Below are 56,799 nucleotides of genomic sequence, written 5' to 3'. Positions count from 1 at the left end.
CGCCGGCCCAGGCGCGGGTGACCGCCTCGCGTCGTACCCACTGGCTGACGGCGATCTTGCTCGCGCCGTAGGCGAAGGTGGGCGCCATCCGCCCGAACCGGTCGAGGGTCCGCAGCGCCCTCGGGACGTCGCGGTCCAGCAGGGCGCGGACGGCGCGCCGCGGCACCATCGGCACGGTCGTGGTGGAGTTGCTGGAGAACACGACCACCTTGGCCCGTCCGCTGCCGGCCGCGGCGAGCGCCGGGCGCCAGGCGTCGAGGAGCTCGACCACGCCGAGGTAGTTGACCTCCGCGATCAGCCGCGACCGGTCCCGGCCCGGCGCGGGCCCGAGGCCGGCGGCGAGGACCGCTCCGTCGAGGACGCCGCCCGCGCGGTCGAGCACCTCCCGGGCGGCGGTCGTGCGCCCACCGGGCGTGGACAGGTCCGCGGTGACGTCGGCCGCCTTGATGTCGACGCCGATGACGGTGTGGCCGTCGTCGGCGAGGCGGGCGGCGACGGCCGCGCCCATGCCGGAGGCCGCGCCGGTGACTGCGTAGGTACCCACGGCGCGAACTCTAGAACAGGTTCTAGTGCGCGGGCGCGCGGTCCGCCCGTTCCCGCGTGACCGCCGCCCACGGGCTCCACAGGAACCAGGACGGCAGGGCGACGGCGAGCCGGGGGAGCCCGACGACCTCGATCCGGCCGGCGGCGACGGCCTCGTGCCAGGTGCAGTAGCCCTGGAAGACGTCGGCGAGGGCCGGGGTCGGACCGGCGACCGTCAGGTCGATCTCGAACCCGGGGTGCTGCAGGCAGACCGAGACCTCGGTGCGCTCCATCACCAGCCAGATGGTCGTCACATCGGGGGCGGTGTGCCGGAACTCCACGACGGTCCGGCCCGGGGGCAGCCGGTCGAGGTCGACCCGGCGGTGCATCCACCACATCAGCGTGGTCGGTGCCACGTCGTGCGGCCGCAGCTCGTCGAAGAGCCACTCGATCGCCCAGCGGCCGAGGCTGTCGATGACGCGCTCGAGGTCACGGCCCGCCGCCGTGAGGTGGTACTCGCTGCCGCGGCCGCTCGGCGCCGGCCAGGTCTCGAGCACGCCCCGGCGCTCCAGGTGGCGCAGCCGCTGCACCAGCAGCGAGCGCGAGATGCCGGGCAGGGCCCGGGCGATGTCGTTGAAGCGGGTGTTCCCGAGCACGAGCTCCCGGACGATCAGCGGCGTCCACCGGTCGGCGACCACCTCGGCGGCCATCGAGACGGGACAGTAGGTGCCGTAGTCGGGCATCTCCCCATGGTGCTCCCGCGGCGGGGCGTCCGGTAGTCCAGAACCTGGACCGGCGAGGTCACTTTCCTGGACTGGAGGGCCGGATCCGCCGGTCGGACAGTGGATCCATGACGACCACCGCCCCCACGCACCCCCGCCCCGTCGCCCGCCCCCTCGCCCGCGCCGCGAAGATCGGCCCGCGCATCGCCGCCCACGCGGCCCGCCACGACGCCGAGGGCAGCTTCGTCGCCGAGGCGTACGACGAGCTGCGCGCCGCCGGCCTCCTCCGCGCCGCCGTCCCCGTCGAGCTGGGCGGCGACGGCGCCGGCGTCGCCGAGCTCAGCGAGCTCCAGCGCGAGCTCGCCCACCACTGCGGGTCGACGGCGCTCGCCAGTGCGATGCACCAGCACGTCGTGGCGTTCACGGCGTGGCGCTACCGCCGTGGCCTCCCGGGCGCCGAGGCCACCCTGCGCAGGGTCGCCGAGGACCAGGTGCTGCTGGTCTCCACCGGCGGCGGCGACTACACGCACCCGCAGGGCGAGGCCGTCGCGGTCGACGGCGGCTACCGGGTCACCGGACGCAAGCGCTTCGCCAGCCAGTCGCGACACGGCGCCGTGCTGTCGACGATGTTCTGCCTCGAGGACCCCGAGCGAGGGCGGCGCGTGCTCAACATGGCGGTGCCGCTCGCCGCCGACGGCATCACCGCCGCCGACAACTGGGACACCCTCGGCATGCGGGGCACCGCGAGCGACGACATCGACCTGGTGGACGTGTTCGTGCCCCACGAGAGGGTCCTCGCCGACCGGCCCTGGGGCGTGGTGGACCCGCCGCTGCAGGTCATCTCGAGCATCGCGTTCCCGATCGTCAGCGGCGCCTACCTCGGCGTCGCGGAGGCGGCGTACGACGCCGCGGTCGCCGCCGCCGCGCGCCGGGCCGGCGACGTGCTGGTCCAGCGCCAGGTCGGCGCGATGCGCTCGCGGCTCCAGGCGGCCCGCTGGGCGCTCGACGGAGCCCTCCGTGCGGTCGGCGACGATCCCGAGCCCGCCCGGGAGACCGTCCTGGCGGTGATGGCCGCCAAGGCCGAGGTCGCCCGGGCCGGCGTCGTGGTGTGCGACCTCGCGATGGAGGTGGCCGGCGGCGCGGCGTACTTCCGGGGCTCGGTGATCGAGCGGTGCTACCGCGACGTCCGCGCGGCGAAGTTCCACCCGTTCACCCCGGAGCAGACGCTCCTGCAGCTCGGTGCCGACGCCCTCGGGCAGCCGACCGCGATCACCTGAGCCCGCTCAGCGCCGGCCGCCGAGCACGCCCGCGTCGTACGCCTTGAGGACCGACGCCTTGTCGTCCTCGCTGAGGGTGCCGTCGGCGACGGCCTCGTCGAGCCGCTCGACGAGATCGGTACGACGCTGCGCGGCGCGGGCCGCGCGGACCTCCGCCAGCGCGGCGGTGACGTCGTCCTGGTCGACGCCGAGCTCCTCCGCGAGCGCCTGGGCGAAGGCGTCCTCCCGCTCGGTGCGCTCGGCGTCGGTGGGCCGGGATGTCGGCCGGGAGGACGCCTTCAGCTGCTCGCGGACGGCGGCCACGGCCTTCTCGACCTCGTCCTCGCTCACGCCGAGAGCCTCGGCCAGCGCGGCGGTGTCGACGCCAGGCCCGTGGCCGTGGCCACCGGGACCGCCCGGGCCGCCCGGGCGCTTGCCGCTCGCCGTGCTCGGCGTGGAGGTGTCGTCGTCGGCCGACGCGGACAGGGTGGCCGCGGTCGCGCCGCCGGCGACGGCGCCGGCGGCCAGCAGCGCGGCGGCGCGCATGCGGTACTTGCTCATCGGGTGCTCCTCTCGTCCCGCCCGCCTTCGCGGGCGTGCCCCGACTCTCGGCGCCGGGGCTGGGCTCCGGCTGCGGCGAGGCTGGCAGGAGCCTGTGAGTCGGCCGCCGCGCGGTCGTGCGGTACGCTGATCGGACCACTGGATGCCGTCCTCCCGACGGGAACCCGGTGACGTACACCCGATCGGCGCTCTCCCGCAGCAGCGCGAGCCGCCGGCGCAACCTGGCGAGACCTGCGGATCCACCTGTCGGTGGCCGCCTGGGAAGGACACCTGTGGCTCGAGGAGGCCAGCGGGGAGCGACGCAGCAGCGTCGTGGCTCGCAGTCGGCGCGGACGCGCCGTAACGAGGAGGGCATCATCCCGCAGCTCGCGCGCGCGGTGCGCGAGGTCGAGGCGGCGGTCGCGCGCCGCTCGGCCATGCCGGAGGTGCGGGCGAAGTTCCAGGTCGTGGCGCTGCTGGCGCGCGAGGAGCGGGCCCGGGTGAAGGCGGACCCGGATCTCTCGGACAGCCGGCGGGGCGAGGAGCTCAAGCGGCTCGACGGGATCGCGACCATCCTCGCCCAGACCGCCGCGCGGGACAGCACGCTGTTCACCCTCCTCGACGAGAACGCCGAGGTGTCGGAGTCGGCGAAGGCGATGCGCCGCGAGCTGCTGCGCAAGGCCGGCGTCGACGAGCCGGAGCCCGAGCCGGTGCCGGTCGCCGTCGACCCCGAGCTGGCGGCGCTCGCCGAGAAGCGGGTCACCCCGCTGTCGGTGCAGGCCTACCAGCTCTCGCATCCCTTCCTCGCGCCCGACTTCGCGCACGCCCGGGTCAAGGTCCCGCCGCGCCGGCTGGCCGGCTGGGAGCTGCTCGAGCCGCTGTTCCGCTCCTTCGAGCGGGCGGCGCCCGACGCGCCCGCCTGCATGCCGCTGCCCGACGCCGACCAGCTGACCGCGCTCACCGGTCGGCACGCGCCGGTCGGCCGCGAGCTGATGGCCCACCAGGCGCAGCTGATCGCCTCCGCCGCCGAGGGGCACCGCACCTACCTGCTCGCCGACGAGCCGGGCCTCGGCAAGACCGCCCAGGCGCTGCTCGCCGCCGAGGCCGCCGGCGCCTTCCCGCTGCTCGCCGTCGTCCCCAACGTCGTGAAGACCAACTGGGCCCGCGAGGTCGAGATCTGGACGCCGAACCGCCGCGCGACCGTGCTGCACGGCGACGGCGACGACGCCGACGGCTTCGCCGACGTGTTCGTCGTCAACTACGAGATCCTCGACCGGCACGTCGGCTGGCTCGGCACCCACGGCTTCCGCGGGATGATCGTCGACGAGGCCCACTACATCAAGAACAAGAGCTCGCAGCGCTCCCAGAACGTGCTGGAGATCGCCTCCCGGATCCGCTCGCGGATCGCGCGGCCGCTGATGATGGCGCTGACCGGCACCCCGCTGATCAACGACATCGAGGACTTCCGCGCGATCTGGCAGTTCCTCGGCTGGATCGACGAGGTCGTGCCGCAGGGCGCGCTGATGGAGGCGCTCGAGGAGACCGGGCTGACCCCGGCCGACCCGGCGTTCTACCCCGCCGCCCGCCGTGCCGTCATCGAGCAGGGCATCGCGCGCCGCCGCAAGATCGACGTCGCCGCCGACATCCCGGCCCGCCGGGTCGCCGACATCCCGGTCGAGCTCGAGGGCGAGTCCGGCCGGTCCATCCGCAAGGCCGAGCAGGAGCTGGCCCGCCGGATGGTGGAGCGGTACGACGCCGCGATCGCCACCCGCCGTACCGGCGCCGTGGTCGAGGGCATCGACCACCGCCTGGTCCGCCAGGTCGCCGGCTGGGAGCGCGAGGACAACTCCACCAAGACGGGCGAGAACGTCTTCACGATGATGCGCCGGATCGGCCAGGCCAAGGCCGGCCTCGCCGCCGACTACACCGCCCAGTTGGCGCGCAACGTCGGCAAGGTCGTGTTCTTCGCCAAGCACATCGACGTCATGGACACCGCCGAGCGGACCTTCGCCGAGCGGGGCATCAGGTACAGCTCGGTGCGCGGCGACCAGAGCTCCACGACCCGGCAGAAGGAGATCGACGCCTTCGTCAACGACCCCGACGTCCAGGTCGCGGTCTGCTCGCTCACCGCCGCCGGCGTCGGCCTCAACCTGCAGGTCGCGTCCAACCTGGTGCTCGCCGAGCTGTCCTGGACCGACGCCGAGCAGACCCAGGCCATCGACCGCGTGCACCGGATCGGCCAGGCCGAGCCGGTCACGGCGTGGCGGGTGATCGCCACCCAGACCCTCGACACCCGGATCGCCGAGCTGATCGACAAGAAGGCCGGGCTCGCCGCCCGGGCGCTCGACGGCGCCGGCGAGGAGGTCGAGGGCGGTGCCATCGACCTGCAGACCGAGGCCCTGGTCGCCCTGCTGACCGCCGCGCTGGAGGCGCGGGGGACGCCGCCTGATTCGGCCCGCCGCCCGATGTCACAGCCGGGCCCGCTGTCCCGTCTACCTGTCATGGACACGAACAACGTGAAGATCGCAGTGGCGGGCGGCACCGGCCTGGTCGGCTCCCTGGCCGTCGAGGAGGTACGCCGCGCCGGCGCGACCCCGGTCGTCATCGCCCGCTCCCAGGGGATCGACCTCACGACCGGAGCCGGCCTCGCCGCCGCGCTGGAGGGCGTCGACGCGGTGGTCGACGCGAGCAACGTCGAGACCCTGAGCGGGAAGAGGTCGGTCGCCTTCTTCGAGGCCGCGACCGGCCATCTCCTCGAGGCGGGCGCGCAGGCGGGCGTGCGCCACCACGTCGCGCTCTCCATCGTCGGCAGCGACCGCGTCGACCTGCCCTACTACCTCGGCAAGCGGCGCCAGGAGGAGCTGGTCGCGGCCGGCCCGGTGCCGTGGTCGGTGCTGCGCGCCACCCAGTTCCACGAGTTCGCGCTGCAGCTGGTGCAGCGCAGTCCCCGCCCCCTCGCCCTGGCGCTGCGGATGCGCAGCCAGCCGATCGCGGCGCGCGAGGTCGCCGCCGCGCTGGTGGCCGCCGCGCTCGCCGACCCCGGCGGGCTGCTGCCCGACCTGGGCGGACCGCGGCCCGAGGCGATGGACGCCCTGGTGCGCCGGGTGGTCCGGGCCCGCGGCATGCGGCGGCTCGTCGTACCGGTGCCGATGACGGGGAGGGCGGGTCGCCAGGCCCGGGCCGGCGGGCTGCTCCCGGGCGCCGGGGCGAGGCTCGGCACGGAGACCTTCGAGGAGTGGCTGGCCCGTGGCTGACCGGCAGGCCGCGCTGGCGGTCGAGTACGACGCGCTCCGCCCGCGGATGGTGCGCGTCGCCTACGCGATCCTCGGCAGCCGCGCCGAGGCCGAGGACGTCGTCGCCGACTGCTGGACCCGGCTCGTGGCGGCCGACGCCCGCGAGCCGGTCCGCGACCTCACCGGCTGGCTGACCGTCGCCGTCGCCCGGGCGGCCACCGACGTGCTGCGCTCGGCGCGGGTGCGTCGCGAGGAGTACGTCGGCCCGTGGCTGCCCGAGCCCTTCGTCTCCGCGTCCGAGGCCGATCCCGCCGACCGGGTGACCCTCGACGAGACGGTGAGCTACGCCCTGGCCGTCGTCCTGGAGTCGCTGTCGCCGGCGGAGCGGACCGCCTGGGTGCTGCACGACGTGTTCGGGATGGGCTTCCCGGAGGTCGCCGCCGTGGTCGGCCGCACGCCCGCCGCCGTCCGCCAGCTGGCCGCCCGCGCCCGGACCCACCTCGCGGCGCAGACCCCGCGCTTCGAGGTCGACCGCACCGCCCACGAGGAGGTGCTCGGCCGGTTCCTGGCCGCCGCGGCCGGGGGCGACCTGTCCGCCCTCCTCGCGACCCTCGACCCGGACGTGGTGCTGACCTCCGACGGTGGCGGCGTCGTCAGCTCCGCGCGGCGTCCCGTCCTCGGCGCCGACCGGGTGGCGCGCTTCCTCGCAGGCCTCGTCGGCAAGTACGTCGGCCGGGTCGAGGTGGAGCTGGTCGACGCCAACGGCGCACCCGCGATCGGGCTGCGCGAGGACGGCACGCTCATCTCGCTGATCCTGCTGACCGTCGTGGGGGAGCGGGCCACCCGGGTCGACATCCTGCGGGCGCCCGCCAAGCTCGCCGCGGCGGAGGTCAGCCGGCGCTGACGGCGGGCAGCTCGCGGTACTCCGGCAGCGCGATGTCGTTGGCGAACAGGTCGGTCAGCCGCATCGTCGTCGCCAGCAGCATCCGGTTGCGGAAGGTCGCGTCGCGCAGCCGGATGCGCAGCCGGCTCGACGGCGCCAGGAACCCCCCGGCGTTGCCGCGGCGGGCGATCCGGGCGTAGCGGTGCATGACGCGGTCGTAGCCGGCGAGCGCCGTACGGTGGTCGTCGCCGGCCGCGGCCAGCTCGCCGGCCAGCACGTAGGCGCCGACGACCGCGAGGCCGGTGCCGAAGCCGCCGAGGGTGTTGGCGTAGGCGGCATCGCCCACGAGGACGACGCGTCCGCGGGTGTACCGGCTCATCCGTCCCCGGTGGAGGCCGTCGAGGTAGAACTCGTCGGCCGCCTCCAGTCGCTCCAGCATCTGCGGGACCTTCCAGCCAGCCCCCTCGAACGCCCGGGCCACCAGACGCTTCTGCGCGTCGGTGTCGCGGCGGTCGTAGTCGAGCCGGGGCGAGGCGAAGACGAACATGTCGGGCGCCTTGGGGCCGCCGATCGCCGCGAGCCGGCCGGGCTCGTTGTACCAGTAGCCGATCGCGCGCCCGTCCGCCGTCGCCGGCGCGGGGTGGTTGGCGCCGACCACGGCGTAGTAGTGGCCGAGGAACTCGACGTGCTCCTCCTCGGGCCCGAAGGCGAGCCGGCGTACGCCGGAGTGCACGCCGTCCGCGCCCACCACGAGGTCGAAGCTCTCGCTGCGGCCGCTCCGGAAGGTGACCTCCACGGCGTCCGGGGTCTCGGTCATCGCCTCGATCCGGTCGCCGAAGACGTACTCCGCGGCGCTGGTGGTGCGCTCGTGCAGCAGTGCGCCGAGGTCGCCGCGCAGCACCTCCACGTCGCCGCCGACGAACTCGTGGGGGATGACCGCCCGCAGCCGGTCGGCGGCGTCGACGACGTGCAGGTCTGTGGGGGCGGTGCGCACCGCGTCGACGGCGTCCCACAGGCCCATCCGCTCGAGCACCCTGCGGTGGTCGCGCCCTTGAAGTCGACCGCCTGCCCGCCGGGGCGGACCGACGGCGCCTGCTCCACGACCACGACCTCGTGGCCGAGGCGGGTGAGCCAGAAGGCGGCGGCGGGACCGGCGATGCTGGCGCCGGAGATCAGGACCCTCATGGTGTCCTCCTCGTGTCGGGGATGTCGGGGTTCTCCGACGAATTGTGTCTGGTGGACACAGTTTAGTATCTGGTAGACACAGTTAGTCAAGGGGCGAGGAGGGATCGATGTCGTACGACGGGGTCGCGCAGGTGCTGTGGGCGCAGGGGCGCACGCCGCGCAGGGGCCCGCGGCCGCGGGTGAGCCTGGACGGGATCGTCGCGGCCGCCGTCCGGGTCGCGGACGCCGAGGGCCTCGAGGCCGCGTCGATGCAGCGCGTGGCCGCCGAGGTCGGCGTGACCAAGATGGCGCTCTACCGCCACGTCCCGGGCAAGGCGGAGCTGGTCGCCCTGATGGTCGACCGCACCCTCGGCGAGCCGCCGGCGACCGGCGACGGACCGTGGCGCGCGCGCCTCGCCGCGTGGGCGCAGGCGATGCGCGACGGCTTCGCCGCGCACCGCTGGCTGCTCGCCGCCGCCGTCGGCCCGCGCGTCTTCGGCCCGAACGAGCTGGGCTGGCTCGAGGCCGGCCTCGCCGCCCTCGACGGGCTGCCGCTCGGTCCCGCCGAGCGGCTGGACAGCCTGGTGCTGGTCGGCTCGCACGTGCGCGCACTGGTCCAGCAGGCCACCGAGCCGGCGACCGAGCGCGCGCTCGCGCTCGCCCTCGCCGACGTGCTCGCGAGCCGCGCTGACGCCTACCCGCTGGCCGCCGCCGCGTTCGCGGGCGCGGCCGGCCGGGACGATGCGTTCGCGTTCGGGCTGGAGCGGGTGCTCGACGGGATCGAGGCGCTGGTGGCGTCGCGGTGAGGGCTGTCTTGCGGGGTTGGTCGGCGGCCGCGCGGTAGCCGACCGTCCCCCGCCGTCAAGGACGTCGCTTCGCTCCGCCGCTGCGCGGTCGCCCGTTCGTCCGCGCCTCCGCTACGCGGCCGCCCGCCGCTACACCGCGGCCGGCTGCCGGGGGCGCGCAGGCAGCCGCCGGTCGGCGTATCGGAGGCCGGCGATGAGCGCGGCGAACAGCGCGGTGATGCCGAGGCAGGCCACCGCCACCGAGCCCCAGCCCTCGGTGCGGTGGTCGAGGAACGGGTAGGGCACCCACCCGGTCAGCGCCGCCACGGTGAGGGTGACGGCGAGCCAGGCGATCGGCCAGGCGAGGGCGACCACGACCGCGGGTACGTCGACCCGCGGGCGCGGCCCGAACGCGAGCCACCCGGCGACGGCCAGCAGGGGCACGGCCAGGTGGAGCAGCTTGTCGGCGAGCCGGTCGGCGCCGTGCAGGTCGAGCAGCGGCCGGAGCAGTGTGAAGTGGACCAGCCCGGTGACGGCGATCCCCGTCGTCGCGGCCAGGCGTAGGGCGCGGAACCCGGTGCCGTCGCGCAGCGGGTCGCGGGCGAGGAGCGTGGTGGCGACGGCGACCAGGATGTTGCTCTGGATCGTGAAGTACGCGACCAGCCGGGCCAGCCGCAGCCCGAGACCGGGCGGCTGGACGTCGTCGAGCACGCGGCCGCCCTGGACGACGAGGACGAGCTGGAGGAGGAGCGCTGCGATCGTCACGGCCGCGGTCAGCGCATGCCAGCCGCGGGCGCCGCGCATCAGGTGTCCTCGGGGTGAGCAGTCGCTGGATCGCGTCGCCGTACGTCGCGATCACGACCTCCGGGTCGGCCGCGGTGACGATCGGGTCGCGCTGGAGGAACAGCAGGTTGAGCAGGCCGCCGAGCTGTCCGACGGCGAGCGCGACCCGCAGCTCGCGGTGCTCGCCGGTGAGGCGGGGCGCCAGCGGGGCGACGTACGTCTCGGCGGTGTGGCGGACCATCTCCTCGCGGACCTGGTCGTGGTGGGCGGCCTGGGCGAGCGCGACGTAGCGCTTGCGGATGACCGGCCGGCCGGGGTCGAGGAAGTAGGCGACCAGGCGGCGGCCGACGGTCTCCAGCGGGCCGTCGAGGACCGAGCCGATGCCGAGGGAGGTGTCGACGGTGCGCAGGAAGAGCGCCTCCTTCGAGCCGAAGTGACGGATCACCAGGGCCGGGTCGACGCCGGCCTCCGCGGCGATCGCGCGCACCGAGGCGCCGTCGAAGCCGCGCTCGGCGAACAGGGTGCGCGCGGCGTCCTCGATCGCGGTCCGGGTGGCGAGGCCGGCCGCCCGGAGCCGGGGCGCGGGGGAGGTGTTCGTCACACGGCAACCGTAGGGCATGACCAGGGCTGGTCAACGGTGTTGACACAGGACCGGTCAACGCCGTTGACTCGGGGCTCGTGACTGCGACCTCTCCTGCGCCGGCGACCGGCACCCCCGGCACCCCCGGCGCGACGGGCACGGGTACGCCGGGCTCGCCCCTGCTGACCGTGGCCGTGCTCTGCCTCGGCGGGCTCGTCGCCTCCCTCACCCAGACGATGGTGATCCCGATCCAGGGCGAGCTCGGGCGGCTGCTCCACACCAGCGAGGCCAACGCCTCCTGGGTGGTGACCGCGACGCTGGTGGCGGGCGCGGTGGCGATGCCGATCTCCGGCCGCCTCGGCGACCTGTACGGCAAGCAGCGGGTACTGGTCGTCAGCGCCGCCCTCCTCGTGCTCGGGTCCCTGGTCTGCGCGCTCAGCGGCACCCTCGTCCCGATGCTCGCCGGCCGCCTGCTCCAGGGCTTCGCGATGGGCTTCATCCCGGTCGGCATCGCCCTGCTGCGCGAGGTCACGCCGCCGCGGCTGACCGCCACCGCCATGGCCGCGATGAGCGCGACGCTCGGCGTCGGCGGCGCGATCGGGCTGCCGCTGTCGGCCTGGATCGTCGAGGACTTCAGCTGGCACACGCTGTTCTGGGTGTCCACCGGCCTCGCGGTCGTCGTGGCTCTCGCCGTCGTCCTGCTCGTGCCGCACGTCCGCGACGCCACCCCCGGGCGGTTCGACACGGTGGGGGCGGTCGGGCTGGCGCTCGGCCTGGTCGCCGTCCTCGTGGCCGTGTCGAAGGGCAACGAGTGGGGCTGGAGCCACGGCCGCACCCTCGGCCTGCTGGTCGCCGGCGTGCTCGTGCTCGTCGCGTGGGGCAGCTACGAGCTGCGCGTCGCCGACCCGCTGTGCGGCCTGCGGGTCTCGGCCCGCCGCCCGGTGCTGCTCACCAATGTCGCCGCGATCGCGATCGGCTTCGGCATGATGGCCCAGGCGATCGTCGTACCGCGCCTGCTGCAGTCGCCGTCCGCGACCGGGTACGGGCTCGGCCAGAGCCTGCTCGAGACCGGCCTGTGGATGGCGCCCGGCGGCCTGGTGATGATGCTGTTCTCGCCCGTCTCGGGCCGGCTGATCCGCGTGGTCGGCGCCCGCGTCACGCTCATGGTGGGCGGCACCGTCCTCGGTCTCGGCTACCTCTTCGCGCTCTTCCTCACCGACGCCCCGTGGCAGCTGATGGTCGCCAGCTGCATCACCTCCGCCGGCGTCGGCATCGGGTACGCCGCCATGCCGACCCTGATCCTGGAGTCGGTCCCGCTCGCCGAGGCCGGCTCGGCCGTCGGCGTCAACGGGCTGATGCGCTCGATCGGCACGAGCGCCTCCGCCGCCGTGATGGCGGCGATCCTGACCGCCTCGACCATCGACCTCGGCGGGTACGCCCTGCCCACGGAGCGGGCGTTCGCGATCTGCTTCGGGGTCGGCGCCGCGGCCGCGTTCGTCGGCGTCCTGCTGGCCGCCTTCGTGCCGCGGCCGCGGACGCACCACTAGCATCCCGGTGTGGTCCACCGCGTCTTCTCCTACGGCACCCTGCGCCAGCCCGAGGTGCAGGTCGCGCTGTTCGGCCGGGCCGTGCCGACCGTCGCCGACGCCCTGCCCGGCTACCGGGTCGACTGGCTGACCATCACCGACCCGGCGGTGATCGCGACCAGCGGCTCGGACCGCCACCCGATCCTGCGCCCCGGCCGCGCCGAGGACGCCGTGGACGGCGCCTACCTCGAGCTCAGCGACGCCGAGCTGGCGTGGGCCGACGCCTACGAGGTCGACGACTACGCCCGCACGGCCGTGACGCTGGCCTCCGGGGCCGAGGCGTGGGTCTACCTCGCCGCCGACATCGCGCCGTGACTGGCTCCGCCGCCGGCTGTGCGTCCGTGCGGCGATGGTTACCGGGGCGGCGGTGCGCGGGCCGGTCCGGGTAACCCGGGACTCCTAGCGTCGACGCCGCCAGCGAGCCGCTGGCGTCGTACCCGAGGAGAGGCACCGATGACCTACGTCAAGCCGCCGGAGCTCGCCGTCGCCCTGATCGACGCGGGCGAGTCGAAGATCTTCATGTCCACCCGCGACACCCTGGTCCGGGCGTTCATGGCCGCCGCGCTGTTGACCCTGGCGGCGGCCTTCGCCGTCAAGATGACCGTCGACACCGGCCAGCCCATCGTGGGCGCGATCCTGTTCCCGATCGGGTTCGTGCTGCTCTACCTGCTGGGCTACGACCTGCTCACCGGCGTGTTCGTCCTGGCGCCGCTGGCGTGGCTGGCCAAGCGGCCGGGGGTGACCGTCGGCGGGGTCCTGCGGAACTGGGGCCTGGTCTTCCTCGGGAACTTCGCCGGCGCCCTCACGGTCGCCTTCCTGGTCTCGGTCTTCGTGACCTACGGCTTCGACAGCTCGATCGACGACCCCGCCAACCCCTTCGCCGCCTACGGCCAGAAGCTGGCCGCCATCGGCCACGAACGCACCCTCGGCTACGAGGCCCACGGGGCCGGCGGCTGGCTGGCCGTCTTCGTCCGCGGCATGCTCTGCAACTGGATGGTCTCCACCGGCGTCGTCGGCGCCATCCTCGCGCGCGACGTCCTCGGCAAGATCGTGGTGATGTGGCTGCCGATCCTGCTGTTCTTCGCGATGGCGTTCGAGCACTCGGTGGTCAACATGTTCCTGTTCCCGGTCGGGATCATGCTCGGCGCCGACTTCACCTGGGGCGACTATTTCGTGTGGAACGAGATCCCGACCGCTCTCGGCAACCTCGTCGGCGGCCTGCTCTTCACCGGCCTGGCGATCTACCTGACCCACTACCGGACCGCGCCCCAGCGCAACGCGACCACCGAGCCGGGTGCCGTGGACCCGGACAGCACCCAGGACAGCACCCAGGACACCACCCAGGACACCACCCGGGACACCGCCCGGGACCGGGTGTCGGTGGGTGCCTGACCGCGCCCCCTCCCACGGACGACCGTCTTCTAGGCGCGACAACACATCACGGGTAAATCCGGAACCTCTCCTGCGTCCGGTCGTTGGATCGGCGTACGAGGTGTTGCGGTGACTGGGGGGTTCCGCGCGTGCCTCGCCGCGGCCCCGGATCCCACCGATCCGGGGCCGCGCGGCGCCCATCCGGCCCGGGATCGCCCCGTAGGCAAGGATGGGTGCGTGTCCGGCCCGCTCATCCCGACCGATCCCGCCGCCGATGCCGTACGCCGCAGTGCGCTGCGGCGGATGCGCACCGTGGCGGTCTCGCTGCTCCTGCTCGCCGCCGCCGTCTACGTGCTGACCCTCGGCGGGGAGGGCTTCTGGGGGTTCGTCAACGCCGGCGCGGAGGCGTCGATGGTCGGCGCCATCGCGGACTGGTTCGCGGTGACCGCGCTGTTCAAGCACCCGCTGGGGCTGCCGATCCCGCACACGGCGCTGGTGCCCAAGCGCAAGGACGACCTCGGCAAGGGGCTCGAGCAGTTCGTGGGGGAGAACTTCCTCCAGGAGGACATCATCCGCGAGCGCGTGCTCGGGGTCGGCATCGCGCAGCGGGTCGGCGACTGGCTCGCCGTGCCCGCCAACGCCGAGCGGGTCGTCAGCGAGGGCTCGGAGATCGCCGCGCTGGCGCTCGGGAAGGTCCGCGACGACCACATCGAGGCGCTGGTGACCGAGGCGCTGGTGCCGCGGTTCCGCGAGGAGCCGATCGCACCGCTCCTCGGCGGACTGCTCGCGGAGGCGATCCGCGACGACCTGCACCACGGGCTGGTCGACCTCATGCTCGAGGAGATGCACGGCTGGCTGCTCGCCAACCCCGACACCGTCCACGACGTCCTGGGGGAGCGGGCGCCGTGGTGGGCGCCGGACTCGGTCAACACCTACGTCATCAACCGGCTCCACCTGGAGATGGTCCGCTGGCTCGCCGAGATCCGCACCAACCCCGACCACCGCGCGCGCCGGGCGCTCGACTCGATGCTCGTCCAGCTCTCCGACGACCTGCTCGGCAACCCCGACACCCAGGCCCGCGCCGAGCGCCTGAAGGAGCGGGTGCTCGACCACCCCGCCGTGATCGCCAGCGCGATCTCGCTGTGGCAGGCGCTGCGCAAGGCGCTGCTGGGCTCGCTCGCCGACCCCGACGGCGCCGTACGCCGCCGGCTGCTGGTCGAGATCGAGGGCGCCTCCGCCCGCCTGCGCTCCGATGCCGCGCTGCGGGAGCGGTTGGACGGGCTCGCCGCCGACGCCGCGGTCTTCGCCGTCGACCGGTACGGCGCGGAGCTGACCGCCGTCATCACCCACACCATCGAGCGCTGGGACGGCAAGGAGGCCGCCCGTCGCATCGAGCTCCACGTCGGCCGCGACCTGCAGTTCATCCGGATCAACGGCACCATCGTCGGCGGCCTCGTCGGCGTCCTGATCCACACCGTCTCGGTCGCGATCCACTGACCCGTCGCGTTCGAACGCGACGGGTCGGTCCTAGGCTGGCCTGGTGCCCGAGCCGATGGACGTCCCGATCCGTGACGAGTCGATCCGGCTGGGGCAGTTCCTGAAGCTGGCCAACCTGGTCGAGTCGGGCGCCGAGGCCAAGCCGGTCATCGCGGACGGGCTGGTCCGGGTCAACGGCGAGGTGGAGACCCGCCGGGGACGTCAGCTGGTGCTCGGCGACGTCGTGGAGCTGGGCGGGCAGGCCGCCCGGGTCGCCGTCGACGACGGGACCCCGGACGACCTGCCGTGGTAGTCCGGGTCAGCTGACGGACAGCAGGTCCACCACGAAGATCAGCGTCTCGCCCGGCTTGATGACGCCGCCGGCGCCGCGGTCGCCGTACCCGAGGTGCGGCGGGATGACGAGCTGGCGCCGCCCGCCGACCTTCATGCCCTGCACGCCGGTGTCCCAGCCCTGGATGACCTGGCCGATGCCGAGGCGGAAGTCCAGCGGGGCTCCGCGGTTGTACGACGCGTCGAACTCCTCGCCGCTGGACAGGGCGACGCCCACGTAGTGGACCGACACGGTGCTGCCGGCGGTCGCCTCGGCGCCGTCGCCGACGGTGAGGTCGGTGATGACGAGGTCGGTGGGCGGAGTGGGGTCGACGAAGTCGATCTCGGGCTTCTGGCTCATCCCGCCACCCTAGTCGCGCCGTGCCGTTCGTGCGGGCCCACACCGAGCTCCTCGTCCAGAGGTGCTCCATCGATGCCTCACCAGTTCCCGTCGCGGGTTAGGCTGCGCGCAGCGTCCCAGCCGACGGGGATGGGGCAATGGGGACGGTCTCGGGGGTTCGAGCGGTGCGGGTCAACGCGACGGGGGCCGAGTCGTGGTCGTCGCCGGGACGGGCGACGCGGCTCGTCCATGCCGCAGGCACCCATCCGGGGCGGGTCCGGACGGTCAACGAGGACTCCTCGCTCGTCGCGCCGCCGGTGTTCCTCGTCGCCGACGGGATGGGCGGGTACGCCCGGGGCGACGTGGCCAGCCGGCTGGTCGTGGAGTCGTTCGAGTCCCTGTCCGCGCTCCGCGAGGTGCAGCCGGCCGACGTCGAGGCCGCCATCGTCACCGCGCAGAACCGGGTCGCCTCGCTGGCCGCCGAGTTCAGCTCGGCGCCCGGGTCCACGCTGGTCACGGCGGCGTACGTCCTGGAGGACGGCCGCGGCTACTGGCTGCTCGCGAACATCGGCGACTCCCGCGCCTACTGCTACGCCGACGGCGTGCTCGAGCAGATCTCCAAGGACCACTCGGTGGTGCAGGAGCTGATCGACGCGGGCCACCTCACCCGCGACGAGGCGATCGGGCACCCGGAGCGGCACGTCGTCACCCGGGCGATCGGGGCGCTGACCCCCTCCGAGGCGGACTTCGCGCTGGTCCCGGCCGAGCCCGGGTCGCGGCTGCTGCTGTGCTCCGACGGCCTCACCTCGGAGCTCTCCGACACCGCGATCCTCCACATCCTCTCCGAGGGGATGACCCCCGACCGGACCGTGCTCACCCTCGTCGACGCCGCGGTCGCGGCCGGCGGCCACGACAACGTGACCGTCGTCGTCGTCGACGTCGTGGGCGACGGTGCCGCCGGCCCGGCCGGCGAGGACACCGAGCCCGCACCGCGGAGGGCCGGATGACGACCTACCTCCCCGGCGACCTCGCGACCCTGGTCACGGACGACGGCCTCGTCGTCGCCGCGCCCGACCGGCTCGCCGAGGTCGTCGCGCTCCGCGAGCGGGGCCTCGACGCGCCGACCGTGGTCGAGGTGCTCTCGCGCGGCGACCTGCGCGCGCTGCCGGAGTTCGCCGCCGTGCGGGTCGACGGGGCCGAGGCCCGGATCCTGGTCCGCGGCGCGCTCGTCGTCCGCGTCGACGGGTTCTCGGTCGACGGCCGCGACGCGACCATGTGGACGGAGGCGTCGGCGGCCCTGGCGCCGGGCGCGGTGGTCGAGGTCGTCCCCTGCGGTACGCCGCCCGACGGCCCGGCCCTGCCGCTCACCGCCGGCGTCGTCCGCAGCGGCGCGGTCACCTGGCGCCCCGCGGTGCTCCCGGCGGCCGCGCCCGCGCCGACGGCCGCACCCGTCCCGCCCTCCCCGCCCGTCCCCGCCGCGCCCCCGACACCCGAGTACACCGTCGTCCGCGGCACCCAGCGCACCCCGCCCGCCGCGCCATCCGTCCCCGCCGCGCCCCCGCCCGACTGGCAGCCCGCGCCGGCCGGCGACCCGTCCGCCGAGCACGACGGCCGCACCATCACGCCCGCCCAGCTGCAGGCCCTGCGCGCGGCCACCGCCCAGCCGACCACGGCGCCGCCCGCCCCACCGGTCCGCCCGGTCGTGGCGCTGGCGCTCTCGACCGGCCGCGTGGTCCCCGTACGACGACGGGTGCTGATCGGCCGCAGCCCGCGCATCCAGCAGGTCGGCGGGAGCCAGAACCTGCCCGCGCTGGTCACCGTGGACGACCCCTATGTCTCCAGCACCCACCTGGAGGTCGCCGCCGACGGCTCCCGGGTCACGGTGACCGACATGTCCACCAACGGCACGCTGCTCGCCCACCAGGGCCGGGTGCCGGTGCCGCTGGACCGCGGCGTCGCGACGGAGGTCGCGATCGGCGACGTCCTCACCCTGTCCAAGGGGCTCACCGCCACGGTCGTGCCGGCGCCTCCCGAGGCGGGCTGATGCACGCTCCCGAGATCCCCGGCTTCACCTTCGTCGACCTCGTCGGCGAGGGCGGCTTCGCCGACGTGTTCCGCTACCAGCAGGAGCTGCCGACCCGGCAGGTCGCGATCAAGGTGCTGCGCAGCGGCAGCGACGCGGCGTCCATCGAGCTGTTCCGCGCCGAGGCGAACGTGATGGCGCAGCTGTCCAACCACCCCTCGATCGTGCCGATCTACCAGGCGGGCGTGAGCTCCGACGGCCGGGCCTTCCTGGTGATGGAGTTCTGCCCGCCGCCGCACGTCGCGCAGCGCTACCGCACCCAGCCGCTGGCGGTCGGCGAGGTCCTCGACATCGGGGTGAAGATCGCCAGCGCGGTCGAGACCGCCCACCGCGCGGGGATCCTGCACCGCGACATCAAGCCCCACAACATCCTCACCAGCACCTTCGGCGTCCCCCTCCTCACCGACTTCGGCATCGCCTCGGTGGTGGGTGAGACCGGCGCGGGCGCCCAGGGCCTGTCGATCCCGTGGTCCCCGCCGGAGTCGCTGACCGCCGACAGCCACGACGTCCGCAGCGACGTCTACTCGCTCGCCGCCACCCTCTACTCGCTGCTCATCGGCCACCCGCCGTACGAGCGCCGCGACGCGCCCAACGACAACGCCAGCCTGATGACCCGGATCGAGCGCGGGCAGCTGACGCCGCTGCGCCGGCCCGACGTCCCGGCGTCCCTGATCGACGTGCTGCGGCGGGCGATGGCGGTCGAGATCGACAAGCGCCCGGTCTCCGCGATGGTGCTCGGCCGGCAGCTCCAGGACGTGCAGATCGAGCTGCGGCAGTCGCCGACCCGGCTCGAGGTCATGGACGCGTCCCCGGCGGCCGTGGGGGAGGGACACCCCAACGACGCCCGCACCCTGGTCCGGCCGGTCTCGGTGATCATCCCGGCGGCGGTCCACGAGCGCCTCGGACCGCTGCAGCCGGCGGCCGACGAGCACGCGTCGCGGCCGGGCGCGGCCCGGGCCGCCACCGGCAGCTCCTCCGCGCGGCGCCCGCCGCCGCGCCGCGACGGCGACCGCAGGCTCGCCCTGCCGGCGCGGATCGGCATCGGCGCCGTCGCGGTGGCGCTGGTCGCCGCGGTCGGGTACGCCCTGGTGGCGGGCAGCGGCGGCGACGACGGCCCGCAGGACGGGCCGCTGCGCGGCGAGGACCCGCCCGACGCCGTGATCGACGTGCCCCCGGCGCCGGTCGTCAGCAAGTCGGGCAAGGGGACCCGCTGGACCTTCACCTGGACCCAGGACGAGCCCCGTGAGCGCGACGAGTTCAAGGTCCTGCTGACGGGTGACGGCGCGGACCAGGACGCTCCCGAGTACACCGCCGCGACGAGCAAGACGCTGACCGTGCCGCGCGACGCGACGGTGTGCATCCAGGTGTCCCTGTCCCGGGTGGGCAGCCCGCCGTCGCCGCCGTCCGACCAGGTCTGCGTGGTGGGCCGATGACCGCGCTGCGCCGCTGGCGCCGGACCGCGTCCGCCACGGCGCTCGCCGTCCTGCTGGGCACCCTCGTGGTGCTCGCCTACCAGCACGACGGGAAGCCGTTCACCGAGGTCGAGCTCAACGACGGCGGGGTCTGGGTCACCAACCGCGACCAGGGCCTGGTGGCCCGGCTCAACCCGCAGATCAAGGAGCTCGACCTCGGCGTCGAGGCCGCGAGCGCGAACTTCGACATCTTCCAGCGGGCCACCAGCCTGTACGTCGACGACACGTCCTCGGAGCGCTCGGTCAAGCCCGTCGACGTGGCCAAGGCCGCCCTCCAGGACCCGACCGGCCTGCCCACCGGCGCGGTCGTGGCCAACGGCGGCTCGACCTTCGCGGTCGTCGACAAGGTGAGCGGCAAGGCCTGGGTCCGCTCGGCCGCGCGGCTGCGCGGGTTCTCCGCGAAGACCGCGCAGCCGGACCTCGAGGGCGCCCTCACCGCGGCCGTCGGCACCGACGGGCGCGCCTACGTGCTCGGCCGCGACGGCGAGATCACGCCGGTCACCCTCGACGAGGCCGGCAACGCCGTGGCCGGCGACCGGATCGACCTCGGCGGGAAGCTCGGCACCGACCCCGACATGGTCGCGCTGACGGTCGTCGGCGACACCCCGGTCCTGTTCGACCGGAACTCGCTCGAGCTGCGCCGCCCCGGCGCGAAGCCGGTCGTGGTGGAGGCGGCGGACCCGTCCGAGGTCGAGCTGCAGCAGCCGTCCGGCGCCAGCGACGACCTCTACCTCGCGACCGCCGAGGGCCTGGAGAGGACCCCGGTCGACGGCGGCGGGCTGTCACGGATCAGCCGAGGCCAGGTCGCCGGCGCTCCGGCGGCCCCGGTGCAGCTGACCGCCACCGGCTGCGTGTACGCCGCGTGGGCCGACCCGCAGTCGCCCCACAACTACCTGCGCGACTGCGCCGACGACTCCTTCGACGACACCTCGCCCGTCCCGGGCATGCAGGCCGGCGCCCACCTCCAGTTCCGCGTCAACCGCGACGTGGTGGTCCTCAACGACGCCATCACGGGCGACAGCTGGCTGGTGCAGGACCCCGGCAAGGCGAAGATCGACAACTGGCCGGCGGTGGACCCGCAGAACCAGAACAAGTCGAAGCTCAAGGAGACCACCGACGAGATCCCGGACCAGGAGAACCGGCCTCCGGAGCCGCAGGACGACGATCTCGGCGCCCGCCCCGGCCGCTCGACCGTGCTGCCCGTGGTCGCGCTCAACGACCACGACCCGACGGCGACATCATCAGCATCTCCAAGACCCAGCACGTCAGCGGACCCCAGCTCGAGGTCAAGATCGTCGGCGGCGGCACCCAGCTCCAGGTCGCCGTCCCGGCGGACGCCACCGGCGTGTCGACCTTCCGCTACTACGTCACCGACGGCCGGGTGAACGAGGAGGTCTGGGCCGAGGTCCGGCTGCGCATCCGCGACGACGGCCAGAACACCAAGCCGCAGATGATGGAGGACCGCGAGCCGCGGCTCACCGTCGCGCGAGGGGCGACGTCCAGCTACTACCTGCTGGCCGACTTCTTCGACATGGACGGCGACGACCTCACCCTGACCGACGCCACCGCCCGCGGCGGAGAGGTGGAGTTCCGCCCCGACGGCACGATCACCTTCTCCGACACCGGGGCCGGGGCGAAGGTGACCGAGATCGAGTACACCATCGAGGACGGCTTCGACAGCTTCGTCGGCAAGCTGCCCGTGCAGATCCTGGGCGACACCGCCCCGCCCGAGCTCGTGCCCGACCTGGCGTCCGGCGTCGCCGGCACCCGCGTCGTCGTCCAGCCGCTGACCAACGACCGCAACCCCGAGGGCAGCGACCTGACGCTGAAGAGCGTCAAGGTGGTCGGCGACGACGCCGGCACCGAGATCTCCAAGGACCTCGACTCCGGGACGTTCACGTTCTACTCGGCGCGGGCGCGCAGCTACTACCTGGAGTACACCGCCTACAACTCCTCCGCGACGCGGTCGTCCCTCATCCGGCTCGACATCGAGTCGCCGCCGAAGGACAACCGGCCGCCGGTGGCCGTGCGGGACAAGGCCGTCATCACGCCCGGCGGGACCGCGCAGGTCGACCTGCTGCTCAACGACCTCGATCCCGACGGCGACGTCCTCGTCGTCAAGCGGATCGGCCGCCCCTCGATCCCGGGCGTGAAGGTGTCCGTCGTCGACAAGCGGCTCGCGGTGGTCAGCTCGGCCACCGACATCGTGGGCCAGCAGGCGACGGTCGAGTACGTCGTGTCCGACGGCCGCAGCTCGGCCGTCGGCCAGCTCGTCATCACCCAGCGGCGCTCCACCCAGGAGAACCGCCATCCGGTCGCCAACAAGGACCAGGTGACGGTGCGCGCGGGCTCGGTCACCACGATCCCGGTGCTCGGCAACGACTCGGACCCCGACGGCGGCAAGCCCCGGCTGTTCCAGTCCGACCTGATCAACGAGCAGAACCTCGACGTGTGGGTCGCGGGCGACGCGCTGCGGCTGCGGGCGCCCGAGGAGCCGGGCACCTACTCGGTGATCTACGGCGTCCGGGACACCGACGGACTCAAGGCCACCGCCGAGGTGAGCATCTACGTCGTGGCCGACTCGGCGAAGAACAACCATCCGCCGCTCCCGCAGCCCATCATCGACCGGGTGATCGCCGGGCGCCCGAAGGTCATCTCCGTCGACCTCGCCGGCGCCGACCCCGACGGCGACTCGGTGGCGTTCCGCAGCATCCTCACGGCGCCGTCCCTCGGCCGGGTCCTCGACACCGGTGTGGACTGGATCCGGTACGAGGCCTTCGAGGGCAAGACCGGCACCGACTTCTTCCAGATCCTGGTGCAGGACAAGTACGGCGCCACCGGCGTCGCCGAGGTGCGCGTGGGCGTCGTCCCGGAGGAGACGGAGAACCAGCCGCCGGTCGCGCTGGACGACAACGTCCTGGTCCAGCCGAACCGGACCATCTCCTACAACGTGCTGACCAACGACGTCGACCCCGACGACGACCCGCTGCGCATCGCCCAGCTCAACAGCACCAAGGAGGCCAAGCACGAGAACGGCTTCATCGAGCTCGAGGTCGGCGACGCGCCCGACACCGGAGCCGCGGCGACGAACATCGGCTACACCATCGAGGACGCCGCCGGCGCGCGCGACAACGCCGTGCTCAAGGTCTCGGCGAGCCGAGACGCCCCGTTCTACGCGCCGATCGCCCGCGACGACGTCGCCGACCTGGGCGACATCATCGGCCGCGACCCCGGAGCCATGGTCGAGGTCCCGGTGCTCGACAACGACCTCGACTTCGACGGGGCGAAGGCCGACCTGCGCGTGAGCGGCTGCGACGCGGGCAGCCAGGGCGAGTGCCAGGTCATCGGCGAGAAGACGGTCAAGATCCGGCTCAAGGCCGAGGACCAGGTCGTGCTCTACCGGCTCGACGACGCGGACGAGGAGTCGACGGGGACCTTCGGCGTCATCTTCGTCACCGGCACCGACAACGTGCCGCCGCAGCTCACCACCGACGAGGAGCGGATCCCGGTGAAGGCGGTCGCGGGCGAGGAGGTGGTCTTCGACCTGCAGGACCTCGTCGTCACCCGTGCCGGCCGCGAGGCCCGGATCGTCCCGGACTCGATGCCGACCGCCGTCAACGGCGCCGTCAACCCGGTCGACGGCGAGCCCACCTCGCTCGCGTTCACCCCGGCCCGCGGTCACGTCGGCCCCGCCTCGGTCACCGTCGCGGTGACCGACGGCCGGACGGCGGCCGAGGACGCCGCCCTCACCTCGCTGCTGACGATCCCGATCGACGTCCGCCCGTCCGGGAACGTCGCGCCCGTGATGCGCGACGCCGCCGTCGACGTCACCGTCGACGGCGACGCCGCCGAGGTCGACCTGGCCGGGCTCACCCGCGACGCCAACGAGGACGACCTCGCGACCATGACCTGGTCGGTGAAGGCCGCCGACCCGGGCCTGAGCGCCAGCGTCGCCTCGGACGGCAGCATCCTGTCGGTCAAGGCCGGCGGGGGCGCGAAGGACGGCGACACCCTGCGGGTCCACGTCGTGGCCGACGACGGGCACGACGGACAGGACGAGGGCGTCGTGACGGCGCGGGTGGTCGGCAGCGACCGTCCCCTGCTGCAGGTCCCGGTCATCAGCGTGACCGCCACCAAGGACCGGTCGATGTCGGTCGACATCGCCGACTACGCCGTCAACCCGTTCCCGGGCGAGCCGATCGAGGCCAGCAACCCGCAGGTCGAGGGGTCCGGCCGGCTGACCGGGCTCGAGGTCGACGGGTCCGCGGTCTCCTTCACGCCGACGGGGACCGGCACCTCGACGATCAAGGTCAGCGTCGCCGACGCCTCCGGCGACCGCGCGCGCGAGGTCACCGCGCGGATCAATGTCGAGGTGGTCGACGTCCCGGGCGCCCCCCAGCGCCCGACCCTGTCCTCGGTCGAGGCGTCCTCGGCGGTGCTGTCGTGGCGCGAGCCCGAGGACAACGGCGCCCCCATCGAGGAGTACGAGGTCATCGGCGACCACGACTTCCGGCAGAGCTGCACGGCGACCACCTGCCGCCTCGTCGGCCTGACGCCGGGCGAGGCCTACACCTTCACCGTGCGCGCCCGGAACAGCGAGGGATGGGGCCAGGAGAGCCCGTCGTCGGAGGAGATCGTCCCCAACAAGGCGCCCGACCTGATGACCCCGCCCACCATCGTCGTCGAGCCGAAGCCCACCGGCGGCAAGATGGACCGCCAGCTGACCGTCCGCTGGACCCCGCCGCGCAACGAGGGCTCGCCGATCACGGCGTACGAGATCAAGGAGGCCGGCAGCAGCCGGACCTGGCAGGCGTCGGGAAGCGCCACCTCGATGGTGATCCCCGGCCTGAGCAACGGGACGCCGTACGCCTTCGAGATCCGGGCGGTCAACGAGGTGGAGCCGCGGCGGCAGTTCTCGGACGCCTCGAAGTCCGCGACGCCCTTCGGCATCCCGATGCGCTCGGGCGCGCCCCCGCAGCTGACGGCGAGCGAGGCCGACAACTACACCGAGCAGCCGTGGGTGCGCATCGACTGGGCCAAGTGGTCGCAGTCGCAGAGCAACGGCAACGACGTGACGAGCTACACGATCACCTGCAACGGCTGCAACCGGGGCACGTACGTCGTCGACGCCTCCGCCTCCTCGAAGACCTTCGACCCGAGCGACGGGATCCGGAAGGGGCAGACGTTCACGTTCACGGTGGCGGCGACCAACGACGCCGGGACCAGCGACCGCAGCCCGAGCGTCTCGGGACGGCCGTGGACCAAGGCCGGGCCCGTGCGCAACCTGCGCCAGGTCGGGGAGTCGCCGTCCGACCGGACCGCGGTCCTCGCCTGGGACCCGCCCGCCGACGACGGCGGCCTCGGGATCCGCCACTACGTCGTGCAGTCCAGCACCGGCTGGTCGACCACGGTCGGGTCGGCCCCCGGGGGCGGCCAGCGGATCACCTTCCCGGAGAACGGGCGCCACTACGTCAAGGTGTGGGCGGTGACCTACAACGGCGACCGCTCCGTGGAGGGCCAGCCGACCCAGCTCGGCGACGTCGACACCTGGGGCAAGCCCGGCGCGCCGCGGCTCACCGACACCACGAGCAACGGCTACTACCTGGTCGACTTCCCGATCCAGTCGGGCGCCGAGAACGGCCGGCCCGTCACCGGGGTGCAGGTCAGCACCGACGGCGGGGCGAACTGGCAGACCGTCAGCGGGACCTTCCAGGTCGAGGTGCCGGAGGGCGGCACGCAGCGGACCATCCGGGCCCGGACGATCTCGTCCGCGACCGACGACCGGCAGTTCAGCGACCCGGTCTCCCTGACCGCCGCGTCGAAGAACCAGGACCTCACGGTCAAGTTCGAGTGCGGCCTGCGGTGCAAGCTGAAGGTCGAGGGGTACGGCTTCCTGAGATCGAGCCAGCCCGCGCAGGTCACCATCTCCTCCGGCATCCAGCCCAATCCCGACACCTGCGGGTCGCTCAGCCGCGACGTGACCGCGGACGGCAACGGCCGGCTCTGGTTCTACGCCGGCGGCGACGGCTGCTGGTTCACCGGCTCCGGGAACGCCACCGTCACCGTCCGTGACGAGACCCGCACCGCGCCGAAGAACTGACCTCCTCCCGCTGATCGCCCGAAAGGACGCCATGTCGCTCACCGCCGAAGAGACCGAGTGGTTCTCGCAGACCTTCGCCCAGCTCGTCGCCAACGTCGAGCAGGCCATCGTCGGCAAGACCGAGGTCGTCCGGCTCGCCTTCGTCACCCTGCTCGCCGAGGGGCACCTGCTGCTCGAGGACTACCCGGGCACGGGCAAGACCTCGCTGGCGCGGGCGATCGCGCAGACGATCCAGGGCGACCACCACCGGATCCAGTTCACGCCCGACCTGCTCCCGAGCGATGTCACCGGCGTGACGATCTTCGACCAGCGCAGCCAGCAGTTCGAGTTCCACCAGGGTCCGATCTTCTCCAACGTGGTCCTGGCCGACGAGATCAACCGCGCCTCGCCGAAGACCCAGTCGGCGCTGCTGGAGGTGATGGAGGAGAACCAGGTCACCGTCGACGGCGTCACCCACCAGGTCGACCAGCCCTTCATGGTGATCGCGACCCAGAACCCGATCGAGCAGGCCGGCACCTACCGGCTGCCCGAGGCCCAGCTCGACCGGTTCCTGGTCAAGACCTCGCTCGGCTATCCCGACCACGCCCACACCGTCGAGATCCTCGCCAACGCCCCGAAGGGCAAGGCCGCCGCCGTCCTGCACCCCATCATCAGCGGCGACAACGTGCTGCACCTGATCCGCCTCGCCCAGCAGGTCCACGTCGAGCCGGCGGTCTACGAGTACGTCTCCAGCATCACCGAGGGCACCCGGGAGGCCTCCGAGGTCGTCCTCGGCACCAGCGTCCGGGCCGGCCTCGCCCTGGTCCGCGCGGCCCGGGCGTGGGCGCTGTCCTACGGCCGCAGCTATGTCGTCCCCGACGACGTGAAGACCCTGGCGATCCCGGTGCTGGCGCACCGGATGGTCCTCGACCCCGAGGAGGACTTCCGCGGCACGACCACCGAGGAGGTCGTCCGCCGGGTCCTCGAGCGGGTCTCCGTCCCCCTGGAGCCGGTGGGCGGCCGATGAGTCGATGAAGGGTCCCCGCTCCTGGGCGGCCGGCGCGCGCCGTACGCTCTCCGATCTCTCCCGCCGCCGGCAGGCGCTGGCCGGCCGGCTGCGCGACGGCGTCGCCGACCGCACGCAGCGGGTACGCCGGGCGGTGGCGCCGGTCACGGGAGCGGTCACGCCCGCGGGGTGGGTGGTCGCCGCGATGGCGCTCGCGCTGCTGGTGGCCGGTCCGCTGCTGCGGTGGCGCGAGCTCCTCGGCGGCGGGATCTTCTTGGCGCTGGTGCTGCTGCTGGCGGTGGTCTTCGTGGTGGGCCGGCTGCCGCTCCTGGCGCGGCTCGACCTCGCCCGGGACCGGGTGATCGTGGGGGAGCGGGCCAACGGCTACCTCACCGTCGTCAACCCCAGCGGCCACCGCTCGCGGGCGCTGGTCGTCGAGTTCCCGGTGGGCGCCGGCCGCGCCGCCTTCGAGCTCCCGGGCCTCGCGCCCGGCGCGGAGCACGAGGAGCTGTTCGCGGTCCCCACCGCACACCGGGCGGTGCTCGACGTCGGCCCGGTCACGGCGGTGCGGGCCGACCCGCTGGGGCTGCTGCGCCGCGAGCGCCACCTCAGCGAGATGGACACCCTCTACGTCCACCCGAAGACGCTGCGCGTCGACGGCTCGGCCGCCGGCCTGGTCCGCGACCTCGAGGGCCGCACGGTGCCGAAGGTCTCCGACAACGACGTCTCCTTCCACGCGCTGCGCGGGTACGTCGCCGGCGACGACCGCCGGCACATCCACTGGAAGTCGAGCGCCAAGACCGGCACCCTCATGGTCCGCCAGTTCGAGGAGACCCGGCGCTCCCACCTGCTGACCATGGTGAGCTCGCGGCTCGAGGACTACGCCAGCGACGACGAGTTCGAGCTGGCCATCTCGGTCGCCGGCTCGCTCGGCACCCAGGCCCTCGCCGACGGCCAGCGGCTGAGCGCGGTGGCCTCCCACGGCTCGCTGCCCGCCGTCAGCGCCCAGCGCTTCCTCGACGGGCTCTCCGGCCTGACCTACGACTGGCAGGCGCGCCGGCTGGTCGAGGTGGCGCGCCGCCTGAGCGTCGACGAGCTCGCCGCCAGCGTCATGGTGCTGTGCATCGGCTCGGGCGTCACCATCACCGACCTGCGCCGCGCCCGGCAGTTCCTGCCCGTCGACACCCGGGTGATCGCGGTGCGCTGCCTGGTCGGCCAGGAGCCGTCGGTGCGCTGGCTCGGCGACCTCGGGGTCGCCACGGTCGGGCGACTCGAGGAGCTCGGCGTCGCCGTACGACGGGTGTCCGCGTGAGCCGCCCCGCGAGCGGTCCCGTCCCGCCCCCGGTGCGCTCCGCCTCGGGCGGCGCCCGGCCGGTGGAGATCGTCCCGGACCGCCGGCGCGGCCGCGGCTCGCTGCCGCCCTGGTGGCTGGTCCTGGTGGACGTCGCGCTGCTGCTGGTCCTCGGGATCCTCTGCGCGTGGCCGCTGGGCGAGGCCTACACCGGCCGCCGCTGGCTGCTCGCCGTCGTCGTCGGCCTGGCCCTCGGGATCGCGGTGGCCTGGCTGGCCGCGCGCTGGCGCTGGGGGCCCTGGTCCACCGCGCTGGCCGCCGCCGCGGCGTACCTCCTCGTCGGCTCGGCCGTCGCCGTCCCCACTCGGGCGCGCGGCGGGTACGTCCCCACGGCCGACTCGCTGCGCGACCTGGTCGTCGGGCTGGTGCACGCGTGGCGCGAGGCGCTGACCCTGCCGGTGCCGCTGGGCGAGAACGGCGTGGTGCTGATCGTCCCGCTCGTCACCGGCCTGCTGGGCGGCCTGGTCGCCGCGCTCCTGCTCTGGCGATCGCGGTGGCCGGGACTGGCCGGCCTGGTCCTCGGCCTGGTCCTGGTCCTCGCCTCGGCGTTCGGCGACGTCGCGGCCCAGGCCGCGCTGACCCGCGGCCTGGTCGTCGCGGTCGTCGGCGTCGTCTGGCTGCGCTGGCGCTCGCTGCGGCACGTGCGGGCCCGGTGGGGCCGGCGGGTGCTGGCGACGCTCGTCGTCGTCGGCGTCGCGGGCGGCGCCGCCACCGGTCTGGGCGCGCTGGCCGACCCGGACGCCAACCGGGTGGTGCTGCGCGACCACGTGGACCCGCCCTTCGACCCGCGCGACTACCCGAGCCCGCTGGCGAAGTTCCGGGCCTACAAGAAGGAGCCGATCCGGACCGGCACGACGCTCTTCACCGTCGACGGGCTCGACAGCGGCACGCTCGTGCGGTTCGCGGTGATGGACACCTACGACGGCATCGTGTGGAACGTCTCCGGCGGTCCGGGGTCCGCGCACGACTCCGGCACCTTCCGGCGGCTGCGCAACGACCCGGACGCCAACGCGAGGGCGACCGTCCACGGCCGGATCACGATCAACGACTACACCGGCGTGTGGGTCCCCAGCGTCGGGGAGACCCTGTCGATGACGCCGGTCAGGGACGGGCGCACCGACGGCGAGGCCGCCGGCGAGCTGGTCATCAACCGCGAGACCGGGACCGTCGCGCAGATCGGCGGCGTCGAGCGGGGCACCACCTTCGAGGTCGAGGCGATCGCCCCCCTCGACCCGGTCGAGGAGGAGATCTCGGCGCTCGACGCCGACGGCTCGGTCTCGCTGCCGCCGCCCGCGATCGTCCCCGAGGAGCTGGTCGAGCGGGTCCAGCGCTGGCGGACCGAGGACGGCTTCAGCGGCGGCCCCGGCGGCCTGCTGGCCCAGTTCCTGCGCGACTCCTTCCGCGAGCACGGCTTCTACTCCGACGGCATCGACGACGACGTGCCCGCCGGACACGGCGCCAGCCGGCTGGCGGTCCTCGCCAAGACCGCGACGCCGGTCGGCAACGCCGAGCAGTACGCCGCCGCGATGGCGCTGATCGGCCAGCGGCTGGGCCTGCCGATCCGGGTCGTCATCGGCTTCAAGGTCCCGCCCGGCGGCGAGGTCCGCGGCGAGAACGTCACCGCCTGGACCGAGGTCAAGCTGAAGGACGCGGGCTGGGTGCCCTTCGACCCCACCCCGCCGGAGGATCAGAAGCTCCGCCGGCCCAATGACGACCCCAACGAGGACCCCCAGCCGCAGGTCCTGCAGCCCCCGCGGGTCCCCGGGGAGCCGAAGGAGGCCACCGACAACCTCCAGCAGGGCGACGGCCAGCGCAAGGACCTCGACGTCCTGGCCGTCCTGGGCACGATCCTCGGGATCCTCCTCGACGTCGCCAAGGTGGTGCTCCTGCTCTCCCCGCTGTGGGGCGTGCTGCTCTTCAAGCTCCTGCGCCGGCGCCGCCGCCGGCGGGCCGGCGACGCGACCCTGCGGCTGACCGGCGCCTGGCACGAGCTCGCCGACCGGGTGCGCGACCTCGGCGTCCGCACCACGCCGGGATCCACCCGGCGCGAGAGCGCCTACGCCGTCGCCGAGCGGTACGACGCCGTACCCGTGGTCACGCTCGCCCACACCGCCGACCGCCACGTGTACGGCGAGGGGGAGCCGAGCCTCGAGGAGGCCCGCGCCTACTGGGCCGACATCGACACCGCGCTCAAGCGGATCCGCAGGGCCACGCCCTGGTGGCGACGGCTGCTGGCCCGCTTCTCGCTCGCGTCGGTGCCCTGGCGCGCCGGCCTCGCCCGGGTGCGGAGCGCGCTGGCCGGGCGCGTGCGCCGGCTCGGCCGGTGGCTGCTCGGGCGCGGCCCCGTGGTCCGCCTGCGCGCGCTGACCCGGCGCAAACTGACCTCGAGGCGCCGTCGACCCGGCGCGAACTGACCTTCCGCGCCCGCCGACCCGGCGGAAACTGCCCCGGCTCGCTGCGCTCGCGGGCAGTTTCCGCCGGGTCGGCTACCGCGCTTCGCTGCGCTCGCGCGCTGGGGTTTGCTGTTGCCTGTACGTCAGCTCTGGTGCACGTAGCTGTCGAGCTGGTCGCGCTCGAACTGCAGCTGGTCGATCTTGTGCTTGACCAGGTCGCCGATGCTGACGATGCCGACCACCTGGTCGCCGTCGGTGGCGGGGATGTGGCGGAACCGCAGCTCGGTCATCAGCTGCAGGACGTCGTCGAGGTCGTCGTCGGGGGAGCAGGTGCTCACCTCGGTGGTCATGATCGCCGAGACGACGTTGTTGATGACGGTGCCGTCGCTGTGGAGGCGGCGTACGACGTCGCGCTCGGACACGATCCCGTCCAGGGAGACGCCGTCGGTGCTCACCACCACGGCGCCGATGTTGTGCTCGGACAGGGTCGCGAGCAGCTCGCGCACCCCCGCCTCGGGACTGATGGTGACCACGTCGCGGAGCGACTTCGACTGGAGGACGTCGGCGATGCGCATGTGACGCAGGCTACTCGGCGTCGTCCTCGTCGTCACTGCTCTCGTCCGACACGCGGTGTCGGCGGGAGCGCAGATCGGAGACGCTGCCGGGGCCGGATCGCGGCCAGTCCGGGTCGTCGCCGCTGTCGGGGACGCTGCCGAGGAAGGACAGCGCGGCCTCGTGGAGGTGGCCGTTGCTGGCCAGCGCGTTGCCGCCCCAGGGGCCGTCGCGGCCCTCCAGCGAGGTGAACCGGCCGCCGGCCTCGCGCACGATGACGTCGAGCGCGGCCATGTCGTACAGCTCCAGCTCGGGCTCCGCGGCCAGGTCGACGGCGCCCTCGGCGAGCAGCATGTAGGACCAGAAGTCGCCGTAGGCCCGGGTCCGCCACACCCGGCGCATCAGCGCGAGCATGTCCTCGCCGAGGCCGCGGTCCTCCCAGCCGCGGATCGAGGAGTACGAGAACGACGCGTCCTCGAGCCGTCGTATGTCGGACACACGGCACTCGGTCGCCTTCATCAGCGACCGGCCGGTCCAGGCGCCCTGGCCGGCCGAGGCCCACCACCGCCGCTGCAGCGCGGGCGCGGACACGACGCCGAGCACCACCTCGTCGTCGACGACGAGCGAGATCAGGGTGGCCCAGACGGGGACGCCGCGGACGTAGTTCTTGGTGCCGTCGATCGGGTCGATCACCCAGCGGCGCTGGGAGTGGCCCGACGTGCCCTGCTCCTCGCCGGTGACGGCGTCGCGGCTGCGCGCCTTGGAGAGGGTGCGGCGGATCGACTCCTCGACGGCCTGGTCGGCGTCGGTCACCGGGGTGAGGTCCGGCTTGCTCATGACATGCAGGTCGAGCGCCCGGAACCGGGCCTGGGTGAGCGAGTCCGCGTCGTCGGCGAGCAGGTGCGCCAGGCGCAGGTCGTCGGTGTAGTCGGGGGCTGCCACGCCTGCACCCTAGTGCTCCCGTCGCGCGCGGGCCTGTTCGGGCGACCGCCGGTCGTGCAGGATGCGATCATGGAGATCAACGGCGTCCCGCTCCATCCGCTCGTCGTGCACGCGGCCGTGGTCTTCACGCCGCTCGCCGGTCTGGCCGCGCTCGGCTACTGCGTGCCTTCGTGGCGCGACCGGCTGCGCTGGCCGCTGGTCGTCCTGGTCGCGGTGTCGGTCGCCAGCGTCTGGGTCGCGTACCTCTCCGGCGAGGACCTGCGCGAGGACCGGTTCGGCACCGTCACCGGCGCCTTCGCCGAGCGGATCGACGACCACGAGGAGTGGGCCGAGCGGCTCCGCATCGGGGCCAGCGTGTTCGCGGTGCTCGCGTTCGCCACCGCGTGGCTCCACACCCGCCCCGGCGCCGCCCGCACCGTCGCCACCGCGCTGACCGCCCTCGCCGCGATCGCCACCATCGTCCTGGTCGTCCTCACCGGCGACGCCGGCGCGCAGGCCACCTGGCGCATCGACGGCTGACGCACGCCAGCGCGGCGCGAGGCACGAGCGACGCGTTCGCGCCGTCGGCTCAGTAGTCGGTGACGGAGCGGGCGGCGAGGAGGCGGCGGAAGGAGGCGACCCGCTCGGGGTCGGCGTCCCCGGAGGCGACCGCCTCGTCGAGGCCGCACTCGGGCTCGTCGTCGCCGTGGGTGCAGCCGCGGGGGCAGTCCTCGGTCATCTCGTCGAGGTCGGGGAAGGCCTCGATCAGGTGCTCGGGCTGGACGTGCGCGAGCCCGAAGGACCGGATGCCGGGGGTGTCGATGATCCAGCCGTCGCCGGCCGTGAGCGGAAGCATCACCGCGGAGGTGGAGGTGTGCCGCCCCTGCCCGGTCACCGCGTTCACGTGGCCGGTCTCGCGCCGCGCCTCGGGGACCAGCGCGTTGACGAGGGTCGACTTGCCGACGCCGCTGTGCCCGATCAGCACGCTGGTCTGGCCGCGCAGCCGGTCGTGCAGCGCGTCGAGGCCGACGATGGTGCGGTCGGGCTCGCGGCGGGTGACCTCCCACGGCACGCCGAGGGAGCGGTACGTCGACAGCAGGGTCTCCGGGTCGGCCAGGTCCGCCTTGGTGAGGCACAGCAGCGGCGTCATGCCGCCGTCGTACGCCGCCACCAGGGCGCGGTCGATCCACCGCGGCCGCGGCTCGGGGTCGGCGAGGGCGGTGACGACGACGAGCTGGGTGACGTTGGCGACGATGACCCGCTCGACCGGGTCGTCGTCGTCGGCGGTACGACGCAGGGTGCTGCGCCGCTCGGTGACCTCGACGATCCGCGCCAGCGAGCCCTCGGCTCCCGACACGTCGCCGACCACGCGCACCCGGTCGCCCACGACCACGCCCTTGCGCCCCAGCGGCCGGGCCTTCATCGCCAGCACCGTGCGGTCCTCGACGAGCAGCGTGAACCGCCCGCGGTCGACGGTCACGACGAGCCCGTCGTGGGCGTCGTCGTAGGAGGGACGCTCCTTGGTCCGGGGCCTGGTACGACGGCGCGGTCGGTCGTAGTGCTCGACGTCGTGCTCGTCGTACCGGGGCATCAGAGCAGCCCGGACCAGAACCCGGCGAAGTCGGGGAAGGTCTTGCTGGTGGTCGCGACGTCCTCGACCAGCACGCCGGGGACGGCGGCGCCGACGATCACGCCCGCGTGGGCCATCCGGTGGTCGGCGTAGGTGTGGAACACGCCGCCGGTCAGGGGAGCCGGGCGGAGGGTGAGCCCGTCCGGGTGCTCCTCGACATCGGCGCCGAGCGCGCCGAGCTCGCGGGCCAGCGCGGCGAGCCGGTCGGTCTCGTGCCCGCGGATGTGGGCGATGCCGGTGAGGTGCGAGGGGGTCTGCGCGAGCGCGCACAGCGCGGCGACCGCGGGGGCGAGCTCGCCGACGTCGTGCAGGTCGGCGTCCAGGCCCTGCAGCCCGCGCCAGCCCTCGGCCGGACCGGTGACCCGGAGGCCGGCCGCCACCCGCGAGACCGTGCAGCCCATCCGCGCGAGCAGGTCGCGCAGTGCGTCGCCCGCCTGGGTGGTGGAGAGCGGCCAGTCCCGCACCGTCACGGATCCGCCGGACACCGCCGCGAGCGCCAGGAAGGGCGCGGCGTTGGAGAGGTCGGGCTCGATCGACTCGTCGTACGCCGCGATCGGGCCGGGCGCCACCGCCCACCGGTTCGCGTCGCCGTCGTCGACGACCACACCGCGGTCGCGCAGCATCGCGATCGTCATCTCGATGTGGGGGAGCGAGGGGATCGGCCTGCCGTCGTGGCGTACGTCGACGCCCGCGTCGAAGCGCGCCCCCGCCAGCAGCAGCGCGGACACGAACTGCGAGGAGGCCGACGCGTCGATCACCACTGTGCCGCCGGGGACCGCGCCCGCGCCGTGCACGGTGAACGGCAGCGCGCCGTCGGCGCTGTCGATCCGCAGACCGAGGGCGCCGAGCGCCGAGAGGATCTCGCCGACCGGCCGCTTGCGCATGTGCGCGTCGCCGTCGAAGGCGACCTCGCCGCGCACCAGTCCCGCCGCCGGTGGCACGAACCTCATCACGGTCCCCGCCAGCCCGCAGTCCACGGCCGCCCGCCCCTCCGGCACGGTGCCGTCGAGCGGTGTCACCGCCCAGGCCTCGCCCGACGTGTCGACCCGCGCGCCGAGCGCCGTGAGCGCCTGCGCCATCAGCAGCGTGTCGCGCGAGCGCAGCGCCCGTCGTACGACGGAGGGCCCGTCGGCCAGCGCCGCCAGCACCAGCGCCCGGTTGGTGAGCGACTTGCTGCCCGGCAGGGTCACCGTGGCGTCGATCGGCTCGGTCGTGGTGGGCGCGGGCCAGAGGTCGGCGTGCGTGGCGGGAGTCGTCATCTCCCGCCGCAGTCTACGAGCCCGCGCACCGACGGTCCTATCGCAGCCAGCCGCGGACCGTCCTGGCCTTCCTGGGCTTGACGATCCGCACGCCGACGTCGACCGCGGTGAGCTCGTACACCGAGCGGTCCTCGCTGGTGCCCCAGCTGACCTTCGTCACGTGCGGGGGCCCGGTGGTCGCGACGATGACCACCATCGGGTCGACCCCGTCGCTCCCGTCGAACTGGATGCCCGGGCGGCCGCGGACGTGCCGCTCGTAGGGTTGCGCCGCGAACGCCGAGGCGTGCGCGAGCGGCACCATGGCGGCCGGCCGGCAGGCCTCCCGCTCGGCCTTGCTCGCCTTCCCCTTCACCCACCGGCCGTGCAGCCGGCGCGCGGCCCATCCGGGCGCCTGGTGCGCCTTCCAGTACTTCTTCGGCGCCTTGAGATAGGCCTTCCCGCCCTTCACGACATAGCGCACCACGAAGCCGCCCCGTCGCAGCGTCTCCGCGCAGCCCTGGGGCGTGGTCACCCGCGTCGACTGGTAGCGCAGCCGCCTGCCGACGAGGTTGGCGTCGACCGATCCCTCGTAGGACACGTCGGTCGCCGCGCCCAGCGCCGCGCTGGCCGCGGCGAACGCCTGGTCCGGCGTCATCGACTCGACGCCGTTGCGCGGCTCGTCGCGGGCGGCCGCTCTGGCGACGCCTGGCGTCGCCAGAGCGGCGAGCAGGGCGAGCACCAGCGCGCCGAGGGTGGTCCGGGTCATGCTCCGCGAACGCCCGGCGGAGCGCTCGGGTTACGGCATGAGGCTTAGTGAACCCGCGCCTTCACCTTCGCACCCACCAGCGCGGCCTCGCGGCGCGCGTCGTGGGCGGCGTGCTGGGCGCGCCACGCGACACCGGGCTTGCCCGCGGTGTCCATGGCGGCGATGAGGAGGCCGCCCGCCAGGGCGGCGTTCTTGACGAAGTGGGTGAGCTGGTCGCGGCGCTGGTCCTTGTCGGTGGCCTCCCAGAACCGGTGCCGGGCGGCGGTCGACGGGATCAGCGTCACGCCGAGCACTGCGGCGGACATCCGCGGGAAGCGCCCCGTCGCGAGCGCGAGCCCGGCGGCGATCTGGATCGCGCCGCTGGCGCGGACCCACAGCACCGGGTCGCGGGGGACCGACACGTTCTCGGGCGTCGCGTTGTCGACCACCGGGACGACGGCCTCGGTGACCGGCGCGGCCTGTTGGGCGAGCGCGGGCGCGTCCTTGAGGTCCTGGGCGCCGTTGGCCAGGAAGTACGACGCCAGCAGCGGTCGGGCGATCAGTCTGCTCAGTGCCATGGTCGGTCGGTACCCCGGCGCCGCCGGTCCATGCCGATGGATGCCGATAGATTGATCGCCATGTGCGGGCGCTACGCCTCCAGCCGGAGCACCGACGACCTGGTCGACGAGTTCGAGGTGCTCGACCCGCGCCTCGAGCGGGCGATCCCGCCGTCGTGGAATGTCGCGCCCACCGACGAGGTGTACGCCGTCGTCGAGCGGGTCCCGAAGGGCGAGGACGAGCCGGTGCGCCAGCTGCGGTCGCTGCGCTGGGGACTGATCCCGTCGTGGGCGAAGGACGCGAGCCTCGGCAGCCGGCTGATCAACGCGCGGATGGAGTCGGTCGCCGAGAAGCCGGCCTTCCGCCGGGCGTTCGCCGCCCGGCGCTGCATCCTGCCCGCGGACGGCTACTTCGAGTGGTACGAGACCCAGCAGCGCACGGCCAAGGGCAAGGCGCGCAAGCAGCCCTTCTTCATCACCTCCGGCGACGGATCCAGCCTCGGCATGGCCGGCCTCTACGAGATCTGGCGGGACCCGGCGAAGCCCGAGGACGCCGACGACCGGTTCCGCTGGACCTGCACGGTCCTCACCACCGACGCCCCCGACGACCTCGGCCGGATCCACGAGCGGATGCCGCTGCTCGTCGACGCCGGCCGGCGGCACGAGTGGCTCGACCCGCGCACGCCGGAGGACGACCTGCCCGGCCTGCTGCGGCTGCTCCGCCCGGCGCAGCAGACCGGGCTGACGGCGTACCCCGTCTCGCCCGCGGTCGGCAATGTCGCCAACAACGGCCCCGAGCTGGTCGAGCCGCTGTTGCACGAAGACGTCGAGGCCGACACTGATGCCGATCACGGCGATGACGGACAGGGGACCCTCCTGTGAGCACCGAGCGCCTCGTCGACACCGCGTACGGCGAGGGCCGGCTCGTGATCCGCCGGGCCCGGCGGCCGCTGGCCACCCTGCTCGTCAGCCACGGCGCCGGGGGCGGCATCGAGGCCCGCGACCTCGTGGCGCTCGCCGCGCAGCTGCCGGGGCAGGGGATCAGCGTCGCCCGGTTCGAGCAGCCCTGGCGCCGGGCGGGCCGCAAGGTCGCCAGCCCGCCGGCCACCCTCGACGTCGGCCTGCGGGCCGCGGCGGCCGTGCTGCGGGTCCGCACCCCGCTGGTCGTCGGCGGCCGCTCCGCCGGCGCCCGATCCGCCTGCCGCACCGCGGCCGAACTGGGGGCCGCCGGCTGCCTGGCGCTGTCCTTCCCGCTGCACCCGCCGGGCCGGCCGGAGCGCTCCCGGCTCGACGAGCTCGCCGGCGCGGGCGTCCCCACCCTCGTCGTCCAGGGGGAGCGGGATCCGTTCGGCCGGCCCGACGAGTTCCCCGACCCGCTGCCCGGCCGCACCGACCTGGCCGTGGTCCCGGGCGGCGACCACGGCCTCGCCGTACCCAAGCGCGGTCCGCTCACCGAGGACGACGCGATGGCGATCGTGGTCGAGTCGACTCTGGAGTGGATCGTGCGGGAGATCGTCGGCTGACGGGAATGCTCCCGTCGCGGGAGACGTTCGGGATGTCATGATCGCGACGCTGGAACGCCCGGAGACGGCGGGCACCGTAGGCTGGGACGCGATGACCGAGACTTCCGACCTTTCGTCCCTCGACGCCGCCGACGAGGTCGTCGACGTCGCCACGGAGACCCCCGAGGAGCGGGCCGCCCGCTTCGAGCGCGATGCGCTGCCCTTCCTCGACCAGCTGTACGGCGCCGCGATGCGGATGACCCGCAACCCGGCCGACGCCGAGGACCTGGTCCAGGAGACCTTCGCCAAGGCGTTCTCCGCGTTCCACCAGTTCCGGCCGGGCACCAACCTCAAGGCCTGGCTGTACCGGATCCTGACCAACACCTTCATCAACAACTACCGGAAGAAGCAGCGCCAGCCGCAGCAGGCGCTCGCCGGCGACACCGGTGAGGTGGAGGACTGGCAGCTCGCGCGTGCGGAGGCGCACACCTCGAGCGGACTGAAGTCGGCGGAGATGGAGGCCCTGGAGCACCTCCCCGACAGCCAGGTCAAGGACGCGCTGCAGCGGCTCCCCGAGGAGTTCCGGCTCGCGGTCTACCTCGCCGACGTCGAGGGCTTCGCCTACAAGGAGATCGCCGAGATCATGGACACCCCGATCGGGACGGTCATGTCCCGCCTCCACCGCGGCCGGCGCCAGCTCCGCGACATGCTCTCCGACTACGTCCGCACCGGCGGCGACGCTCCGCTCGAGGGAGGCAAGTGATGTCCGGCCCCACGGAGCACGAGCACGTCCACGTGTCGGACGACCCGAGCAACGCCGAGTGCGCCGACTTCCTCGAGCGCATCGTCCGGCTGATCGACAACGAGCTCGAGGCCGGCGACTGCGCCGTCGTCCGCGCCCACATCGACTCCTGCAGCCCCTGTCTGGAGCGCTACGACCTGCAGCGCACGGTCAAGGCCGTGGTCGCCCGCTCCTGCGGCGAGACCGCTCCGGCCGAGCTTCGCGAGCGGGTGCGGATCCGGATCCAGCAGATCCGGATCGAGCTGCGCTGAGCGGTCGCGCGCCCCGTAAGGGCCCGTCCAACACTTACTTGGCGTGTCCGCGCCGCCAGGGCACGCACTGGTCCGCGTTGCCGCCCCTCGGAAGACAACCCGGTATGCCGTCGGGACGGCGCCTTGCCCAGCACGCACCCTGACAACGCCTACACGCCAACTAATTCTTGGACAGGCCCTAACGGCCGGCGCAGCCGCTCGTTGCTCCGGACGTGACAGCGGTCGACACCACGACCGGGGTGACCTCTTCGCACCGGGCCGCCACGTCGGTCCCGGACCCTGCGCTCGACCGTGTCGCGGCGCTGCGTGCCGCACTCGCGGCCGCCCCGCTCCCGCTCGCCCTGCGCGGCACCGCCCCGGTGCGCGCCCAGCGGGCCGAGCTCCTGCAGCAGCTCGAGGACTACCTGGTCCCGCGGCTGGCGGCGCCGGACCGCCCGCTGCTCGTCGTGGTCGGCGGCCCGACGGGCGTCGGCAAGTCGACGCTGGTGAACACCCTGGTCGGCGAGCAGGTGTCGCAGTCCAGCATGATCCGCCCGACGACGCGCTCGCCGGTGCTCATCCACCACCCGTCCGACCGCGGCTGGTTCGGCCGCGACGGCATCCTGCCCGCCTTCGACCGGGTCGAGGAGCCCACCGACGATCCCGGGGCCCTCCAGGTCGTGCCCCATGCCGCCGTCCCCGCCGGGGTCGCCCTCCTCGACGCGCCCGACTTCGACTCCATCGACGACGCCAACCGGGTGCTGGCGACCCGGCTGCTCGCCGCCGCCGACATGTGGCTGTTCGTGACCTCGGCGGCGCGGTACGCCGACCAGCTGCCCTGGGAGCAGCTCGACATCGCCCGTGCCCGGGAGACCCCGCTCATCGTCGTGATGAACCGGATCCCCGCCGAGGACCTCGCCACGGTGTCCGTCGACCTCGCCGAGCAGCTCGAGGTCCGGGGGATCGGCCGCGGCAAGCTCGTGTTCGTCGAGCACGGCCCCGTCGAGCGGGGCCTGCTCCGCTCGCCCCAGGTCGCCGAGATCCGCGAGGCGCTCGAGGCGCTCTCCGCGTCCCCGGCGCTGCGGCACGACATCGCCCGCCAGTGCGTCGACGGCGCCGTCCGCCAGGCCGGGCGGGTGGCCCGCCGGGTGGCCGACGCCGCGGACCGCCAGGTCGCGGCGATCGGCGAGCTGTTGACCCTCGCCGACCGGACCTACGACGAGGCGCTGACCGGGCTGACGGCGGCGCTGACGGACGGGACGGTGCTGCGGGGCGACCTGCTCGGCCAGTGGCAGGACCTGGTCGGCACGGCCGAGGCGCTGCCGATGACCGAGATGGTGCGACGGGTCCGGGAGCGGGTCGTCGCGCTGCCGGCCCACCGCCAGGAGCCGCTGCTCGGCCGGCTCGAGGTCGCCCTCGACCTGGCGCTCGAGGGCCTGGTGGTCGACCACGCCGAGCGGGCGGCCGGCGAGACGGCACGGGTGCTGCGTGGCTCGGCGTACGGCGAGGCGCTGCTCGACTGGAGCGAGGAGGACCTCGCCCGCCCCGGCCGGCGGCTCGGCACCGCCGCCCGGCAGGCCGTGGCCGCCTGGCGTCGCGGGCTCGCCACGGACCCGTCCGCGCGGGCGATCGGGCTGGCGCTGGCGGTCTGCGCCGTGGCCGCGCCGTCCGCGGACCGCGGCGCCGCGCCGGGCCCGGTCGCTGCCGCGCGGACCGGCATCGTCCGGACCGCCGGCGACCTGCTGGCCGCCGAGCGTGCCCGCTACCTGGAGCCCGTGCTCGGCTGGAGCCTTACCCCCGACGCGCCCGGTCGGCTGCGCACCGCGGCCGCCGCGGCCGTGCGGCTCGGGGCCCGGCCGCGGGAAGGTCCTGAGCGATGGCCAGTGGTGGACTGGGCGCCGCGTTCCGCGGCGCGCCGGAGCCCGTCGCCCGGCGCGGAGCGGCGGTCGAGCGGCGCCTCGCCGGTCTCGACCGGGCGGTCGCCGAGGCGCGTGGCCGGCTCGACGACGCCCTCCTCGACGACGTGACCGCCACCGTCGCGCGGGCCTCGGGCCGGCTCGGGCGGTCGTCCGCGCACACGGTCGTCGCCATCGCCGGCGCGACCGGCTCGGGGAAGTCGACCACCTTCAACGCGCTGGCGGGGACCGAGCTCTCCGCCGCCGGCGCGCAGCGGCCGACCACCTCGGTCGCCACCGCGCTCGTCTGGAGCGACGAGGAGGGGACGAGGAGGTCACCGAGCTGCTCGACTGGCTCGGCGTGCCGCCCTCGGGCCGGTTCTGGCGCTCCTCCCTCGACGGCGCCGCGTCCCGCTCCGCGCTGCCCGACGGCCTGATCCTCCTGGACCTGCCCGACCACGACTCGATCCGGACCGCCCACCACCAGGAGGCGGAGCGGATCGTCGCGCTCGCCGACGCCCTGATCTGGGTCGTCGACCCGCAGAAGTACGCCGACGCGGCCATCCACCAGCGCTTCCTCCGGCCGCTGGCGGGACACCGGGACGTGACCATGGTCGTGCTCAACCACCTCGACACCGTGCCCGAGGAGATGCGCGCCGACCTCCTGCGCGACCTGCGGAAGGTCCTCGTCGCCGACGGCATGCGCGACCCGCGGATCCTCGGGTCAGCTCCCGGCACGGGCTCGGGATCGGCGAGCTGCGCACCGCGATCAGCCGGCGGGTCGAGGAGAGCCGGAACGCCGAGCGCCGCGCCGAGGCCGACGTCGCCGCGGCGACGGCCCGGCTGGCCGAGGCGGCCGGCGACGCCCCGACCGCGATTCCGGACGTCTGGGTCGCGGACCTCGAGCGACGTGTCGCGGAGGCGGCCGGCCGCGATGCCCGGGGGCCGGTGGACCGCTCCGCCGTCCATGCCGCGGTCCGGGCCCTGACCGACGAGGTCTGCCGGGACCTGACCCCCGCCTGGGCCGAGGGCATCCGCACCGCCGCCACCGCCGGGCTCGACCGCACCGACGACCGGCTGGACGCCGAGCTCGCCGCGCTCCCGGCGCCGGTGACCGGGGCGGGCACCGGGCCGTGGCGCCCGGTCCGCGCCGCCGGAGCCGTCTGCGCCGTCCTGGGCCTGCTGCTCCTCGCCGGCTCCCTCACCGGGCTGCTGGGTCTGCCCGCCGCCGTGGGCGCCGTCGTGCTTGCCGGGGGAGCGGTCGCCGCGCTCGCCGGCCACCTGGCCGGCCGGTCCGCGGACGCCCGGGCCGCCGGCCGGCCCGTCGCCGACGACCGGAGCCGCCAGGTCGTCGCCCGGGTGATGCGGGCGCAGGTGCTCGACCCGGTGCGGGCCGAGCTCGCGTCGTACGGGCGTTTCCGGGCCGGGCTCGACGCCGCCGGTGTGACTCGGCTCACGCCCTGAGCGGCGATCGGGGGAGATTCCGGGGGAGTCGGCCGGGTGACGTATCAGGTCTGAGAACACCCGGGCCGATGTTCATGACGGTCGCCCCTAGGCTCCGTTGACGGGGGGTGAGCGGACTCGGGACCCGCTCGAACCGCCCTGTTCAGCATCGCAGTGCTGGCCGGACCGCGCTCGGGATGCGGCGAGGCCGGAGGCTGCGCCCGAGAAGGGAGCGCCGGCGGAGACCCCGCCCAGCTCCTCCACCGAAAGTCGACCCACCCTGATGACGTCCCGGCCCTCCGATCCGCTCGATCCGCTGGTCCCGCCCCCACCCGGCGCTGCGCCGTCCTCCCGGGACAACGTGATCCCGCTGCGGACCCGCGGCCAGGAGGCCGTCGTGGAGCCGAGCGACGCCGAGCTGCTCGCCCGCTGCCGGCGCCGCGACGCGGAGGCGTGGAACCTGCTGGTCGGCCGGTACGAGCGGCTCGTCTACTCGGTCGCGCGCCGCAACGGCCTGTCCGCCGAGGACGCGGCGGACGTCACCCAGGGCACCTTCGTCACCCTGATCGACTCGCTCGGCCGGATCCGCGACGAGGAGCGGCTCGCGTCGTGGCTGATGACGGTGACCCGGCGCCAGGCCTGGCGGGTCCGCAACCTCAGCCGGCGCGACGTCCAGCTCGACGTCGCGCCCGAGGAGGTCGACGAGTCGCTGGAGGACTGGGCGACCGTGCTGACCCTGCACGACGCGCTCGCCGAGCTCGGTGGCACCTGCCGCAGCCTGCTCGAGGCGCTCTACTTCGACCCGGAGGAGCCCAGCTACGCCGAGATCGCCGAGCGCTTCGGGCGCTCGATCGGCGGCATCGGGCCGCTGCGGGGACGGTGCCTGGAGAAGCTCCGCGCGATCCTGACCGAGGACGGGGCGTGGTGACCCGGCGTCCGACCTTCACCGAGATCGTCGACTGGGTGGAGGGACGCCTGCCGTCCGAGCGGGCCGAGCAGGTGGCCGCCGAGGTCGCCGCGGACGACGCGTCCGCGGATGCCGCCGCCTGGATGACCCGGTTCCTGTCCGACGCGCGCCTGCTCCCGCTGGTGGCGCCGCCGGCGGCGCTCAGCGCCCGGCTCCGCGGCCTCCTCGGCGACCCCGCGCACCTCCCGCCCGAGGTGCGGTGGTCCGCGGCGCACCTGCTCTACGACACCCGGGAGCCGATCACCGGGACGCGCTCGGCGGAGGCCGCCCTCGACCACGCCCACCTCGCGTTCGAGACCGAGCACGGCCGCTTCGTCGTCGAGGTCCACCGCGCGATGCCGGGACACGTCGACCTCAACGGCCTGCTGCTCCTCGACCACGGAGCGGGCGTCGCCGACGTGACCCTCCTCGAGGACGGCGTGGTCCGCAGGCTGGCGCGCACCACGCCGGACGGCCGGTTCGAGCTCACCGAGGTGCCCGACTCGATCGACGAGCTGCGCATCGTGGTCCGCGACACCCGGATCGCCGCGGCCCTCGACCTGACCCGCGGCTGAGCCGGCACGCCATGGTCGCCGAGCTCATCGAGGATCGCGAGCACGCCCTCGCGAGCCTCATCGACGAGGCCGCACGGGTACGCCGCAGCGACATCGCCCGCTGCATCGAGCTGCTCGACCGGGCGGCCGCCCTCGTCGACCGGCAGCAGGACCACCTGCACGCCGGTCGTCTCCACGCGATCCGGGGCGAGGTCGAGCTCACCCGGGGCGACCTGCTCGGCGCCATCACGGCGTACCAGCTCTCGCGGATGGCCTGGCTCGCCGCCGGCCGCGCGCTCGAGGCCCGGGGGCCATGCTCGGCCGGACGGCGGTGATGCTCGCCGCGGGCGAGTACGCCGACGTGATCCTCCTGGTCGGCCGGATCCTCAGCGGCATCGAGCGGGGCAGCGTCACCGACGAGGAGCTCGCGACCCGGCTGCACCTGACGGCGCACCAGCAGCTCGGCAGCGCCCACGCCGCCACCGGCGACCTCGCGGGTGCCGTGCGGCACTTCGACCTCGCCGACGACCTCGCCCGGCGCCTCGGCGATCGGTACGAGGTGGCGCAGGTCGCGCTGCGCCGCGGCCGGGTGCTGGTCGCCGACGGCCTGGTCCACCAGGCGCTCGAGCTGCTCTGCGACGCCCGGCAGCAGGCGCTGCAGGAGGGCGCGGCGCACGCCGCGGCGGCCGCCGTGGTCCCCATCGCCGAGGCGCTCGCGGCGGCCGGCAGCCCGGTGTCCGCGATGGAGCTGCTGGAGCGGATCGGCCCCACGCTCGAGCAGCTGGGCTGCGGCGTCGCCGAGCGGGACCGGGCGCTCGCGGAGGCGCTGTTGAGCGCGGGCCTCGCCGAGGAGGCCTACGAGCGCGGCCTGGCCGCCCGCGACGCGTTCCGGGACGCCGGCCGGATGGCGGCCTGCGCCCGCGCCGAGCTGGTCTGCGCCGCCGCCGCGCTGCGGCTGGGCCGGGCCGACACCGCCCGGCACGCCCTGGTCGCCGCCGAGCAGCTGGCCACCGCCTGCGGCGACGTCCTCTCGCGCGACGAGGCCCGGCTGCTGCTGGCCCGGATCGCCTGCACGGAGGGGAGCGGCGACGCGGCGGTCCTGCAGCTGGGACGCGTGCTGCAGGACGAGTCGGTCGCCGACACCGCCCGGGTGCGGGCCACCCTGCTGATGGCCCAGGCGCTGCGCGACCCGCAGGAGGCCGAGGCCCGGATCGCGGTCGCCTCGGCCGAGGTCGACCGGCTGGGCCGCCCGGAGCTGCGCCTGGAGCTGCGGATCGTCCGCGCCCGCCGGCTCCGGCAGGCCGGGAGCACCCGGCAGGCCGCCGAGGAGCTGCGCGCCGCCTGCGCCATGGCCCACCTGCTCACCCAGCGGCCCCGGGCGGGAGGCGGCCACGGCGGGCTGCTCGCCGAGGCGAGCGACGAGCTGATCGACCTGCTCGTCGAGGACGGCGGCCATGCCGCCCTGATCGAGGCCTGGCAGCGGGTCCGGGCGGCCAAGGCGTCCGCCTTCTCCGCCCTGCGGGCCCACACCCACGGCTGGCACGTCGACGAGGCGGCGGTGTCGGCGATCGACGTCGACAGCCTCATCGCCGGCGCCCGGCGCGGCCTCACGGCGGGAGGCCAGGTCGCGACGCCGGACCTGCCGCCGGTGCCGGAGGGGCCGGTCGTCGAGTACTACGTCACCGGCGCCGACGTGATCGCCTTCGTGCTGCGCGAGGGCCAGGTGCACGTACGCCGCCTGGGCGGCGCCGCCCCGGAGACCGCCCGGCTGGTGTCGGCCTGGCAGCAGGAGTGCCACCTGGTCGCGGTCCTCGGGTCGGGCGCCGCCGCCTCGCCGTCGCTGGACGCGCTCTACGACCACCTGGTCCTGCCGCTCGCCGACCTCCTGGCGGACATCGAGCTCGAGCCGCTCGAGGTGGCCGCCCACCGCCACCTGCTCGGCGTCCCGTTCGATGCCCTGCTCGACGTCGGCGCGTCCTGGCGGCGGCAGCTGACGCCGCCGGAGCTCGCCGCCCCGATGCCGGCCGAGCCGGCCGAGCCGGCCGAGTCGGCCGCCGCCGGCGAGCTGCGGGTGCTCGTGCTGGCGGCGCCGGACGAGCAGGCGCCGGCGATCGCCGCCGAGGCGGAGATGATCGCGGCGACCCTGCCCCGCTCGGAGGTCCGGGTCGGGGCGACGGCGACCGCCGACGCGCTGGCGGGCCGGATCGGCTCGGCCGACCTCGTGCACGTGGCCGCGCACGGCCGGTTCCACGCCGGGAACCCGCTCTTCTCCGCCCTGCGGCTGGCGGACGGGTGGCTCACGGCCGCCGAGCTGGTCGACGGACGGTTCGACCTGCGCGGCCGGGTGATCGTGCTGAGCGCCTGCGGCTCCGGCCGGGCCGCCGGCCACCTGCTGCGGCCGATCGGACTGGCCTGGGCCTGCCTGAGCGCCGGCGCCGACGGCGTCGTGGCGTCGCTGTGGCCGGTCGACGACGAGGTCACCGTGACCCTGATGACCCACTTCTACGAGCGGATCGCGGCCGGCGACTCGCCGCGGACCGCGCTCGGCCGGGCCCGGCACGCGGTGGCGCGGACCCATCCGCACCCCTACCACTGGGCCGCGTTCCGGTACTTCACCCCGGCCGCCTGACGGCGTCGACCCGGCCGCCCGGCCCGGGGTCCGGAGCCGTCGTACGACGGCTCGCCAAAATTCTCCGGCCCGCATGGATCAGCGGGCGATCCTCCCTGCACCTGTGCTGTGTGACCCGGCAGTGGTTGTCGGTCTCCCCGTCACCACACCACGACCAGTACAGGAGCGGCGCCCGTTGCCCACTACGCCCGAAGGCTCGACGCAGCAGCACGACACCGAGCCGAACCCTGCCCCGGACTGGCCCGCGTTCCTGCCGCACCGGGAGATCGACCATCTCCTCGAGCGCCTCGAGCACGCCATGGTCGTCGATCCGACCGAGGCCGCCCGGCTGCTGCGCCTGGTCGCCAAGGAGGTCCAGCGGCTGCGCTCGATGGCGCTGCGGCTGACCACCGAGAAGCTGGCCGAGGCCGACCGCGAGGCGCGGGGGATCGTCACCGAGGCCCTGGGCCACGCCGACTCCATGCGCAACGCCGGGCTGGGCGTGCTCAACGCCCGCCTGGACGAGGCGGACCGGCTGATGGCCACGGTCCGCGAGGCCTTCCGGGTCGAGCTGCGCGCGGCGGAGTTCGGTGAGTTCGCCCGGACCTACGCCGCCCGGCCCGACCCCGACGACGCCGACGGGACGAGTCCGTGAGCGCACTGCCCGACAACGCACAGGTCCTCGCCGACGGGCGCCGGCGCCGGGAGGCGCCCGCCGTCGTCCTGGGCTCGGCCGTGCCGGTGCTCGGCCACGGCCGGGTACGACGCGCGCTGGACCTGAGCGTCGCCACGCTCGCCCTGGTGGTGCTGCTGCCGGTGCTGGCCGTCGTGGCGGTGCTGATCGTGGCGACCAGCCGCGGGCCGGTCCTGTTCCGCCAGGAGCGGGTCGGCCACGGCGGGCGCCGGTTCGTGCTGGTCAAGTTCCGCACCATGTGCCGGGACGCCGACCAGCGGGCCGACGAGGTGTTCGCGCAGGCCGACGACGGCTCCGGCCCGCTCAACAAGCTGCACCGCGACCCGCGGGTGACCCCGTGGGCCGGTGGCTGCGGAAGTCCTCCCTGGACGAGCTCCCGCAGCTGTGGAACGTGCTCAACGGCACCATGGCGCTCGTCGGGCCGCGGCCGACCACCCCGCGGGAGGTCGCCCGGTTCGAGGCGCGTGAGCACCGGCGCTGCGCCGTACGGCCGGGGATCACCGGCCTCGCCCAGATCAGCGGCCGCAGCGACCTCGCGTGGGACGACGCCGTCGCCCTCGACCTGGAGTACATCGAGCGACGCTCGCTGGCACTCGACCTATGGATCCTCCTCCGCACGCTCCCCGCGGTCGTGGGCGCGCGGGGCGCCTACTGACCCCTTCAACCGATGGAGACCAACATGTTCAACCGCGCTCGCAACAGTGGGGACCGCGCCGCCCAGGCCGCGGCCGCGTTCGACGACGTCCTGGCGGAGCTGGAGGGGGTGAGGTCGACCCCGACGCCACGCCGGACGAGGAGGCGGCGCCGGCCGAGTCCCCCGAGTCCCCCGAGTCCCCCGAGTCCCCGGAAGCGGCCGCACCCACGCCCGGGCGGCCCGCACCCGTGCCGCCGGTCCTGTCGGTCACCGAGCACGCCGAGACGCTGCGCGCGACCCGCGACGCCCAGCAGCAGGCGCAGGAGATGCTGACCATGGCCGCCCAGGCGCGCAACGACGCGACCGAGCAGGCCGAGCAGATCGTGGTCGAGGCCCGCGACGTCGCCGAGCGGGTGCGCGCCGAGGCCGTGGCCGACGCCGAGCGCTCCCGCTACGAGGCCATCGAGTGGGTCAAGGAGCAGCGGGCCCGGGTCGAGGCCGCCACCGACTCCCTCACCAAGGAGGCCGAGCGCGACGCCGACAGCATCCGCGCGGAGGCGATGCGCTCGGCCATGGCCGAGGCCGAGCAGACCGCCCGGCTCTACGTCGGCGAGGCCGCCGCGCGCGGTGCCCGCGACGCGGAGGAGATCCGCGGCCGGGCCCGCGAGGTGCTGCACCAGGCAGCGGACCTCGGCGCCGGCATCCAGTCGTCGATGGCCGACATCGCGCGCGCCCTCGACATCGCCATGGCCACCGTCGAGGACCGGCTGTGCGCGATCGATGCCCTGCTGGAGGAGACCCGCCGCAACCCGCCGGCCACGCCCGTCGAGCCGGCCGACGAGGACCTCGCGGTCGACGAGCCCGCGGGCGACGAGCCGACGGTCGACGAGCCCGGGGCCGGCGACGAGCAGGACCCGTCCGTGGAGACCGCGACCGGAGAGCGCGCGGAGCCGGCCGGGCGCTCCGAGGGCCGCCAGCTGGGCGCCATGTTCCGCGCCGAGGGGTCCGAGGCCTGATCATGCGTGTCGTCCATCTCGTCGAGTCGGTGGGGGGAGGAGTGCTGAGCTCGGTCCTCACCATGGTCGACGCGACCCCGGACATCGAGCACCACCTCCTCACCTGGCCGCGGCGCGACCACGCCGACACCGGCGATGGACGGCACCTGTTCGGATCCACGAGTTCCCTGTCGCGGCGCCCGCTGTCCGCGGTGCGCGGGCTGCGCGCGGCGGTCGACCTGCTGAGCCCCGACCACCTGCACGCGCACTCGTCGTACGCCGGGATGCTCGCGCGGTCCGTCGAGCTCGGCGTCGACGTCGTCTACAGCCCCCACTGCTTCGCGTTCGAGCGGCGCGACATCGGCACCGTGATGCGATCCGGCATCCGGCGCGTGGAGCGCTCGCTGATCCGCCGTACGGCGGTGCTGGTCGCCTGCTCCCCGCACGAGGCGGCTCTGGCCCGCAACCTCGGGCACCGCCGCGTGGTCACCGTGCCCAACCGGGCGCTCACCCCGCCCGACGCGCGCGCCCGCCACGCGGCGTCCCCGCGGATCGTGACCGTCGGCCGGGTCGGTGCGCAGAAGGACTGGCGCCACCTGCTGGCGGCCAAGCGGGCCTTCGACAGCGCTGGCCTCGTGCCCGCCCGGTGGGAGTGGCTCGGCGGCGGCGACGCCCGGGCGGAGGCCGAGCTGCGCGACGGCGGGGTGGCCGTGTCCGGCTGGCTCCCGCGCGAGGACGTCGTACGACGGCTCGCGTCGGCCCAGGCCTATGTGCACACCGCGGCCTGGGAGGGCGCGCCGGTCAGCATCATCGAGGCGGCGGCGGTCGGCCTCCCGATCGTGGCCCGCCGGATCCCGACGCTCGAGAGCCTCGGCGTCCCCGGCCTGGCCGCCACGCCCGAGGACATCGCGCTCCGCCTCGTCGGCCTGCACGAGCCCGGCCTCTGGGCGGCCGAGCAGCAGAGCTCGCTCGCCTTCGCCGCCGAGCACTCGGTCGCGGCCCAGCGCCGCCGGCTCGACACCGTCTACCAGCACACGCCAGCAGCAGCACTGATCCCCAGTTAGGACAGCCATGTCGACGACATCCCTGGACCCGATCGAGCATGTCGGGCCGCGCCCGATGACCGTGCGGGGCGGGCTTCGCGCCACCGGTGCCCTGCTGTGGCGCCGCAAGTGGGTGGTGCTGCTGGTGTTCGCGCTCGTCGCGAACGTCGTCGCGGCGGGCCTGGTGCTGGCCGAGCGCGAGTACACCGCGTCCGCGCGGATCGCCGTGACCCCGAAGGCCGACCTCGCCCCCTCGGCCGCGAGCTACTCCGACCTGCTCGGCACCATCGCCGACGTCGCCGAGTCGCGCCCGCTGCTCGAGGAGGTCTCCGGCCGGGTCGCGGACCGCTCGAGCGCGCGACTCGCCGACGAGGTGAGCGGCAAGGTCGTCGAGGGCACCGTGATCGTCCAGGTGTCGGTGCACGACACCGACCCCAAGAAGGCGGCCCAGATCGCGAACCTCGTGGTCGAGGCGCTCCCGCTGCACGACCCGAGCAACGGCTCCTTCGACTACCACGTGACCGAGGACGCGATCGTCCCCGACACCTTCAGCTCGCCCAACATCCCGCTGACCAGCCTCGCCGGCATCGTCCTGGCCGCGCTGCTCGCCGTCGCCGCCGCGGTCGTGGCCGACCGGATGTTCCGCACCGTCACCGACCCCGACGAGATGGGCGAGGTCTCGGAGACCACCGTGCTCGGCGTCATCCCGAAGCCGGCCGACCCCGCCGGCGTACCCGCCCTGCGGTTGGACGCCGAGGAGTTCCAGTCCATCCGCGCGTTGCGGATCGCGGTGGAGTTCGCCAGCGCCGAGGACCCGTGCCGGCTGCTGGTCGTCGCCTCGGCGAGCGGGTCGGACCCGTGGGCCGGGTGGACCGAGGTCAACCTGGCGACGGCCCTGGCCGAGGTCGGCCACCGCGTGCTCGTCATCAACGCCGACCGCGACGGCGACGTCCACCCCGCGCTCGAGGAGCCCGGCGAGCCCGGCCTGTACGACGTGATGGCCGGCAGCTGCACCCTCGAGGAGGCCGTGATCGTGGGCCCGACCCCGCAGGTGCACGTGCTCCCGCTGGGCCACGCCCACCTCGCCGCCCCGAGCCTGCTCGAGATGCGCTTCCGCGGCCTGCTCCAGGAGACCGAGGACGCCTACGACGTGGTCATCGCGCACGCGCCGCCGGTGTCCGGCTCCGAGGACGCCCGGATCATGGCGATCCACGGCGCGATGCTCCTCACCGTGCCGTCGGGCCGGGTCCACCCCCGGTTCGTGCGCCGCGCGGCCGAGCACCTGCGCGGCATCCGGCTCCGGATCCTCGGCAGCGTGCTGCTCGGCGTCCGGCCCACCCGCCGCCGCCGGCGCAGCCGCCCCTTCTGAGCCGCCCCTTCTGAGCCGCGCATCCGAGCTGAGAACCATCCGAAAAACCGGTCCCGCGACGGATCACGGCCGCCCCCGCGCCGCACTAGAGGGATGACCGGCGGACCCGACCGCCGTCCTGGCCGAGACGAACCGGAGGAACGAGATGTCCCAGCGCCGCGGAGGCACGCCGCACGGCGACGGGCGGTCCCGTCTCCGGGTGACGGTCGTGCAGGCGGGGGGCGTCCTCGGCGGTGCGGAGCGATGGCAGCTCCACCTGGCCGACGCCACCGAGCGCCTCGACCTCGGCCTGATCGCGCTGGGTGCCGGGCCGACGGCCGCCCAGTGGGAGGCCCGCGACCGCCCGGTGGTCGTGCTGCCGGACGAGCGCTCGGCCGCCGGCCTGCTGCGGACCCAGGCCCGCATCCTGCCCCACCTGCGCCGGATCCGCCCCGACGTGGTGGTCGCCCACGGCGTCAAGGCCGCGCTGGTGACGGCTCCGGCCGCCCGGTCCCTCGGGCTGCCCGTGGTCTGGGTGCGCCACGACGCGTCCTTCTCGGGCCGCCTGGTCGGGCTCCTCGACCGGATCACCGACGGCCAGGTCTCGACCAGCTCCTGGCTGGTCGAGGGACGCGACCCGCGCAACGGCCTGGTCCTGCACCCGCCCCGGATGCCCGCCCCGCTGACCCGGGCCGCGGCCCGGGAGCGGCTCGGCGTCCGGATCGACGAGGACCGCCTGCTGCTCGGCATGGGCGCGCGGATCACGGCGTACAAGGGGATCGACGACGCGGTCCGCGCCCTGGCCGAGCCCGGCGGCCACGGCTGGGACCTCGCGGTCGCGGGCCTTGCGGATCCGGCCGATCCGGGGGAGCACGCACGCCTGGTCGCGCTCGCCGACGAGCTGGGGCTCGCGGACCGGGTCCGCTTCCTCGGCGACGTGCCGGAGTTCGCCCGGGTGGTGACCGCCTTCGACGCCGTCGCCGTGTTGACCAAGCCGACCCCGGCCGAGCCCTGGGTCCGTGAGGCGTTCGGGATGTCCGCGCTCGAGGCGGCGACCGGCGGCGTGCCCGTGGTCGTCGTGCCGCCGGTGGACGACATCGCCGGCGACGGCGCGGTCGTCGTGCGCCCCGGTCGCCCGTCCGAGGTGGCCGCCGCGCTGGCGACGCTCGCCGACGACCGCGCGCGGCAGCGGCTCGGCGCCGCCGCGGCCGACCGCTCCCGCGACTTCCCGGACGCCGCCGACGCGGCGGACCGGCTGGTCGACTTCCTCGCCGAGCTGGCCCACCGCCCCGGCGTCGGCCGCGCCCCCACCGGCCCGGCCGTCAGCGTCGTCACCACCGTCCTCGACGACCGGGACGCGGTCGTCGCGCTGCTGGGGGCGCTGCTGCCCCAGCTCGGCCCCCGGGACGAGCTGGTCGTCGTCGACGGCGGCTCGACCGACGGCACGACGTCCCTCGTCGCGGGCGTCGCGGACCGCGACCCCCGGGTCCGGCTCCTCGTCGAGCCCGGTGCGGGCATCTCGCGCGGACGCAACGTCGGCATCGAGGCGGCCGCCCACGACGCCGTCGCCTGCACCGACGCGGGCTGCGTCCCGGCGCCCGGGTGGCTCGCGGCGCTGCGCCGGGCGTTCGACCGGCATCCCGACGTCGCCCTGTGGACCGGCACCTACAGCGTCGCCGCCACCCGCGTCTGGGAGCACGCCCTCGCGGCCGTGGGGTACCCGGTCGTCGAGGAGCTCGCCCGGCCGACCCCGCTGGTGCGGGCCTACGGCCGCTTCCTCGGCCGCAGCTTCGACCCGACGATGCCGACCGGGCGCTCGGTGGCCTTCCGCCGCGACGCCTGGCGCGCGGCCGGCGGCTTCCCCGAGCACCTCGCGACCGGCGAGGACGTCCTCTTCGGCCGCGCGGTCGTGGCCGCCGGCGGCCGGGCCGCGATGGTCCGCGACGCCGAGGTGGTGTGGGCGCAGCGCCCGACCTTCCGGGCGAACCTGACCATGTACCGGCGCTACGGCGAGGGCAGCGGCGACTCCCTCGACCGGCGGCTGCTCGGCCGCGACCTCGCCCGGGTGGCCGCCTACGGCACCGCGGTCGTCGTGGCGGCCCGGGGCGGCCCGCGCGCCCGCGTGGTGGCGGGCCTCGGTGCGGCGGCGTACCTCTCGCTGCCGGTCGCCCGCGCCCTGCGCAGCCCCGCGCCCCTGCGCACCGCGGCGCTGGTCCCGGGTGTCGCGGCGGCCCGCGACCTCGCCAAGGCGTACGGCGCGGTGTCGGCCACCCTGCGCCACCGCCGAGCCCGTGGCGTGACGGCGCCCTGACCCCCGAGCACGAGGAGACACACGACCATGGTGACCACCGAGGGGCAGTCCCGACGGCAGCGGGAGCAGTGGCGCTCCATCGGCCTGCTGGTCGGCGGGCTGGCGCTGTTGGTCACCTTCGGCGTCCAGCTGATCCTGCTGATGCCCACCCAGTACACCGCCACCAGCGCGATCGCCCTGCGGCCGCTGACCGCCGAGCAGTCCGCCGACAGCATCGAGATGCAGGCCCACGAGTACGGCGTCGCGCTCGGCGCCAAGGAGAGCGCCGCCCGGGTCGCGGACTCGGTGACGTCCTCCGACCACCGGCCCGAGGTCACGGTGACGACCACCCGCGACCCCGGCACCTCCACCGTGCGGATCGCCGCCACCTCGACCGACGAGGACGTCGCGATCGACGTCGCCAACGGCCTGGCCGCGCGGGCCGAGCAGCTCGGCGAGACCGACGAGACCGCCAAGGTGGTGGTCGTCGTCGAGGCCGGCCGGGCCGGCGTGACCTCGGACCCGCCGCGCACGCTCTACCTCGCGGCCCTGCTCACCCTGGCCGGCCTGCTGCTGGCCGGCGGAATCTACCAGATCAGGCAGCGTGTCCCATGAACACCCCACCGAATTCTTCGCTCTCCCCCGTTTCGCGCCTCCGGCGAACAACTCGCCGGGGACCCCGTTCGAGCGCGCGACGGGTGCGGGTGCTGATGTACCACGGGATCGAGCGGGTCAGCTCCGCGCGCGACCCCTACGGCATGTTCGTCGCGCCGGACGCCTTCCGCCAGCAGGTCGAGCACCTGCTGGAGGCGGGATACGTGCCGATCGACGAGACGACGTACGCCGCCGCGCTCCGCGGTGCCGACGTGCCGCGGAAGGCGGTGCTGATCACCTTCGACGACGGGTATGTCGGCGTCGGCGAGCACGCCGCGCCGATCCTCGTGTCGCTCGGGGTGCCCAGCGTCCTCTACGTCCCCGCCGGCCTGGTCGGCGGCCGCTCGGACTGGCTGGCCGCGCGCTACCGGCACCCGCTGCTGTCGGCGGCCGAGCTGCGCGAGGTGTCCGCCGCCGGGATGGCGATCGGCGCACACGGCTTCGACCACGCCGACCTCACCCGGCTCGGCGACGCCGACCTGCGCCGCCAGGTCGTCGAGACCCGGGCCGAGCTGGCCCGGGTCGTCGGCCGGCCGGTGCGGTCCTTCGCCTTCCCGTACGGCGCCCACGACGCGCGGGTCCGGCTGGCGGTCGAGCGGGCGGGCTACGACCACGCCTTCGCCGTCCACGACGCGGTGCCGGGGTTCGCCAACGGGCGGGTGGACGTCAACGCCACCGACACCCTGCGGTCCTTCCGGATCAAGCTGCACCGGCACTACCCGCGCGCCCGTCTCGCGACGGACCGCGTCCCGCTGCTCCGCCGCAAGGCGCACGACCTCGTCGGACGTGCGCCCCGGGTGGAGTGCGACACCCACGAATCGACCGGAGGTGCACGATGACCGTCGTCGTCCGCCGCAGCCTGGTGGTGGCCGGCATCATCGGGCTGTGGCTCCTGGGGCGGCGCTGCCGTGGCAGCTCGACGCCCGCTCGCAGTCCGGCGTCGGGCACCGGCCCGCCACCGGGCAGGAGAGCCCCCGCCCGTCCGCCACCCCGTCCACCGACCCGTCCGCGGCCCCCTCCAACGACGCGGAGCCGCGCCGCGGCGACGACGCGCTGGGCTTCCAGCTCTCCGCGCACCACCGGGCGGATGCGCGCCGGGCGCTGAAGGTGATGGACCGGCTCAGCGCCTCCGGTGCCCGCTGGGTGCGGGTCGACGTCGGCTGGGCCACGCTCCAGCCGAACGGCCCGGGCCCGTTCGACCCGTGGTACGCCGGCCTCATCGACGACGTCCTCGCCGGGGCCCGCGCCAGCAACCTCCAGGTGATCGTCTCCTTCTGGCTGACACCGCCGTGGGCCAGCACGACCGGGAGCCTCTACGCCCCGCCGGCGAACCCGCAGGACTACGCGAACGCGCTCGGCCGGGCCGCGCAGCGCTGGCACGACGACGTCGCGGCCTGGGAGGTGTGGAACGAGCCGAACTTCGACGGCTTCCTCACCGGCGCCGACCCGGTCACCTACACCCGGATGCTGTGCGCCGCCTACCCGGCCGTCAAGGAGCACGACGACTCGCCGGTGCTCTTCGGCGGTCTCATGTACAACGACGACGCGTGGCTGGGCAAGGCCTACCGGGCCGGGGCCAAGGACTGCTTCGACGTCCTGGCGACCCACCCCTACGTCGGGCCGAGCGACGCCGCTCCCGACACCCCCTCGGTCGGCGCCGTCTGGCGGCTCACCCACACCCCGGCGATGCGCGCGGTGATGGACGAGTGGGGCGATCGCCACAAGAAGATCTGGATCACCGAGCTCGGCTGGTCGACCGGGACCGACAGCGAGGGCAACGCGTGGGACCGCCCGGTCACGCCCCGCAAGCAGGCGCGCTACCTCAGCGACGCCGTGCGTCTGATCCGCGAGAGCTACGCCTACGTCGGGCCGATCATCTGGTACCGCGACATCGACGGTCCCACCGCGTCGTACCAGGACGGGTTCGGTCTGCTGGGCCCGGACCTGACCGCGAAGCCGGCGCTGCGCGCCTTCGAGGCGGAGGTGCAGGGCCGGTGAGGCGGGTGTTCCGGGGGCGGGACGAGCGCGCGTCCCGGCGGTCGTGGACCTCGCTCGACGATCTGCTCGCCGCCGAGCCGGCGGGCGGCGTCCCCGAGCCGGCGCCGGCCGAACCCGCTGACCCCGCCGAGCCCGCCGAGCCCGAGCTCGCCGAGCCCGCGCCTGCGGACCCGGCGCCCCGGTCCGCCACCGAGGTGGCCCGGCGGCAGGCCACGGAGCTGCTCGACCTCGCCCGGCGCGACCACGCCGAGGCGAGCGTGCAGGCGGCGTCCGTCGTCCGTGAGGCCGAGCAGGTCGCCGAGCGGATCCGCGCCGAGGCCGAGACCGACGCGCGGCGGATCGCGGCCGACATCGAGGAATGGGGCCGCGCCTGCAGCGACCGGGTCGAGCAGCTCGCCGGCGAGCTGACGGCGTACGCCGAGGACCGGGCCACCTGGGTCCGCGACGACGCGCGCCGCAACGCCGCCCGGGAGGCCGACGACGCCGCCCGCCAGCTGGTGGCGGAGCGGTCCGCCGCCGGCGACATCGCGGCCGAGCAGGTCCGCGCCGCCGGGCGCCGGTCGTTCGCCGACGTCATCGACGCCGGCACCGGCCTGCACCGGACCCTCGCGGACGCCGTCGCGCAGCTCGGCGAGGGGATCGCCTCGCTCCAGGAGCGCTGCGCCGCGCTGGAGCGGCTGCTCGCGGACGCCGCCCGAGGAGGGCCGGAGCCGTGACCCAGGTCCTCGCCCCACCCGAGCGCCCGGCGCCGCGAGCGACCGTCGGGGCCGGCTGGCTGGCGGTCGGAGCGACGACCGCCAAGGCCGCCCAGACCGTGGTGCTGCTCGTCTTCGCCGCCGTCCTGGACCCGGGGGAGTTCGGGCTGATCGCGCTCGGCTCCGTCGTCCTCAACGTGGTGACGGTGCTGTCCGACCTCGGCACCAGCACCGCGCTCGTCCACCTGCGCGGCGACGCCGAGCGCGCGGCCCGCAGCGCCGTCACGCTGGCCCTGGCCACCTCGACGGCGCTGGTCGCGGTGGTCTGGGTCGCCGCGCCGTGGCTGGCCACGATGCTCCAGGCCGGCGACACCGGCGCCGGCGTGCTGCGCGGCGTCGTGCTGTGCGCGCCGCTCGTGGCGGTCGCCGGCGTCAGCGGCGAGCTGCTCCGCCGTGCGCTCGACTTCCGGCGACGGGTACTGCCCGACATCGCCGGCAACCTGGTGAGTGCCGTGGTCACCATCGGCGCCCTCGCCGCCGGCCGCGGTGCGTACTCCCTCGTCTACGGACAGCTCGCCCTCGCCGTCGTCGTGCTCGCGGGCTTCTGGGCGGTGCGCCGCCCGGTCCGCCCCGGCTGGTCCCGCGAGGACGTCCGGGCGCTGCTGGTCTTCGGCCGCAGCCTGGCAGCCGGCAGCGTGCTGACCCTGCTGATGCTGAACCTCGACTACGTCATCGTCGCCCACCGGCTGGGTCCGCACGACGTCGGCGTCTACTCGATGGCCTTCCGCCTCGCGGCCATGCCGTACGTCCTCATCGCGCTGGTCATCGGGGGCGCCGTGTTCGCACACCTGTGCCGGCTGCGCGGCAGCG

General features: G+C 74.7%; 52 protein-coding genes and 2 pseudogenes (2 of these 54 only partly in view). 41 read left to right on the top strand and 13 right to left on the bottom strand.

The features are described 5' to 3' along the window. Positions 1 to 544, bottom strand: partial view of an SDR family oxidoreductase gene (locus FIV44_RS02710; RefSeq protein WP_141003148.1) — the 5' portion only. It extends 317 nt beyond the left edge of the window; the window shows 544 of its 861 coding nt (coding positions 1-544); its start codon is at positions 542 to 544; its stop codon lies beyond the left edge, outside the window. A gap of 22 nt (positions 545 to 566) precedes the next feature. Beyond that, positions 567 to 1,265, bottom strand: coding sequence for a winged helix-turn-helix transcriptional regulator (locus tag FIV44_RS02705; protein WP_141003147.1), 699 nt, complete (start codon positions 1,263 to 1,265; stop codon positions 567 to 569). 107 nt (positions 1,266 to 1,372) lie between these two features. Between FIV44_RS02705 and FIV44_RS02700 the strand changes: the two genes are divergently transcribed. After that, the gene (locus FIV44_RS02700) at positions 1,373 to 2,521 is read left to right on the top strand and encodes an acyl-CoA dehydrogenase family protein (protein ID WP_141003146.1); all 1,149 of its coding nucleotides are present in this window, start codon (positions 1,373 to 1,375) and stop codon (positions 2,519 to 2,521) included. A gap of 6 nt (positions 2,522 to 2,527) precedes the next feature. Here FIV44_RS02700 and FIV44_RS02695 read toward each other — a convergent pair whose 3' ends face one another. After that, the gene (locus FIV44_RS02695; protein WP_141003145.1) at positions 2,528 to 3,061 is read right to left on the bottom strand and encodes a hypothetical protein; all 534 of its coding nucleotides are present in this window, start codon (positions 3,059 to 3,061) and stop codon (positions 2,528 to 2,530) included. Positions 3,062 to 3,333: 272 nt separating this feature from the next. Here FIV44_RS02695 and FIV44_RS02690 point away from each other — a divergent pair, with 272 nt between their 5' ends. After that, the gene (locus tag FIV44_RS02690; RefSeq protein WP_246086775.1) at positions 3,334 to 6,294 is read left to right on the top strand and encodes an SNF2-related protein; all 2,961 of its coding nucleotides are present in this window, start codon (positions 3,334 to 3,336) and stop codon (positions 6,292 to 6,294) included. Next, complete coding sequence (sigJ, locus tag FIV44_RS02680) at positions 6,287 to 7,177, top strand: RNA polymerase sigma factor SigJ (protein WP_141003144.1); 891 nt, start codon at positions 6,287 to 6,289, stop codon at positions 7,175 to 7,177. Before FIV44_RS02690 ends, sigJ begins: the two co-directional genes overlap by 8 nt. Here the strand turns inward: sigJ and FIV44_RS02675 are convergent. After that, complete coding sequence (locus FIV44_RS02675) at positions 7,164 to 8,189, bottom strand: FAD-dependent monooxygenase (RefSeq protein WP_219996255.1); 1,026 nt, start codon at positions 8,187 to 8,189, stop codon at positions 7,164 to 7,166. The genes sigJ and FIV44_RS02675 overlap by 14 nt on opposite strands. Before the next feature lie 259 nt (positions 8,190 to 8,448). Between FIV44_RS02675 and FIV44_RS02670 the strand changes: the two genes are divergently transcribed. Then, positions 8,449 to 9,126 (top strand): TetR/AcrR family transcriptional regulator, encoded by a 678-nt coding sequence (locus tag FIV44_RS02670; RefSeq protein ID WP_141003143.1) that lies wholly within the window; start codon positions 8,449 to 8,451, stop codon positions 9,124 to 9,126. 129 nt (positions 9,127 to 9,255) lie between these two features. Here the strand turns inward: FIV44_RS02670 and FIV44_RS02665 are convergent, their stop codons facing one another. Both FIV44_RS02665 and FIV44_RS33815 read right to left on the bottom strand, forming a co-directional pair. Next, positions 9,256 to 9,909 (bottom strand): Pr6Pr family membrane protein, encoded by a 654-nt coding sequence (locus tag FIV44_RS02665; RefSeq protein WP_141003142.1) that lies wholly within the window; start codon positions 9,907 to 9,909, stop codon positions 9,256 to 9,258. A gap of 76 nt (positions 9,910 to 9,985) precedes the next feature. Beyond that, positions 9,986 to 10,507, bottom strand: a pseudogene (locus FIV44_RS33815) (TetR/AcrR family transcriptional regulator); the annotation flags it as partial. A 59-nt stretch (positions 10,508 to 10,566) separates the two neighbouring features. Between FIV44_RS33815 and FIV44_RS02655 the strand changes: the two are divergent. The 5 genes from FIV44_RS02655 (at position 10,567) to FIV44_RS02635 (ending at position 15,214) form a co-directional block, all read left to right on the top strand. Continuing rightward, positions 10,567 to 12,015, top strand: coding sequence for an MFS transporter (locus tag FIV44_RS02655; RefSeq protein WP_219996254.1), 1,449 nt, complete (start codon positions 10,567 to 10,569; stop codon positions 12,013 to 12,015). A gap of 9 nt (positions 12,016 to 12,024) precedes the next feature. Next, positions 12,025 to 12,369: a gamma-glutamylcyclotransferase family protein gene (locus FIV44_RS02650; protein ID WP_141003141.1), complete on the top strand. Its 345-nt coding sequence runs from the start codon at positions 12,025 to 12,027 to the stop codon at positions 12,367 to 12,369. 138 nt (positions 12,370 to 12,507) lie between these two features. Continuing rightward, positions 12,508 to 13,446, top strand: coding sequence for a formate/nitrite transporter family protein (locus tag FIV44_RS02645; RefSeq protein ID WP_141003140.1), 939 nt, complete (start codon positions 12,508 to 12,510; stop codon positions 13,444 to 13,446). Between the two features lie 216 nt (positions 13,447 to 13,662). Next, the gene (locus tag FIV44_RS02640; RefSeq protein WP_246086774.1) at positions 13,663 to 14,922 is read left to right on the top strand and encodes a DUF445 domain-containing protein; all 1,260 of its coding nucleotides are present in this window, start codon (positions 13,663 to 13,665) and stop codon (positions 14,920 to 14,922) included. A gap of 55 nt (positions 14,923 to 14,977) precedes the next feature. Continuing rightward, positions 14,978 to 15,214 carry an RNA-binding S4 domain-containing protein gene (locus FIV44_RS02635; RefSeq protein WP_141007699.1) on the top strand — a complete coding sequence of 79 codons (237 nt, stop codon included), beginning with the start codon at positions 14,978 to 14,980 and terminating at the stop codon, positions 15,212 to 15,214. 6 nt (positions 15,215 to 15,220) lie between these two features. Here the strand turns inward: FIV44_RS02635 and FIV44_RS02630 are convergent, their stop codons facing one another. Further along, complete coding sequence (locus FIV44_RS02630; protein WP_141003139.1) at positions 15,221 to 15,592, bottom strand: FKBP-type peptidyl-prolyl cis-trans isomerase; 372 nt, start codon at positions 15,590 to 15,592, stop codon at positions 15,221 to 15,223. A gap of 137 nt (positions 15,593 to 15,729) precedes the next feature. Between FIV44_RS02630 and FIV44_RS02625 the strand changes: the two genes are divergently transcribed. From FIV44_RS02625 to FIV44_RS02590, 8 genes are read left to right on the top strand one after another with little or no spacing between them, the layout of a single operon-like run. Next, the gene (locus tag FIV44_RS02625) at positions 15,730 to 16,578 is read left to right on the top strand and encodes a PP2C family protein-serine/threonine phosphatase (RefSeq protein ID WP_141003138.1); all 849 of its coding nucleotides are present in this window, start codon (positions 15,730 to 15,732) and stop codon (positions 16,576 to 16,578) included. After that, on the top strand, positions 16,575 to 17,615 hold the full coding sequence (locus tag FIV44_RS02620; RefSeq protein ID WP_141003137.1) for an FHA domain-containing protein: 1,041 nt from the start codon (positions 16,575 to 16,577) through the stop codon (positions 17,613 to 17,615). The genes FIV44_RS02625 and FIV44_RS02620 overlap by 4 nt, the downstream gene beginning before the upstream one ends. Next, positions 17,615 to 19,087, top strand: coding sequence for a serine/threonine-protein kinase (locus tag FIV44_RS02615; protein ID WP_141003136.1), 1,473 nt, complete (start codon positions 17,615 to 17,617; stop codon positions 19,085 to 19,087). The genes FIV44_RS02620 and FIV44_RS02615 overlap by 1 nt, the downstream gene beginning before the upstream one ends. Next, complete coding sequence (locus FIV44_RS02610) at positions 19,084 to 20,511, top strand: hypothetical protein (protein ID WP_141003135.1); 1,428 nt, start codon at positions 19,084 to 19,086, stop codon at positions 20,509 to 20,511. Before FIV44_RS02615 ends, FIV44_RS02610 begins: the two co-directional genes overlap by 4 nt. Then, positions 20,472 to 25,226, top strand: a complete 4,755-nt coding sequence (locus FIV44_RS02605; protein WP_141003134.1) for an Ig-like domain-containing protein — start codon at positions 20,472 to 20,474, stop codon at positions 25,224 to 25,226. The genes FIV44_RS02610 and FIV44_RS02605 overlap by 40 nt, the downstream gene beginning before the upstream one ends. Before the next feature lie 31 nt (positions 25,227 to 25,257). Continuing rightward, the gene (locus FIV44_RS02600) at positions 25,258 to 26,232 is read left to right on the top strand and encodes an AAA family ATPase (RefSeq protein ID WP_141003133.1); all 975 of its coding nucleotides are present in this window, start codon (positions 25,258 to 25,260) and stop codon (positions 26,230 to 26,232) included. Positions 26,233 to 26,236: 4 nt separating this feature from the next. Beyond that, positions 26,237 to 27,523, top strand: coding sequence for a DUF58 domain-containing protein (locus FIV44_RS02595; RefSeq protein WP_141003132.1), 1,287 nt, complete (start codon positions 26,237 to 26,239; stop codon positions 27,521 to 27,523). Further along, entirely contained in the window at positions 27,520 to 29,976 is a 2,457-nt protein-coding gene (locus tag FIV44_RS02590) for a transglutaminase-like domain-containing protein (protein ID WP_141003131.1), read from the top strand. Before FIV44_RS02595 ends, FIV44_RS02590 begins: the two co-directional genes overlap by 4 nt. Before the next feature lie 122 nt (positions 29,977 to 30,098). On the opposite strand, the gene FIV44_RS02585 is transcribed toward FIV44_RS02590, so the two are convergent. Beyond that, on the bottom strand, positions 30,099 to 30,530 hold the full coding sequence (locus tag FIV44_RS02585) for a CBS domain-containing protein (RefSeq protein ID WP_141003130.1): 432 nt from the start codon (positions 30,528 to 30,530) through the stop codon (positions 30,099 to 30,101). 10 nt (positions 30,531 to 30,540) lie between these two features. Beyond that, entirely contained in the window at positions 30,541 to 31,449 is a 909-nt protein-coding gene (locus FIV44_RS02580) for an inositol monophosphatase family protein (protein ID WP_141003129.1), read from the bottom strand. A gap of 69 nt (positions 31,450 to 31,518) precedes the next feature. On the opposite strand from FIV44_RS02580, the gene FIV44_RS02575 reads away from it, so the two are divergent. Further along, on the top strand, positions 31,519 to 31,968 hold the full coding sequence (locus FIV44_RS02575) for a DUF2231 domain-containing protein (protein ID WP_141003128.1): 450 nt from the start codon (positions 31,519 to 31,521) through the stop codon (positions 31,966 to 31,968). Between the two features lie 49 nt (positions 31,969 to 32,017). Here FIV44_RS02575 and rsgA read toward each other — a convergent pair whose 3' ends face one another. From rsgA to FIV44_RS02555, 4 genes are read right to left on the bottom strand one after another with little or no spacing between them, the layout of a single operon-like run. After that, the gene (gene rsgA / locus FIV44_RS02570) at positions 32,018 to 33,019 is read right to left on the bottom strand and encodes a ribosome small subunit-dependent GTPase A (RefSeq protein ID WP_141003127.1); all 1,002 of its coding nucleotides are present in this window, start codon (positions 33,017 to 33,019) and stop codon (positions 32,018 to 32,020) included. Beyond that, on the bottom strand, positions 33,019 to 34,317 hold the full coding sequence (gene aroA / locus FIV44_RS02565; protein WP_141003126.1) for a 3-phosphoshikimate 1-carboxyvinyltransferase: 1,299 nt from the start codon (positions 34,315 to 34,317) through the stop codon (positions 33,019 to 33,021). The genes rsgA and aroA overlap by 1 nt, the downstream gene beginning before the upstream one ends. A 37-nt stretch (positions 34,318 to 34,354) precedes the next feature. Beyond that, positions 34,355 to 35,062 (bottom strand): hypothetical protein, encoded by a 708-nt coding sequence (locus FIV44_RS02560; protein ID WP_141003125.1) that lies wholly within the window; start codon positions 35,060 to 35,062, stop codon positions 34,355 to 34,357. A gap of 44 nt (positions 35,063 to 35,106) precedes the next feature. Beyond that, positions 35,107 to 35,619 carry a DoxX family protein gene (locus tag FIV44_RS02555; RefSeq protein ID WP_141003124.1) on the bottom strand — a complete coding sequence of 171 codons (513 nt, stop codon included), beginning with the start codon at positions 35,617 to 35,619 and terminating at the stop codon, positions 35,107 to 35,109. A 60-nt stretch (positions 35,620 to 35,679) separates the two neighbouring features. On the opposite strand from FIV44_RS02555, the gene FIV44_RS02550 reads away from it, so the two are divergent. The 23 genes and pseudogenes from FIV44_RS02550 to FIV44_RS02450 all read left to right on the top strand — a co-directional run. Continuing rightward, on the top strand, positions 35,680 to 36,480 hold the full coding sequence (locus tag FIV44_RS02550) for an SOS response-associated peptidase (protein ID WP_141003123.1): 801 nt from the start codon (positions 35,680 to 35,682) through the stop codon (positions 36,478 to 36,480). After that, positions 36,477 to 37,121: an alpha/beta hydrolase family protein gene (locus FIV44_RS02545; protein WP_141003122.1), complete on the top strand. Its 645-nt coding sequence runs from the start codon at positions 36,477 to 36,479 to the stop codon at positions 37,119 to 37,121. The genes FIV44_RS02550 and FIV44_RS02545 overlap by 4 nt, the downstream gene beginning before the upstream one ends. A gap of 91 nt (positions 37,122 to 37,212) precedes the next feature. After that, positions 37,213 to 37,863, top strand: a complete 651-nt coding sequence (locus FIV44_RS02540; RefSeq protein WP_141003121.1) for a sigma-70 family RNA polymerase sigma factor — start codon at positions 37,213 to 37,215, stop codon at positions 37,861 to 37,863. Beyond that, complete coding sequence (rsrA, locus tag FIV44_RS02535; protein WP_141003120.1) at positions 37,863 to 38,153, top strand: mycothiol system anti-sigma-R factor; 291 nt, start codon at positions 37,863 to 37,865, stop codon at positions 38,151 to 38,153. Before FIV44_RS02540 ends, rsrA begins: the two co-directional genes overlap by 1 nt. 239 nt (positions 38,154 to 38,392) lie before the next feature. Further along, on the top strand, positions 38,393 to 40,159 hold the full coding sequence (locus FIV44_RS02530; RefSeq protein ID WP_181410945.1) for a GTPase: 1,767 nt from the start codon (positions 38,393 to 38,395) through the stop codon (positions 40,157 to 40,159). Continuing rightward, positions 40,156 to 40,464 (top strand): GTPase, encoded by a 309-nt coding sequence (locus tag FIV44_RS30160; RefSeq protein ID WP_181410944.1) that lies wholly within the window; start codon positions 40,156 to 40,158, stop codon positions 40,462 to 40,464. Before FIV44_RS02530 ends, FIV44_RS30160 begins: the two co-directional genes overlap by 4 nt. Continuing rightward, positions 40,389 to 41,015, top strand: a complete 627-nt coding sequence (locus FIV44_RS02525) for a P-loop NTPase family protein (protein ID WP_141003118.1) — start codon at positions 40,389 to 40,391, stop codon at positions 41,013 to 41,015. Before FIV44_RS30160 ends, FIV44_RS02525 begins: the two co-directional genes overlap by 76 nt. Further along, complete coding sequence (locus FIV44_RS02520) at positions 40,976 to 41,491, top strand: hypothetical protein (protein ID WP_141003117.1); 516 nt, start codon at positions 40,976 to 40,978, stop codon at positions 41,489 to 41,491. Before FIV44_RS02525 ends, FIV44_RS02520 begins: the two co-directional genes overlap by 40 nt. 262 nt (positions 41,492 to 41,753) lie before the next feature. Then, positions 41,754 to 42,398: an RNA polymerase sigma factor gene (locus FIV44_RS02515; protein WP_141003116.1), complete on the top strand. Its 645-nt coding sequence runs from the start codon at positions 41,754 to 41,756 to the stop codon at positions 42,396 to 42,398. Then, positions 42,395 to 42,991 carry a hypothetical protein gene (locus FIV44_RS02510; protein WP_141003115.1) on the top strand — a complete coding sequence of 199 codons (597 nt, stop codon included), beginning with the start codon at positions 42,395 to 42,397 and terminating at the stop codon, positions 42,989 to 42,991. Before FIV44_RS02515 ends, FIV44_RS02510 begins: the two co-directional genes overlap by 4 nt. Before the next feature lie 11 nt (positions 42,992 to 43,002). Further along, positions 43,003 to 43,305 carry a hypothetical protein gene (locus FIV44_RS02505; RefSeq protein WP_141003114.1) on the top strand — a complete coding sequence of 101 codons (303 nt, stop codon included), beginning with the start codon at positions 43,003 to 43,005 and terminating at the stop codon, positions 43,303 to 43,305. After that, positions 43,284 to 45,599, top strand: coding sequence for a CHAT domain-containing protein (locus tag FIV44_RS02500; protein ID WP_141003113.1), 2,316 nt, complete (start codon positions 43,284 to 43,286; stop codon positions 45,597 to 45,599). The genes FIV44_RS02505 and FIV44_RS02500 overlap by 22 nt, the downstream gene beginning before the upstream one ends. A gap of 175 nt (positions 45,600 to 45,774) precedes the next feature. Continuing rightward, positions 45,775 to 46,233, top strand: a complete 459-nt coding sequence (locus FIV44_RS02495; protein WP_141003112.1) for a DUF2841 domain-containing protein — start codon at positions 45,775 to 45,777, stop codon at positions 46,231 to 46,233. After that, positions 46,230 to 46,927 (top strand): annotated as a pseudogene (locus FIV44_RS33810) (sugar transferase). The gene FIV44_RS02495 and the pseudogene FIV44_RS33810 overlap by 4 nt, the downstream one beginning before the upstream one ends. Before the next feature lie 227 nt (positions 46,928 to 47,154). Next, the gene (locus FIV44_RS02485) at positions 47,155 to 47,922 is read left to right on the top strand and encodes an ATP synthase subunit B family protein (RefSeq protein ID WP_141003111.1); all 768 of its coding nucleotides are present in this window, start codon (positions 47,155 to 47,157) and stop codon (positions 47,920 to 47,922) included. A gap of 2 nt (positions 47,923 to 47,924) precedes the next feature. Then, entirely contained in the window at positions 47,925 to 48,965 is a 1,041-nt protein-coding gene (locus FIV44_RS02480; protein ID WP_141003110.1) for a glycosyltransferase, read from the top strand. A 7-nt stretch (positions 48,966 to 48,972) separates the two neighbouring features. After that, a complete protein-coding gene (locus tag FIV44_RS02475; RefSeq protein ID WP_141003109.1) occupies positions 48,973 to 50,313 on the top strand; it encodes a tyrosine-protein kinase domain-containing protein in 1,341 nt (446 codons plus the stop codon). Positions 50,314 to 50,512: 199 nt separating this feature from the next. Then, entirely contained in the window at positions 50,513 to 52,603 is a 2,091-nt protein-coding gene (locus tag FIV44_RS02470; protein ID WP_181410943.1) for a glycosyltransferase, read from the top strand. Between the two features lie 27 nt (positions 52,604 to 52,630). After that, a complete protein-coding gene (locus FIV44_RS02465) occupies positions 52,631 to 53,197 on the top strand; it encodes a hypothetical protein (protein ID WP_141003107.1) in 567 nt (188 codons plus the stop codon). A gap of 83 nt (positions 53,198 to 53,280) precedes the next feature. Beyond that, positions 53,281 to 54,075 (top strand): polysaccharide deacetylase family protein, encoded by a 795-nt coding sequence (locus FIV44_RS02460; RefSeq protein WP_181410942.1) that lies wholly within the window; start codon positions 53,281 to 53,283, stop codon positions 54,073 to 54,075. A gap of 46 nt (positions 54,076 to 54,121) precedes the next feature. Then, positions 54,122 to 55,234, top strand: coding sequence for a cellulase family glycosylhydrolase (locus tag FIV44_RS02455; RefSeq protein ID WP_141003105.1), 1,113 nt, complete (start codon positions 54,122 to 54,124; stop codon positions 55,232 to 55,234). After that, a complete protein-coding gene (locus tag FIV44_RS30155) occupies positions 55,231 to 55,950 on the top strand; it encodes an ATP synthase subunit B family protein (protein WP_181410941.1) in 720 nt (239 codons plus the stop codon). The genes FIV44_RS02455 and FIV44_RS30155 overlap by 4 nt, the downstream gene beginning before the upstream one ends. Then, positions 55,947 to 56,799, top strand: the beginning of a protein-coding gene (locus FIV44_RS02450) for an oligosaccharide flippase family protein (protein ID WP_181410940.1). Its footprint extends 1,955 nt past the window's final position; the window shows 853 of its 2,808 coding nt (coding positions 1-853); its start codon is at positions 55,947 to 55,949; its stop codon lies beyond the right edge, outside the window. The genes FIV44_RS30155 and FIV44_RS02450 overlap by 4 nt, the downstream gene beginning before the upstream one ends.

Origin of the sequence: Nocardioides humi, assembly GCF_006494775.1 — a bacterium.
GTDB lineage: Bacteria > Actinomycetota > Actinomycetes > Propionibacteriales > Nocardioidaceae > Nocardioides > Nocardioides humi.
The sequence above is the reverse complement of the archived record's forward strand: the minus strand, read 5'-3'. Positions and strand labels throughout refer to the sequence as shown.

Excerpts from the sequence above, each read along its gene's own strand:
- FIV44_RS02705 (WP_141003147.1), bottom strand. The coding sequence starts at position 1,265 with ATGCCCGACTACGGCACCTACTGTCCCGTCTCGATGGCCGCCGAGGTG.
- FIV44_RS02700 (WP_141003146.1), top strand. The coding sequence starts at position 1,373 with ATGACGACCACCGCCCCCACGCACCCCCGCCCCGTCGCCCGCCCCCTC.
- FIV44_RS02695 (WP_141003145.1), bottom strand. The coding sequence starts at position 3,061 with ATGAGCAAGTACCGCATGCGCGCCGCCGCGCTGCTGGCCGCCGGCGCC.
- FIV44_RS02670 (WP_141003143.1), top strand. The coding sequence starts at position 8,449 with ATGTCGTACGACGGGGTCGCGCAGGTGCTGTGGGCGCAGGGGCGCACG.
- FIV44_RS02665 (WP_141003142.1), bottom strand. The coding sequence starts at position 9,909 with ATGCGCGGCGCCCGCGGCTGGCATGCGCTGACCGCGGCCGTGACGATC.
- FIV44_RS02645 (WP_141003140.1), top strand. The coding sequence starts at position 12,508 with ATGACCTACGTCAAGCCGCCGGAGCTCGCCGTCGCCCTGATCGACGCG.
- FIV44_RS02635 (WP_141007699.1), top strand. The coding sequence starts at position 14,978 with ATGGACGTCCCGATCCGTGACGAGTCGATCCGGCTGGGGCAGTTCCTG.
- FIV44_RS02630 (WP_141003139.1), bottom strand. The coding sequence starts at position 15,592 with ATGAGCCAGAAGCCCGAGATCGACTTCGTCGACCCCACTCCGCCCACC.
- FIV44_RS02625 (WP_141003138.1), top strand. The coding sequence starts at position 15,730 with ATGGGGACGGTCTCGGGGGTTCGAGCGGTGCGGGTCAACGCGACGGGG.
- FIV44_RS02620 (WP_141003137.1), top strand. The coding sequence starts at position 16,575 with ATGACGACCTACCTCCCCGGCGACCTCGCGACCCTGGTCACGGACGAC.
- FIV44_RS02615 (WP_141003136.1), top strand. The coding sequence starts at position 17,615 with ATGCACGCTCCCGAGATCCCCGGCTTCACCTTCGTCGACCTCGTCGGC.
- FIV44_RS02610 (WP_141003135.1), top strand. The coding sequence starts at position 19,084 with ATGACCGCGCTGCGCCGCTGGCGCCGGACCGCGTCCGCCACGGCGCTC.
- FIV44_RS02600 (WP_141003133.1), top strand. The coding sequence starts at position 25,258 with ATGTCGCTCACCGCCGAAGAGACCGAGTGGTTCTCGCAGACCTTCGCC.
- FIV44_RS02595 (WP_141003132.1), top strand. The coding sequence starts at position 26,237 with ATGAAGGGTCCCCGCTCCTGGGCGGCCGGCGCGCGCCGTACGCTCTCC.
- FIV44_RS02585 (WP_141003130.1), bottom strand. The coding sequence starts at position 30,530 with ATGCGCATCGCCGACGTCCTCCAGTCGAAGTCGCTCCGCGACGTGGTC.
- FIV44_RS02575 (WP_141003128.1), top strand. The coding sequence starts at position 31,519 with ATGGAGATCAACGGCGTCCCGCTCCATCCGCTCGTCGTGCACGCGGCC.
- rsgA (WP_141003127.1), bottom strand. The coding sequence starts at position 33,019 with ATGCCCCGGTACGACGAGCACGACGTCGAGCACTACGACCGACCGCGC.
- aroA (WP_141003126.1), bottom strand. The coding sequence starts at position 34,317 with ATGACGACTCCCGCCACGCACGCCGACCTCTGGCCCGCGCCCACCACG.
- FIV44_RS02560 (WP_141003125.1), bottom strand. The coding sequence starts at position 35,062 with ATGACCCGGACCACCCTCGGCGCGCTGGTGCTCGCCCTGCTCGCCGCT.
- FIV44_RS02555 (WP_141003124.1), bottom strand. The coding sequence starts at position 35,619 with ATGGCACTGAGCAGACTGATCGCCCGACCGCTGCTGGCGTCGTACTTC.
- FIV44_RS02550 (WP_141003123.1), top strand. The coding sequence starts at position 35,680 with ATGTGCGGGCGCTACGCCTCCAGCCGGAGCACCGACGACCTGGTCGAC.
- FIV44_RS02540 (WP_141003121.1), top strand. The coding sequence starts at position 37,213 with ATGACCGAGACTTCCGACCTTTCGTCCCTCGACGCCGCCGACGAGGTC.
- rsrA (WP_141003120.1), top strand. The coding sequence starts at position 37,863 with ATGTCCGGCCCCACGGAGCACGAGCACGTCCACGTGTCGGACGACCCG.
- FIV44_RS02515 (WP_141003116.1), top strand. The coding sequence starts at position 41,754 with ATGACGTCCCGGCCCTCCGATCCGCTCGATCCGCTGGTCCCGCCCCCA.
- FIV44_RS02505 (WP_141003114.1), top strand. The coding sequence starts at position 43,003 with ATGGTCGCCGAGCTCATCGAGGATCGCGAGCACGCCCTCGCGAGCCTC.
- FIV44_RS02500 (WP_141003113.1), top strand. The coding sequence starts at position 43,284 with ATGCTCGGCCGGACGGCGGTGATGCTCGCCGCGGGCGAGTACGCCGAC.
- FIV44_RS02480 (WP_141003110.1), top strand. The coding sequence starts at position 47,925 with ATGCGTGTCGTCCATCTCGTCGAGTCGGTGGGGGGAGGAGTGCTGAGC.
- FIV44_RS02475 (WP_141003109.1), top strand. The coding sequence starts at position 48,973 with ATGTCGACGACATCCCTGGACCCGATCGAGCATGTCGGGCCGCGCCCG.
- FIV44_RS02465 (WP_141003107.1), top strand. The coding sequence starts at position 52,631 with ATGGTGACCACCGAGGGGCAGTCCCGACGGCAGCGGGAGCAGTGGCGC.